Raw genomic sequence first — 57,671 nt, 5'->3', positions numbered from 1 at the left:
CGAAGTTCAGGCAGTCGGTGATCGCCAGCGGCGTCGCGCCGACGGCGGTGATATTGCGCCAGGTCTCGGCCACCGCCTGCTTGCCGCCTTCGACCGGATCGGCGAAGCAGTAGCGCGGCGTGACGTCGGTCGAGATCGCCAGCGCCTTCCCGGTGCCGTGGACGCGGACCACGGCGGCGTCGCCGCCCGGCTTCTGGATGGTGTCGGCCATGACCGAATGGTCGTACTGCTCGAAGATCCAGCGCCGGCTGGCGGTGTCGAATCCGCCGACCAGCTTCAGCACGGCGTCGCCATAGTCGTTCGGTGGCGGCGCGTCTGCCGGGTCCAGCGCCACCGGCGCCGGGGTCTCGGTCCAGGGCCGGTCGTAGGACGGCGCATCGTCCACCAGCGGACGGACCGGGATGTCGCCGACCGTCTCGCCGCCCTGGGTCAGCGTGAAGCGGCCGGTGTCGGTAAGCTTTCCGACGACAGCGAATTCGACGCCCCACTTCTCGAAGATGGCGCGGGCCTGGTCCTCGCGGCCCGGCTTCAGCACCATCAGCATCCGTTCCTGGCTTTCGGACAGCATGATCTCGTAGGCGTTCATGCCGTCTTCCCGCTGCGGCACGGCATCGAGGTCGAGTTCCAGCCCGACGCCGCCCTTGTCGGCCATCTCGACGGACGAACAGGTCAGTCCCGCCGCGCCCATGTCCTGAATGGCGACGATGGCGTCGGTCGCCATAAGCTCCAGACAGGCTTCCAGCAGCAGCTTTTCGGTGAACGGATCGCCGACCTGGACGGTCGGGCGCTTCTCGTGGCTGTCGTCGTCGAACTCGGCCGAGGCCATGGTCGCGCCGTGGATGCCGTCGCGGCCGGTGCGGCTGCCGACATAGACGACGGGGTTTCCGACGCCGGCGGCCGCGGAATAGAAGATCCGGTCCGCCTTCGCCGTGCCCACGCACATGGCGTTGACCAGGATGTTGCCGTTGTAGGCCGGGTGGAAGTTCACCTCGCCGCCGACCGTCGGCACGCCCATGCAGTTGCCATAGCCGCCGATGCCTGCGACCACGCCCGACACCAGACGGCGGGTCTTCGGATGATCCGGGCTGCCGAAGCGCAGCGCGTTCATGTTCGCCACCGGCCGCGCGCCCATGGTGAAGATGTCGCGCATGATGCCGCCGACGCCGGTCGCCGCGCCCTGGTAGGGCTCGATGAAGGACGGATGGTTGTGGCTCTCCATCTTGAAGATGGCGGCGTCGCCGTCGCCGATATCGATGATGCCGGCATTCTCGCCCGGGCCGCAGATGACCCAGGGCGCCTCGGTCGGCAGCGTTTTCAGCCAGACCTTGGACGACTTGTAGGAACAGTGCTCCGACCACATCACCGAGAAAATGCCCAGTTCGGTAATGTTGGGCTCGCGGCCCATGGCCGAGACGACGCGGTCGTATTCCTCCGGCGTCAGGCCGTGCTCGGCGACGATTTCCGGAGTGATCTCGATCTCGTTCGGGCGCGCGGTCATGCCAGCGCCTCCAGCGCGGACTGGAACATCGCCTTGCCGTCGGTGCCGCCCAGCGCCGGATCGGCGGCGCGCTCGGGGTGCGGCATCAGGCCAAGGACACGGCGGTTTTCGGAAACGATGCCCGCGATGTCGCGGATCGAACCGTTCGGGTTGTCGTTGGCGTAGCGGAAGACGACGCGGTTCTCCCCCTCCAGCCGTTCCAGCGTGGCCTCGTCGGCGAAGTAGTTGCCGTCGTGATGGGCCACCGGAATGGAGACCTGCTGGCCGGCGGCGTACTTGCCGGTGAAGACTGTGTCCGTCGCCTCGACCGTCATGGCGACGGGGCGGCAGACAAACTTGCCGGAGGCGTTGTTCATCAGCACGCCCGGCAGCAGCCCGGCCTCGCAGGCGACCTGGAAGCCGTTGCAGATGGCCAGCACGGCGCCGCCGGCCTCGGCGTGGCGCACGACGGCCTTCATGATCGGGCTGAGCGCGCTGATCGCGCCGCAGCGGAGGTAGTCGCCATAGGAAAAGCCGCCGGGCAGGACGACCAGGTCCTGCTTCGGCATGTCGCTGTCGCCGTGCCAGATCATGGCCGGCTCACGGCCCGTGGTCTGGCGCAGAGCGACCTGAACGTCCCGGTCGCAGTTGGATCCGGGGAAGACGATGACCGCAGCCTTCATGGCGCTACCCGACAATTTCGATCTGGTAGTTCTCGATCACCGTATTGGCGAGCAGCCGTTCGCACATGCTCTTCAGCTCCGCCTCGGCGGCGCCGGCATCGGCGCCCTTCAGTTCGATCTCGAAGAGCTTGCCCTGGCGGACCCCCTCGACGCCGTCATGGCCCAGGCTGTGAAGGGCGGTCTCGATCGCCTTGCCCTGCGGGTCCAGAACGCCGTTCTTCAGCGTCACGAATATGCGCGCCTGCATCGGAGCCGGTTCTCCTTCGCGTTGGTGTCTTGTCAGTGGACCAGCTTGGGTCCGGTGAATTCGCCGCTGCTCTCGGACAGCACGCCCAGCCGGCGCGCGACCTCGCGGTAGGCCTCCTCGACGTCGCCCATGTCCCTGCGGAAGCGGTCCTTGTCCATCTTCTCGTTGGTGTCGACGTCCCAGAGGCGGCAGGAATCGGGGCTGATCTCGTCGGCCAGGATGATGCGCATGACGTCATTGTCCCAGACCCGGCCGAACTCGATCTTGAAGTCGACCAGCTTGATGCCGATGCCCAGGAACAGGCCGCACATGAAGTCGTTGATGCGGATGGTCTGCTGCACGATGTCGTCCAGCTCCGGCGGGGTGGCCCAGCCGAAGGCGGTGATGTGTTCCTCGGTCACCAGCGGATCGCCCAGCTCGTCGTTCTTGTAGCAGAACTCGATGATCGAGCGCGGCAGGGGCGTCCCTTCCTCCATCTTGAAGCGCTGCGCGAAGCTGCCGGCGGCGAGATTGCGGACGATGACCTCCAGCGGGACGATCTCCGCCTGGCGCACCAGCTGCTCGCGCATGTTCAGGCGGCGGATGAAGTGGGTCTGCACGCCGATCTGGTTCAGCCGCGTCATGATGTATTCGCTGATGCGGTTGTTCAGCACGCCCTTGCCGGTGATCGTGCCCTTCTTCTGATTGTTGAAGGCGGTGGCGTCGTCCTTGAAGTACTGCACCAGGGTGCCCGGCTCGGGACCCTCGAAGAGGATCTTCGCCTTGCCTTCGTAAAGCTGTCTGCGGCGGGCCATCGGAGTTGCCTCATCCTGAGCGCCTTTACAGATGGCGCTGAAGTGCGGGAAGGCGGGGACGGTCAGGCACGACCCCCGCGTGAGGCGCGGAACATACAGCGCAAGGGCCCCGAGGGCAATGCGGGCACGAGGGCCCAATTTGCCGCGGATGTCACGCTCACGGCCATCTCCGATTGCCTCTACCGCAGCGTAGGGGTATGACACCGGCAGGTCAGATTTGGGCGGGCGCGGAGCGCCTGCGGCAGCTTCAAACGGGAGTTTCTCCATGGCTGGATTCGACGATCGCAAGAAGGCGGCAGAGACCAAGTTCGCGCTCGACGGGGAAAAGGAATTCAAGGCTCAGGCCCGCCGCAACAAGTTGCTGGGCCTGTGGCTGGCCGAACAGATGGGCATGAGCGGCGCCGACGCCGACGCCTACGCCAAGCAGGTCATTGCCTCCGACTTCGAGGAGCCGGGCGACGAGGACGTGTTCCGCAAGGTCTGGGCCGACGTCCAGGAGTACAAGCTGGACATCTCCGAACACCGGCTGCGCCGGCACATGCAGGAGTTTCTGGAAGAGGCGCGGGCCCAGGTCGCGCAGGAGTAGCGTAGACTTCCGCCCTTTGCTCGCCAGGGGCGTTCAGAGGTGTGGTGCATTTGTAACACGAGGCGCGTCCGCCGCGAAATTGCATGCAGTGGCGCTTGTCGTTGTCTTCGCGGCTACAGTATGTTGCGGATTAATCAGGATGATTTGCGCCCCGGTGGTTGAGGGGTGGCGTGGACCGTCCGGGCGGATTGACGGGGTGATTGGTATGCTGAAAGTCGCTAGAGGGCTGGGCCTGACGGCCGCGGTCTGTGCGTCGGTAATGGCGTCCAACGCGGTTCACGCCGAGCCGATGGATGAGGCGGTGCAGGCGCTTGTGGATCAGCATCCGCAGATTCTTGCGGCGCGTCAGGCGCTCGAGGCGGCACGGCAGAACCTGAAGCGGGAGCGGGCTCCCTTGTTGCCGCAGGTGAATGTCACTGCAGGCGCGGGCTTCGAACACACCAATTCGCTGGCCACTCGGCAGGCGGGCCTGGAGAACGAACAGCTCTTCGCCACCAACGCCACCCTCGAAGTCCGCCAGAACCTCTTCAACGGCTTCGCCACCTATGCCGGGATGAACAGCGCCAAGGCGCTGATCCGCGCCTCCGACGAGACCCTCACGGCCGTCAGCCAGAACATCGTCCTGGAAGGTGTCACCGCCTATCTGAACGTGCTGCGCAACCGCGAACTGGTCCGGCTGAACACCGGCAACGAGCGGGCGATCCGCGAGCAGCTGGAACTGGAAGACGAGCGCGTGTCCCGCGGCTCCGGCATCAGCGTCGACGTGCTGCTGGCCAAGTCCCGGCTGCAGATCGCCAGGGAACAGAGCCTGGCCTTCGATGGCGCGTTCAAGGATTCGCTTTCGACCTACCGTCAGGTCTTCGGCGGCCCTCCCGAGCTCGACCAGATGACGGCGCTGGCGCCGACGCCGGCCATGCTTCCGGAATCGCAGGAAGCGGCCGCAAAGAAGATCGAGAAGGACAACCCGATCATCCGGATCGCCTACGCCCAGGCCGATTCGGCCAAGGCCGAGCGCCGCCGCGCCCAGTCCGGCTACTATCCGGTGCTGGATCTGGTCGGTTCCGCGAACATCGAGAACAACCTGGCCGGCGTCGAGGATGTGCGCCGTGACTTCTCCATCAAGCTGGAAGCCACCTGGGCATTGTTCGACGGCCTGCTGACCCCGGCCAACACGGCCGAAGCCGGCGCGCGCTATCAGGAAGCCATCCAGAGCGGCCGCGACGTCACGCGCCGGACCATCGAGTTGATGGAAATCTCCTGGCACGAAATGGAAGTCGCGCGCGAGCGGGCGAACCTGCTCCGGAACGCCATGAATATTGCCGGTGAGGTATTCCAGTCCCGCGTCGAACTGAGAGAAGCCGGAAAAGAGACGGCCATCAATGTTCTGGACGCAGAAAACGAGCTTTATTCGGCATGCATTAACTTCGTGAACGCATTCTACGATTCACAGATCGCAGCGTTCCGGGTTTTGAATACACTCGGCCAGCTGGACGCGCAGACGGTTGCGCAATCCCAGCCGGTCGAGGAGTCGGCAGTCGTCGGCCAGTGCGGGTTCTCGGCAGCGGGGGACGGGAGCTACCGCGCGGAATAGTGTTAAGGGCGTGACGCTTGCCGGCGCTTGAGGGAGTGCCGGTTACATGACGAAAGACCAACTACCGCCGCGTCTTGCTGATGGCATCCAGGGCCAGCAGGATTTTTCTGCTGTCATCGACGCCACCGGCAAGGTCAGTCTGGTAGTCGACAAGGGAGCTTTCCTCCTCACGGCGGACTATGTCCGCTCGGGTCCTGACCTCATCCTGGTCGGCCCCGATGGTGAGAAGGTTCTTCTCGTCAATTACTTCGCCTCCGAAACGCCTCCGGACCTCTATACCCTGAATGGCGCCATGGTGGACGGCGGGCTGGCCAGCGTGCTGGCCGGACCCAGCGCCGAAGGCTTGGCGCAGACCGGCGGCGACCTCGGTGAGCCGATCGGTCTGGTCACCTCGGCCAGTGGTACGGTCTTCGCCAGCCGCACCGACGGCAACCGGGTGCAGCTGGAGATCGGCGACCCGATCTACCAGGACGACGTGATCGAGACCTCCAGCGACGGCGCGGTCGGCCTGGTCTTCAACGACGACACCACCTTCTCTGTCGGCGAGAGCGCGCGGCTGGTTCTAGACGACTTCGTCTACGACCCGTCCGCCAACACCGGCAATGCCGTCGTCAATGTCCTGCAGGGCTCCTTCTCCTTCGTATCCGGCGCGGTGGCCAAGACCGGCGACGACGCGCTGACCGTCAAGACGCCTGTCCTGACCATCGGTATCCGCGGCACCTTCGTCTCGGGCCGCGGTGCCCAGGAAGGCGAGGAATCCGAAGTCGTCAACCTGCCGCAGGGCGACGGCGAATCGGGCTCGGTCTATGTTTCCAACCAGGCTGGCGGCGTGCTGCTGGACCAGCCCTATGAGGGCACCACGGCGACCAGCCAGTTCTCGGCGCCCAGCCCGCCCCGGCTCTACAGCCGGGAGGAAATCGACAGCAAGTTCTCCAGCGCGCTGAACAACCTGCCCGGCGCGCCGGATCTGGACCGTTCCGGCGGCAATGACGACGACAATGGCGGCGGCGACGACGGCCGCAGCGGCGGCGGCCCGGCTGCCGAGACCGAAACCGAAGGCGAGGGTGACGGCGAAGGCGAGGGCGAAGGGGACGGCGAGGGCGAGGAAGACGCAGAGGACGCCGAGGAAGAGGCCACCGACGAGGAAGAAGGCGCCGAGGAAGAAGACGCCGCCGATGAGGGCGACGGCGATTCCGAGGAGACCGCCTCTGACGCCGACGGCAGCGCGGATGGCGACGGCGGCGCAGAAGGTGACGGTTCGGGCGACGGCGACGCGGCCGAGAGCCAGGGCGATGGCGGTTCCGACGGTGGCGATTCGGACGGCGATGCGGGCGATTCCGATGGCGGCGATGCCGACAGCGGCGACGGCGACGGCGGCGATTCCGACGGTGGTGACGGCGGCGATGGCGAAGCCGCTGCTGGCCCGCAGGGCGCCGCCGAAGGTGGAGCCGGCGACGGCGGCCCCGGCGATGGCGGTGGCGGCGACGGCGGTGCCGCGGATGGCGGTACAGCCGATGGCGGATCCGGACCGGGTGGCGGAGACGGCGATGGCGGCGCCGGCGATGGCGGCGGCGCTGAAGGCGGAGCAGGCGATGCAGGAACCGGCGGCGCGCCGACCGGCGGATCTACATCCGGCGGCGGTACGTTCGGCGGTGGCGCAGGCAGCGGCTTCGGCGGCGGCGGCGCAGGTTCCGACACCGGCGGCGGCGCAACGTCCGGAACCGGATCGGGCGGCACCAGCGCCAGCGATCTTCTCGGGGGCGTCACGGGGCCGAGTGCGCCGGCTGGCGGCGGCACAGGCGGTACCGGAACGGGCGGTGGCCCGGCGGCCGGGAGCGGCGACGACGATGGTGGAAATGACGACGTGGTGGTCGTTGCGCCCCCCACCAACACGACGCCGACCGGGGGCAATGACACGCTGACCTTCGGTGCTGGCGACAACAATGTGAACGGCGGCGCCGGGAACGACATCATCAATGGCGGCGGCGGCAACGACACGCTGGATGGCGGTATCGGCAACGACACGCTGAACGGCGACGCGGGCAATGACCGTCTGACCGGCGGTCTGGGCAATGATTCGCTGAATGGCGGCGCCGGCACCGACACGGCCGACTATTCGGGCACGGCCGGCGGCATCGACGTCAATCTCGGTGGCGGCGCTTCGACCGACGGCCAGTCCGGCACGGACACGCTGACTGCGATCGAGAACGTCATCGGCAGCAACGAGGCCGACCGCATCACCGGCTCGGCCGTCGCCAACACGCTGGAAGGCGGGACGGGCAACGACACCCTGATCGGTCTTGGCGGCAATGACTGCCTCGTCGGCGGCGCGGGCAACGATCTGGCCGACTACTCGGCCGCCACGGCCGGTATCTTCGCCATCATCGACGACACTGACGAACTTGCCGAACAGGCGCAGGCGCTGGACACGCTCTCGGGCGATGCCGGCATCGGGCTTGACCGTCTGGTCGGGATCGAAGCGCTGACCGGCGGCGCCTTTGCCGACGGTCTGATCGGTTCCTCTGGCAGCAACACGCTGACAGGCGGTGCAGGCAACGACACGATCCTGGCGCGCGCCGGCAATGACAGCATTTTCGGCGGCGACGGCAACGATTCCATCGAAGGTCAGGATGGCCTCGACATCGTCGATGGCGGCGCGGGCAATGACGCCCTGGGCGGCGGCGCAGATGCTGACACGCTGACCGGCGGCGACGGTGACGATACCGTCCTTGGCGATTCCGGCGACGACCGTATCACCGGCGGCAATGGCGCGGACGCTCTCGACGGCGGATCCGGCGACGATTCCATTGAGGGTAATGACGGCAACGACGCCATCGACGGCGAAGCGGGCGTCGACACGATTCTCGGCGGTGCGGGCGACGACAGCGCCGATGGTGGCGCCGGTAACGACCGCGTCGATGGCGGCGTCGGCGCCGACAGCCTGCTGGGCGGCGACGACAACGACACGTTGATCGGCGGTACAGGCAACGACACGCTGGACGGCGGCGCGGGCGAAGACACTGCCGACTACACGCTCGACGGCAACGGCATCGACGTCAATCTGGTCGAAGGCACGGTTTCCGGCAACATCGCCACCGTCGGCACCGACCAGATCACCGGGATCGAGATCGTTCTGGGCGGCTCGGGCAACGACACCATGCGCGGCGACGTGCTCGCCGTGACCCTGGACGGTGGCTTCGGCAACGATCAGATCATCGGCGGCAGCGGTTCCGACAGCCTGGTCGGCGGCTCCGGCGACGACACGCTGAGCGGCCTGGTCGGCGACGACACGCTGGACGGCGGCGACGGCGTCGACACCGCCAGCTATACCGGCACCAGCAGCGGCATCGATCTCAACCTCGCGCTCGGCACCGCCATCGACGGCGCGACGCGCGGCAATGACAGCCTGATCGGCATCGAGAACGTCCAGGGTTCGATCTTCGGCGACACCATCACCGGCGACGCCAATGCCAACGTCCTCGACGGCGGCGACGGCAACGACCTCCTGAACGGCGGCGCGGGCGACGACACGCTGATCGGCGGCAACGGCATCGACACGGCCAACTACTCGACCGAGACGAACGGCATCGATGTCCGGCTGTTCCTGAACACGGCGACGGACGGCAACAGCGGCACAGACAGCCTGACCGGGATCGAGAATGTCGTCGGCGGTCTGGGCAACGACACCATCGAAGGCGATGCCGGCAACAATGTCCTGAGCGGCAACTCGGGCGACGACATTCTGACCGGCGGCGCAGGCAGCGACAGCCTGATCGGCGGCCTCGGTATCGACACCGCGGTCTTCCTTGCGACCGGCGTTGAGATTCCGCTTGGCGTCGGCGTCAATCTGACGACGGGCCTCGCGACCGATGCGGACAGCAGTGTCGACACGCTGAACGGTATCGAGAACGTTATCGGCACCGCAGGCGCCGATTCGATCCTGGGCGACGCCGGGGCCAATTCGCTGGAAGGCGGCGGCGAGAACGACGAGATCAACGGCGCGGCCGGCAATGACACCATCGATGGCGGATCGGGCTTCGACTCGCTGATCGGCGGGGACGGCGAGGACACGCTGCTCGGCGGCGACGGCGACGATTTCCTGGACGGCGCTGCCGGCAACGACTTCCTGGACGGCGGCGACGGCATCGACACGGCCGACTTCACCTATGGCGGCATTGTCGCCGGCAGCGTCAGCGTCGATCTCGGCATCGGTATCGCGACCGACGAGTTTGGCGACACGGATACGCTGCAGGGCATCGAGAATGTCATCGGCACCGTCAACAACGACGCCATCACCGGCGACGGCAACGCCAACCTGCTGGCGGGCGGCGATGACAACGACACGCTGACCGGCGCAGGCGGCAATGACACGCTGGATGGCGGGGCCGGCTTCGACGTGCTGTTTGGCGGCGACGGTGACGACGTGCTGGACGGCGGCACCGAAGACGACAACATCACCGGCGGTGCAGGCAACGACACGGTTCTGGCGGGCGCCGACAGCGACACGGTCTTCGGCGGCGACGGCAACGATTCCGTCGATCTGGGCGCGGGTATCGACGTCGCCTTCGGCGGTGCGGGCGACGACACCCTGTCGGGTGGCGACGGCAACGACAATTTCGATGGCGGCGCGGGCGACAACTCCCTTGTCGGCGGCGACGGCCTCGACCGGGCGAACTACGTCGCCGCGGCAGCCGCGGTCAGCGTCGATCTGGCCGCCGGCACGGCCCAGGACGGCGAGGGCGGTACCGACACCCTCGTGGAGATCGAGAACGTTGCAGCCAGCGCCTTTGACGACACCATTGCGGGCGATGCGGCCGGCAACCTGATCGAAGGCCGCAACGGCAATGACAGCATCTCCGGCGAGGCGGGCGCGGATACGGCGCTCGGCGGCGCCGGCGACGACACGGTGCGCGGCGGCGACGACAACGACTTCCTTCTGGGCGAGACCGGCAACGACCTGCTCGAAGGCGGCGCGGGCAATGATTCCCTCGATGGCGGCGCCGGAATCGATACCGCAGACTATTCCAATGACGGTTCGGCGGTTTCCGTCGATCTGGCCGGCGGCACGGCGACCGACGGCAATTCCGGCATCGACACGCTGACCGCGATCGAGAACGTCCTCGGTTCGACCGCCAACGACACCATTACCGGCGATGCGAACGCCAACCTGCTGATCGGCAATGCCGGCAACGACGCGCTGGCTGGCGCGGGCGGCAACGACACGCTGTCCGGCGTGTCGGGCCTGAACACGCTGGACGGCGGCGCGGGCGACGACTCCCTGCAGGGCGGCACTGACGACGACACGCTGATCGGCGGGATCGGCGCCGACACGCTGGTCGGTGGCGCGGGTACCGACAAGGCCGACTACTCCGGCGATGCCGCCGGAATCTTCGCCAACATGGGCGCACTGACGGTCACCGACGGCAATGGTGACACCGACAGTCTCGACGGCATCGAGAACATTCTCGGTTCCGAATTCAACGACACCATTTTCGGCGACAGCGCCGCCAACGAACTCGCGGGCGGCGGCGGCAACGACAACTTCTTCGGCCAGGCCGGCGACGACACCATACTGGGCGGCGCTGGCGACGACAGCCTGGAGGGCGGCAGCCAGAACGACTCGCTGGACGGTGGCGACGGCGCGGACCGGGTCCGCGGCGGCAACAATGACGACACCCTGCTGGGCGGCCTGGGCGACGACACCCTGCGCGGTGACAGCGGCGACGATTCCATGGACGGCGGCGACGGCATCGACCAGGCCGACTATTCCAACGAGGCGGCGGGCGTCACGGTCAGCCTGGTGGCGGGTCTCGCAACCGACGGCAGCGGCGGTACCGACACGCTCGTCAACTTCGAGGATGTCGGCGGTTCCGCCTTCGACGACACGATCACCGGCGGCGAACGGGGCAACCTGCTGGAAGGCGGTGGCGGCAATGACGTCATGGACGGCCGGTCCAACGACGACACGCTGAACGGCGGCGACGGCAATGACACCCTGACCGGCGGCGTCGGCTTCGACACCATCGACGGCGGCGCGGGCATCGATGCCGTCAGCTATGCCGCGGATGCCGGCGCAGTCGTGGTCGATCTTGCCGCCAACACGGCGGCCGACGGCGTCTCCGACACCGATCTGCTGCTGTTCATCGAGAACGTGATCGGCTCGGCCTTCGACGACACGGTCAATGGCGACGCCAACGCCAACCTGTTCCAGCTCGGCGACGGCGCCGACCTTGCCGATGGCGGCGACGGCGCGGACACCATCCAGGGCGAGGCCGGCAATGACGACATCGCCGGCGAGGCGGGCGACGACCTGCTGGAAGGCGGCGACGGCGACGACATCCTGATCGGCGATGCCGGCGACGACACGCTGGACGGCGGCGCGGGCACCGACGTCGCGGATTATCAGGAAGATTCGGCGGCGGTCAGCGTCGATCTGGCTGCCGGCACGGCCGCCGACGGCTTCGGCGGCACCGACAGCCTGATCGGCATCGAGGATGTCGACGGCTCCCTGTTCAACGACACCATCACGGGCGACGCCAACGCCAACGTGCTGACCGGTATCGATGGCGACGATTCCATCTCCGGCGCCGGCGGAAACGACGTCCTGTCGGGCAATGTCGGTGCGGACACGCTGGCCGGCGGCGCCGGCGACGACAGCATGGACGGCGGTGCGGGCACCGACCTGGCCGACTATTCCGGCGACGCGGCGGCCGTGGACGTCAATCTCGGCGCCAACACGGCGACCGACGGTGCGGGCGGCACCGACACGCTGGTCAACATCGAGAACGTGCTCGGCACGGGCTTCGACGACACCATCACCGGCGGCGGGGCCGGCAATCTGCTGAACGGCGCGGCCGGCAACGACCTGATCAACGGCCTGGTGAACGATGACACGCTGCTCGGCGGCGACGGTCTCGATACGCTGCTGGGCGGCGACGGCGCCGATCAGCTCTCGGGTGAGGCCGGTGACGATTCACTGGCCGGCGAGGCAGGCGCGGATATCCTGTCCGGCGGCGCCGACAATGACAGCCTCGACGGCGGCGACGGCAATGATTCCCTCGATGGTGGCGACGGCGTCGACAGCCTGATCGGTGGCGCGGGCGACGACACGCTGAACGGCGGCGCCGGCATCGACACGGCCGACTATTCGGCTTCGTCAGGCGGTGTGGCCGTGGATCTCGCGGCGGGGACAGCCGATGACGGCGAAAGCGGCACCGACGCCATTGCGGCGGTCGAGAATGTCATCGGCTCGGCCAATGACGACAGCATCGCGGGCGACGGCCTCGCCAACGTGCTCACCGGCAATGACGGCAACGACATCGTCGACGGTGCGGGCGGCAATGACACCATCGATGCCGGCGCCGGCGACGATACCATCGCCGGCAGTGCGGGCGACGATTCCATCGACGGCGGCGCGGGGATCGACACGATCGATTTCTCCGGCGGCGGCGCGATCGGCTCCGGCGCGACCGTCCCGGCGGCGATCAATGTTGGCACCAACGTCGATCTGACCGACGGCGAAGGCTTCCTCTGGGATATCCAGAGCGACCTGAACATCAACAACGGCACCAACGACGCCTATGACGGCGGCCAGCGGCTGGAAGTCGCGCTGCAGGGCGGTGGCGTGCGCCAGTATCCGGCCGCGGGCAGCCTGTTCGCCAGCGACGACGGCCGGACCATCGACGGCACCCCGGACACGGGCCTTGCCGGCGTCACGATCAACCGCCGGGTCTTCGTGCCGACGGATGAGGGCTATGCCCGTTTCCTCGAATTCGGTGACGAACACGTCGGGCGTGCAGCAGACGGTCACGCTCCGGGTCTTCGGCAATCTGGGTTCCGACGGCGGCACCATCGTTCTGGACACCAGTTCGGGCGATACGGCCTTCGATGCCAATGACCGGTTCCTGATCACCGACGATTCGGCGGACGGCAATGGCGGGTCGGATCCGACCATGCTGCACTACTTCGAATCCGTGAACGCGACGGCGACGGCGAGCGCGGCCTCGATCTCGGGCGACAACTACACCTATTCCTTCACCTTCGATCTGGCTGCCGGTGAGACCGCAGGCATCCTCCACTTCGCGGCCCAGAACGCCAACCTGGCGGCCGCGCAGGCCAAGGTCGCCGGTCTCGACAACCTGGAAGCGCGGTTCTTCACCGACCTTTCGACCGACGAGGCGGCGCTGCTGCAGAATTTCAACTCCGGCCTGGGCGCCGTCGATGTCGATCTTGCAGCAGGTACCGCCACGACCGACAGCGGCGCGACCGCGACCCTGACCAATGTCGAGAACGTCGTCGGCTCCGCCGAGAACGACACCATTGCGGGCGATGCCAACGCCAACAGTCTGGAAGGCGGCGCCGGCGCGGACATCATCGACGGCCGTGACGGAAACGACAGTCTCAGCGGTGGCGACGATGCCGATACCCTGGTCAGCAGCGCCGGCGACGACAGCATGGACGGCGGCGCGGGCATTGACCTTGCCGACTATTCCGGCGACGCGACGGCGGTGGACGTCAATCTCGGCGCCAACACGGCGACCGACGGTGCGGGCGGCACCGACACGCTGGTCAACATCGAGAACGTGCTCGGCACGGGATTCGACGACACCATCACCGGCGGCGGGGCCGGCAATCTGCTGAACGGCGCGGCCGGCAACGACCTGATCAACGGCCTGGTGAACGATGACACGCTGCTCGGCGGCGACGGTCTCGATACGCTGCTGGGCGGCGACGGGCTCGACCAGCTGTTCGGCGATGCGGGCGACGACTCGCTGTTCGGCGAGGCGGGCGCGGACAGCATGTTCGGCGGCGCCGACAACGACCATCTGGACGGCAGCGACGGCAACGATTCCGTCGATGGCGGCGATGGCGACGACAATCTGATCGGTGCGGCCGGCGACGACACGCTGAACGGCGGCGCGGGTACGGATACCGCGGACTATTCGCTGGAGGCCGGCGGGATCGATGTCGACCTGCTGGCGGGCACCGCGACGGACAGCGGGTCGGGCGTCGATGCGCTGATCGCGATCGAGAACGTCAACGGCTCCAACAGCGCCGACACGATCCTCGGCGACGCCGGCGCGAACCTGATCGCCGGCAATGGCGGCGGCGATATCCTGGACGGCGACGACGGCGCCGACACGCTTCAGGGCGGGGCCGGCGACGACACGCTGTCGGGCAGCCAGGGCAGCGATTCGCTGGACGGTGGCGACGGCATCGATACGGCGGACTATTCGAACGCGACCGGCTCGGTCGGCGTCGACCTTAACACCGGCTTCTCGAACGAGGACAACGGCCAGGAATTCGACACCCTCACCGGCATCGAGAACCTGACCGGCTCGGCCTTCGACGACACGCTGAACGGCGACGGCAACGCCAACGTGCTGAATGGCGGCACGGGGGGCGACGTTCTGTCGGGCGCGGCCGGCGACGACACCCTGCTCGGCGATGCGGGGGCCGACGTCATCTCGATCGGCACAGGCGCGGATTCCGTCGATGCCGGTGCGGACAATGACAATGTTCTGATCACGCCCGCCGAGATCGGTGCCGAGGACACGCTGGACGGCGGTGTCGGCGACGACACTTTGACCATCACCGACTTCGGCACCATCGCAGCCGCCGATCTGGCCAATGCGAGCGGTTTCGAGAACATCTTCATTCTGGAGAATGTCGGCCTCAGTCTGACGATCGGCGACAACTTCACGCCCGGCGAATTCAGGCTGACCGTCGATGCCACGGCGATGAACGCGGGCGGTCTGATCTTCGACGGTTCGGCGGAAGCCGACGGCACCTTCGCCATTTCCGGCGGCAATATCGGCGACGACATCACCGGCGGCCAGAACAGCGATATCATCGACGGTCTCGGCGGCGACGATACGGTTCAGGGCGGCGCCGGCGCTGATTCGATCAATGGCGGCGAAGGCAACGATCTTGTCCGCGGCGGCGCGGACAGCGACAGCATGGACGGCGCGGCCGGCATCGATACGCTCAGCTTCGACGACGCCACGAACGGTGTGACCGTCGATGTCGCTTCGGGCACGGCGACCGGTCTCGGCAACGACGCCTTCGCCAACTTCGAGGCGTTCGTCGGCTCGAATTTCTCGGATTCGCTGACCGCCACGGTCGATGCCGCGATCTTCGGCGGCGGCGGCAACGACACCATCACCGGCCTGGCCGGCAACCAGAGCCTGGAAGGCGGCGACGGCAACGACCAGTTCCTGATCAGCATCGGCGTCGACACGATTTCCGGCGGTGGCGGGCTGGACACGATCAGCCTCGGCGCGGGCGACCAGAACGCTACGGGCGATGCGGGCGACGACACCTTCATCATCAACGCCGTCAATCTGGATGCGGGCGACACGCTGGATGGCGGCGCCGACAACGACACGCTGCAGATCATCAACAGCGCCGACATCTTCTCCGGCCAGCTGACCAACACCACCGGTTTCGAAGAGGTCGTGCTCGCGAACGACAACGAGACCGATTTCGAGCTGCGCAACAACAACATCAACAACACTGGCACCATCGCCATCAGTGCCGTGGCCCTGGCGACGGCGTTCCTGTTCCTCGATGCCTCGCTGAAGACGGATGCGGGCATCAACCTCACCGCCGGCGACGGCGACAATGTTGCGCTCGGCACCGGCGTGGCGGACACGCTGACCGGCGGCGCGGGACAGGACGCCCTGTTCGGCGGCGACGGCGACGACGCGCTTGCGGGCAACGATTCCAACGACCTGCTGGATGGCGGCGCGGGCGTCGACAACATCGTCGGCGGCCTGGGCAACGACCTGCTGGTCGGCGGCGCGGGCGACGACATACTGAACGGCGGCGACGGCACGGACGTCGTCGAGTTCTCCGGCGCGGCGACCGGTGTGACGGTCGATCTGGGCGCGGGCACCGCGACCGGCGAGGGCACCGACACGATCAGCGAGGTCGAGTTCGTCATTGGCTCGACCTTCGGCGACACCATCGACATCTCGACGGCCGCGGGCATCGGCGGCGCGGTCGGCGGCGCGGGCGGCGACACCATCATCGGCGGCGCCAATGACGACGGGCTGCTGGGCCAGCTGGGCGACGACAGCATCACCGGCAATGGCGGTGCAGACTTCATCGGCGGCGGCGGCGGCAACGACACGCTGCTGGGTGAGGCCGGCGCCGACGAGATCGAGGGCGGCGCGGGCGACGACAGCATCGACGGCGGCTCGGGCAATGACGACATCACCGGCGACGACCGTATCGATCCGGTCGACGAGCTGGTGTTCGACGGCGTCGATGACGGCGTGTTCCTGCCCAGCCTGCGCGGCGTCGACGGTACGACCGACCTGACTTTCGAAGCCTGGCTGCGTCCGCAGGCGAGCCAGGACATGGCGGTGATCGATCTGCGCTTCGACGATGGCGCGGGCGAGACCGGCTTCTTCTTCGGCTTCCAGACCGACGGTGCGGGCGGCGTGACCGCGCATGCCCGGCTTGCCTTCGAGGGCACGGTCATCACCGTCGACAGCTCCAGTCTGGCGCTGCCGGCGACGGCGCAGCATTTCGCCGTGACCGTGGACCGCGCCGGCAACATGACCATCCTGGTCGATGGCAGCCCGGACGGAACGGTGGATGTCTCGTCCCTGGCCGCGCAGAACATCGGTTCCGACGAACCGCTGTTCTTCGGCCAGTCCAACCTGGAAGACGCCTTCGGCGACTATGCCGGCACCATCGACGAGGCCCGGGTGTGGTCCATCGCGCGTTCGGACGCCGAGATCGCGGCCGCCCTGGACGACATTCTGGTCGGCGACGAGGCCGGGCTCGAGCTCTACTACCGCTTCGACACCGATGTCGGCTTCCTGGTCGACGAGACCGCGAATCACAATACCGGCGTCGTGCTCGGCGGTGCGGTGGTGCAGGCCTCCACCGCGGTCATCAACGACGTCACGTCCGGCAGCGACACCATCTCCGGCGGCGACGGGGACGACGTCATCGATGGCGGCGGCGGCAATGACGTGGTGGCCGGCGACGCCGGCAACGACTCGCTGGAAGGCGGGGCCGGCGACGACACGATGTCGGGCGGCGCGGGCGACGACTTCCTGGACGGCGGCGACGGCACCAACACGGCCGATTATTCCAACGCAGCGGCCGGGGTAGACGTCAACCTGGCGCAGGATTCCGCGTTCGACGATGGCGACGGCGGGCAGGACACGCTGTTCGGGTTCAACGTGGTTCAGGGTTCGGCCTTCAACGACCTGCTGACCGGCACCAATGACGACGACACGGTCTCGGGCAATGCCGGCGCGGACTCGCTGGAAGGCAATGACGGTAACGACCTGCTGTCGGGCGGGGCGGGCGACGACACGCTGGCCGGCGCGATCGGCGGCACGGGCTCGGGCAACGATACGCTGGATGGCGGCGCGGGCATCGACCTTGCCAGCTACGCCAGCGCCACGGCCGGCATCACCGCCAGTCTGTCCCTGGGCACGGTCACTGGCGATGTCTCGGTCGGCAACGACAGCATCACCGGCGTCGAGAATGTCATCGGTTCGACCTTCAATGACACCATCACCGGGGACGACAACGCCAACCTGATCATCGGCAACGAGGGCTTCGACAGCCTCAACGGCGGTGCCGGCAACGACACCCTGACGGGCGGCGCGTCGTTCGACTTTATCTTCGGTGGCGCGGACGACGACGTGATCGATGCGGCCGGCGGTGGCGACTTCGTGAACAGTGGCTTCGGCGACGATCTTGTCGATGCAGGCGACGGCGATGACACCGTTACCGCAGTCGATGGCAATGATACCGTCACCGGCGGTGCCGGCAGCGACCTTCTGATTGGTGGCAACGGCAACGACCAGCTGGATGGCGGCGCGGACAATGATTCAGTCCTCGGCGGCAACGACAGCGACACCCTGGATGGCGGTGACGGTGACGACACCCTGTTCGGTGATGCCGGCGCGGACCTGATCCGCGGTGGCGCAGGCGACGATTTTACCAGCTATGAGAACGATACAGCCGCTGTCAGTGTCGATCTGGAAAATGGGACCGCTACGGACGGTTCGGGCAGCATCGACACTCTGGAAGCCATCGAAGGCGCCATCGGCTCGGCCTTCGCCGACAGCCTCAGCGGCACTGCCGGTTCCGATACCCTGGTCGGCGGCGGCGGCGCGGATACGCTGATCGGCGGCGACGGCGTGGACGTGCTGCAGGGTGGCGCCGGCGAGGACATCCTCGACGGCGGCGGCGATACCGAAGGCGGCGTGCGCCAGTTCTTCGACACGGCCGACTTCTCCGACGACACAGCCGGCATCACCGCCTCGCTCGAGATCGGCGGCGCGGTCAACAACGCGGGCGAGATCGACCGCGTGGCGCGGGTCGAGCGTCTGGTCGGCGGCTCCGGCGACGACGAACTGGAGGGCGGCTTCGAGCCGGAGTTCGAGGAGCTGGTTGGCAATGCCGGCAATGACCGTCTCGATGGCATCTCCGGCTTCACCCAGGCCAGCTATCAGGACGACCCGGCCGGGATCACGGCCAATCTGAACACCGGCATCGTGCTCGACGGGTTCGGCGGTACGGACACGCTGGAAAGCATCGACCGCGTCGAGGGCTCCGAGTTCGGCGACTCGCTGCTGGGCAATGCCGGGAACAACCGGTTCCGGGGCCGGGGCGGCGACGACACGATCGACGGCGGCGACGGCTTCGACGAGGTCGACTACAAGAACGCGGGCGCATCCGTCGGCGTGAATGTCGATCTTGGCGCAGGCACGGCGAGCGACGGCACCGGCGGTACTGACCTGCTGAGCAATATCGAGCGGGTGCGCGGCTCCGATCTCGCCGACACCATCACCGGCGACGCCAACGACAACCTGGTCCGGGGCGCGGCGGGCGGCGACTCGCTTGATGGCGGCGCCGGGTTCGACACGCTGGACTACTCGAACGACATCTTCGACGCGGCAGGCCAGTCCGGCGTCACCGTCAACCTGACGACCGGCGTTGCGACCGACGGCTTCGGCGACACGGACACGGTCTCGGGCTTCGAGGTGGTCTTCGGCACCGATTTCGCCGACACCATCACCGGCGATGCGAACGCGAACAACCTGGTGGGCGGTGACGGCTCCGACGTCTTCTTCGCCAGCGCCGGCAACGACACCATCGATGGCGGCTCCGACCTGCTGAACGGCTTCGAGCAGGGCGATGACCGGCTGTCGTTCCAGAATCACGGGCTGAACATCTCGGTTGATCTGTCGGCCGGTACGGGCTCGGACGGTCTGGGCAGCACCTACGTCATCACGGGCATCGAGCGAGTTCTGGGTTCTGCCGGAGACGACACGATCATCGGCGGCGGCAACGATCTCAACGAGACCTTCTTCGGTCTGGCCGGCAATGATTCCATCGTCGGCGACCTCGGGGCCTTCACCCAGGTCGATTACGGCCTCGATCCGGCCGCGGTGAACGTCAACCTGTCGACCGGCATCGCGCTGGACGGCTTCGGCGGCACCGATACGCTGTCGGGCATCGAGGCGGTTCGCGGGTCCAACTTCTCCGACACCCTGACCGGTTCGGCGGCGGCGTTCGAACGCTGGCGCGGCCGGGGCGGCGACGACACGATCAGTGGCGGCGGCGGTGTCGACGAACTGGACTACGCCTTTACCGGCGTGGTGGGCGGCATCAATGTCGACCTCTCCGGTCAGGACGGCGCCGGCACCGGCGTCGCGGATGACGGCCTGGGCGGTACGGATATCTTCTCCGGCATCGAACGGGTGCGCGGCTCCGAACAGGACGACACGGTCCTCGGCGACAGCCAGGACAACCGCTTCCGCATGCTGGAGGGCAATGACTCCGTCGATGGCGGGGCCGGCTTCGACATCATGGATTTCCGCACGGTCGACGGTTCCTTCGTCGAGCTGCAGGGCATCGTGCTGGATCTGGCGGCCGGTACCGCAACCGACCAGTTCGGCTTCACCGATACGCTGGCGAATATCGAGGGTGCCTTCGGTTCGGCGCTGGACGATACCTTCTCCGGCTCGGCAGGCAACGACTCGCTGGACGGCCGCGACGGCGTGGACGTGCTGATCGGTCTCGGCGGCAACGACACGCTGATCGGCGGCGACGACAACACCAACGGCATCCGGCAGTTCTTCGACACCGCGGACTATTCCTTCGACATCGCGTCGGTGAACATCAACCTGTTCACCGGTATCGGCCTCGACGGCTTCGGCGGCACGGACGTGCTGTCGGGCATCGAGCGCATCGTCGGCTCGGCCTTCGACGACACGCTTGTCGGCGGCGGCAATGCGGAGTTCGAGGAGTTCGACGGCGGCGCGGGCAGCGACGCCATCGATGGCGGCGATGCGGTCGCGGGCGACAACGGGTTCGACGCGGTCAGCTACCAGAATGCGGCGGCAGCGATCAACGCCACCTTCGTTGGCGGTATCGGCACCGTCACCGGCGGCGACGGTGGCACCGACACGCTGTTCGGCATCGAGCGTGTCGAGGGCACCGAGTTCGACGACACCCTGACCGGCGACGAGAACGCGCAGGTCTTCCGGGCCCGTGGCGGCAACGACCTGATCACCGGCGGTTCCAGCGCCTTCGACGAAGCCGACTATCTGAACGCCGGCGCATCGACCGGTGTGAATGTCGACCTCTCGACCGGCATCGCGACCGACGGCACCGGCGGCACCGACACGCTGTCGGGCATCGAGCGGGTCCGCGGCACGAACTTCGACGACACCATCATCGGTGACGCGAACGACAACCGCATCCGCGCCATGGGCGGCTTCGACAGCATCGACGGCGGCGCCGGCGAGGACACGCTGGACTACTCATCCGAGCAGTCGAATTTCGCCGAAGCCCAGAACGGCGTGGCCATCAGCCTGGAGTTCGGCATCGGCCGCGACGCCTTCGGCGATGTAGACCGCTTCAGCAATATCGAACATGTCCGCGGCACCAATCTGGACGACCTTCTGGAAGGCAACTCGAACGCCAACCAGCTGGAAGGCCGCGGCGGCAATGACGAGTTCCTGGGCGGCGCCGGCAATGACAGCTTCTTCGGCGGCGACGGCTTCGACACCGTCGAGTTCGACGACGACCTGATCATCCAGGGCGTGGACGTGAATCTGGACCTCGGCACTGCGACAGACGGCTTTGGCGATACCGACCAGCTGGCCGGTATCGAGGCCATCGAGGCGACCGACTTCGACGACACGCTGACCGGCGACGCCAATGCCAACCTGTTCGAGGCCTTTGCCGGCAACGACTCGATCCTGGGCAATGACGGCAACGACACCGTCTTCGGCGGTCAGGGCAACGACACCATCGGCGGCAGCGCCTTCGGCAACAATGGCGACGACGTGATCTTCGGCGGCGACGGCGACGACCTGATCTTCTCCGGCGAGGGCCTCGACAACATCGATGGCGGTCTGGGCAGCGATACGCTGGACTTCTCCCCGGGCCTGCAGCCCGCCGTGGTCGATCTCTCGACCGGCATCGTCTCAAACGACGGCAGCGGCAATACCGAGACGGTCACCGGGATCGAGGCCGTGTCCGGGACGACCGGCGACGACACGCTGACCTTTGGCGCGGGCACGACGTTGTCCGGCGGTGCGGGCAACGACCGCTTCATCGTCGGCCAGGGCGTGGGCACCGCCAACATCCTGACCGATTTCACGGCCGGCACCGGCAGCCCGGACAGCCTGGACGTCTCCGCGTTCGGTTTCCTCAGCCTGGCCCAGGTGCAGGCGGCGGCCAGCGACGACGGAACCGACACCACCATCCAGCTGGACGGCGACGATGCGCTGATCCTGCAGAACGTCTTGGTCAACGACCTGGCCGCGGACGATTTCGTCTTCGCGCCCGAACCGACCATTCTCCTCGACAACCTGCTGGGCGACTCGGGCGGTTTCCTGATCGGCAATTCGCAGGTCAACGAAGGCTTCGGCGATGCGCTGAGCGGCATTGGCGACATCGATGGCGACGGCTTCGAAGACCTGCTGGTCGGCGCGCCCAACGCATCGACCGATACCGGCCAGGCATTCGTCTTCTCGACCTTCAACGCCTACAACACCGAAGCCAATCTCGTGGCAGAGGGCCGCGGCTTCGTGATTTCCGACAGTGGCCAGGCCGGCGCGGCCTATCTCGGCTACGAGGTGTCGGAAGTCGGCGATATCAATGGCGACGGGTTCACCGATTTCGCGGTAACGCAGCTCTACAGCTACAACGGCGCCGGCTACGGCAACGGATCTGTTTCGGTGATCTTCGGTTCGGCTGCCGGACTGAGCGGCGACATCGATCTGGCGGCACTTGACGGTACCAACGGGTTCACGATCGCCAATGTTGCAGGCGGCGGCTCGAGCTTTGGCCGATCGGTGGATTCCGCGGACGTCAATGGCGATGGCTTCGACGACCTGTTGCTCAGCGATACGGCCTCGAATACGGGCTATTTGCGGGCCGGCGATGTCTTCGTGGTCTTCGGCAAGGCGAATGGCTTTGCCGCGAAGACAGACGTCGACAGTGCGGTGGCCGTGGGCAGCGGCAAGCGGATCAGCGGTGGCGCCGCCTACGAATACAACGGCTATACCGTCAGTTCGGTCGGCGACTTCAACGGCGACGGATTTGACGACATCGCCATGAGCGCCGGCGTCGGTGGCGAAGGCGGTTCCGGGCGGGTGCATGTCCTGTTCGGCAACGCCGGCGTTGGCGGCAACTACAACATCCTCGACGAAGTCACCGCCGGTAACGGCTTCACCCTGACGCAGGGACAGTCGGGCGACCGCTTCGGCGCCGCCATCGCCGGCGCCGGCGATCTCAACGGCGACGGCTTCGCAGATTTCGTCATCGGCGCCGAGGGCTCATATGTCGGTGTCACCTATGACATCGGCCGCGCCTTCATCATCTTCGGCAACAACAACGCGGCCAATGCACAGGTCGACCTGTCGAACATCCAGGCGGGCCAGGCCGTCGTGATCGAAGGCTTGGCCGGCGGCGACTCGCTCGGCGGTTCGGTCGACGCGGGTGGCGACTTCAATGGCGATGGCATCGGCGACATCCTGATCGGCGCGTCCGGTCTCGACAACGGCGTCTACGGGAATGCCGGCGGCGCCTACGTGATATTCGGTCCGGGCGAGGCAGTCGCCGAGACGGCCTTCGACCTGTCTCAGCTGGACGGATCCAACGGGATCGAGATCGTCGGGCCCGGCACGGTCGACGCCAATGCGGGCCGCGAAGTGGCCTTCGCCGGCGACGTCAACGGCGACGGCTTCGACGATGTCGCCCTGGCCAGCGACTTCGTGCAGGGCGGCTACAACGACGTGGTCTTCGTCGTGACCGGCCGCGACGTCTCCAACCAGGCCAGTGTCGGCACGAACGGCGCGGACCTGCTGACCGGCGGCGGCAATGACGACATCCTGATCGGCGCCGAAGGCGACGACACGCTGAACGCCAATGCGGGCGACGACGTGCTGAAGGGTGCTGTCGGCAATGACAGCCTGGACGGCGGCGACGGCGCCGACCTGCTGTTCGGCGGCGCGGGCCAGGATACGCTGATCGGCGGCTCTGGCGACGACACCCTCAATCCGGGCTCCAACGACGGCTCGGGCGATGTCATCCAGGCCGGCGCGGACAACAACCTGATCGTCTTCGAAGCCCCGGGCAGCGGCTTCTTCGTGTTGAACTACACGGACCAGGTAACCGGCATCGACGCCACCTTCGGAAACACGTCCGGCACGGTGGTCAAGGCGGGCGGCACCGATACGATCGAAGGCGTCAACCTGATCGACGGCATTGTCGGCGGGCTGCAACTCAATGGTGGTTCGGGCGACGACACGGTTTCGGCCGACCTGATCGACGCCAACGAGTTCTTCCAGTTCCGCGGCGGTGCAGGCAATGACAGCTTTACCGGTGGCGCCGGGTTCGACCGGCTGGACTACCTCGGTGCCCAGACAGGCGGTGTCACCGTCAATATCGAACTGGGTCTGACGACGGAAGACGGCCACGGCGGGACAGATACCTTCTCGGCCATTGATGAACTGCGAGGTTCCGATTTCGCCGACAGCCTGCTGGGTTCGTCCGGCAACGACCGCTTCATCCTGCGTCAGGGCAACGACACCGTGGACGGCGCCGGCGGCTTCGACCTGCTGCGCTACGACCGTGCCCCGATCGAGGTGGTCAACGTCGATCTGAGCGCCGGCATTGCGACGGTGACAGACGACGGCTCGGTGTTCACGGACACGATTCTCAATATCGAAGCCGTTCGCGGCAGCCGGACCGGCGACGACACGCTGACCGGCGACGCCAACGACAATCAGCTCGACGGCCGGGGCGGCAACGACATCATCGCGGGCGGCGATGGCCTCGACACGCTGATCGGCAACTCCGGCGACGACACGATCAATACAGGCACCGGCGATGGCGACGCGGCCTTCGGCGGCGACGGTACCGACCTGCTGGTGATCGACTTCAACGAGGGCGCGAACAACGCCACCGTCAGCATCAACGACCCGGTCACCGATATCGCCGACCTGACCGGCTTCACCCAGAGCGGCAACAACAAGACCATCAGCGGCTTCGAGCGCGCCTTCCTGACGGCCGGCAACGGCTCCGACTTCCTGCTTGGTGGCGTCCTGGACGACACGCTGATTGGCGGCGGCGGCAACGACAACCTGTTTGCCGGTCTCGGCGGCATCGACTTTGTCCAGGGCGATGGCGGCAACGACACCATCTCCGGCGTGGCCGGCGGCAATTTCGACGGCGGCACCGAAGACGACCTTCTGGTGACCGATCTGTCGGCCCTGGCCGACGACATCGTGCTCGTCGCCGGCGGGGCTACGGTGACGCTCTCCGACGGCACCGACATCACGGGCTTCGAGAGCTTCAACATCACCACCGGCAGCGGCAATGACAGCTTCGACCTGTCGGGCACCGACCTTCTCGACACGATCTCGACCGGCGCGGGCGATGACACGATCGATGCCGGTCAGGGCGCGGACATCCTGGATGGCGGCGCGGGTACGGACCTGCTGATCATCGATTTCACGTCGAACGCCAACAACGCCCCGATCGCGGTGGTCGGCGCGACCGATGACATCTCCCAGGCAAGCTCGATCACGCAGTCCGGCGACGACAAGACCATCGCCGGCTTCGAACGGGTGAACTTCACGGCCGGCAACGGCAGCGACTTCCTGATCGGCGGCGCGCTGGACGACACCATAAACGGCGGTGGCGCCAACGATACGCTGAACGGCGGTCTGGGCGGCGCGGACATCATCAATGGCGAGGGCGGCAACGACACCATCCTCGGCGTGGCGAGCGGCGCCTTCGACGGCGGCACCGGGAATGACCGGCTGGAGATCGATCTCTCGGCCCTGTCAGACGACATCGTGCTCAGCGCCGGCGGCGCGACGGTGACGCTGTCGGACGGTACCGACATCACCGCCTTCGAGAGCTTCAACATCCAGACCGGCACCGGCAATGACAGCTTCAACCTGGCGGGCACGGATTTGCTGGATACGATCTCGACCGGCGCCGGCGACGACACGATTGATGCCGGTCAGGGCGCGGATATCCTGGATGGCGGCGCGGGCATCGACCTGCTGATCATCGACTTCTCGTCGAACGCCAACAACGGTGCGATCACGGTCCAGGGCACCACCAACGACATCACCCAGGCCACCGGCTTCGACCAGACCGGCGACAACAAGACCATCAGCGGCTTCGAACAGGTCAGCCTGACAGGCGCGGCCGGGTCCGACTTCCTGGTCGGTGGCGTGCTCGACGACACCATCAATGGCGGTATCGGCAACGACACCATCAACGGCGGCGGCGGCGGTGCGGATGTCATCAATGGCGGCGGCTCCAATGACGTCATCATCGGCAACGCGACCGGCAACTATGATGGCGGCGCCCAGACCGACCGGCTCGAGATCAATCTTTCGGCGTTGACCGACGACATCGTTCTGGTCGCTGGCGGGGCCACGGTCACGCTGTCCGACGGCACCGACATCACCGCCTTCGAGGTGTTCAACATCACGACCGGCATCGGCAATGACAGCTTCGACCTGTCCGGCATCGACGAGTCGGACACGATCTCGACCGGCGACGGCGACGACACGATCAATGCCGGCACCGGGCAGGACAACCTGTTCGGCGGCGGCGGCACCGACCTGCTGATCGTCGATTTCTCGGCGAACCTCAACAACAGCGCCGTCACCGCGGTCGGCTCCACGACCGACATCACGGCTGTCACCCAGTTCACCCAGACCGGCGACGACAAGAACATCGCCGGTTTCGAACAGGTCGACCTGACCGGCGCCAACGGCAATGACCTGCTGGTGGGCGGGGCGCTGGCCGACACGCTGAACGGCGGCGGCGGCAACGATACGCTCAACGCCAATGCCGGCGCCGACGTCGTCGATGGCGGTACCGGCGACGATGTCATTTCCGGCAGTGTCACCGGCATCTTCAACGGCAACACCGGCACGGACCAGCTGCAGATCGACCTGTCGAGCTTCAGCGAGGACGTGAACCTGGTCGCCGGCGGCGGCGCGGTGGCCTTCGTGGACGGCACCACGATCCAGGAGTTCGAGAGCTTCATCATCACCACCGGGTCGGGCAATGACAGCTTCGACCTGTCGGGGATCGACCGCAGCGACAACATCGCTCTGGGCGACGGCGACGACACGGTGGACGCCGGCCGCAACGACGACACGCTGGATGGCGGCCTAGGTTCCGACCTTCTGATCATCGACTTCACCGGCAACAACAGCGCCATCACCGCCATTGGTTCGACGACCGATATCACCCTGGTGACGCAGTTCTTCCAGACCGGCGACACCAAGACGATCTCGGGCTTCGAGCAGGTCAGCCTGACCGGCGCCAACAGCGGCGACGAACTGGTCGGCGGTGCACTGGCCGACACCATCCTCGGCGCCGGCGGCAACGACACGATCAGTTCGGGTTCGGCCGGCAACGACTTCGTCGACGGCGGCGCCGGTCTCGACTCCATCACCACCGGTGCCGGCGACGACACCATCCTGGGTGGCGACAACGACGACATCATCTTCGGCGGCGCGGGCGTGGATTCGATCACCGGCGGTCTCGGCGACGACACCATGTCCGGCGGCGCCGACGACAACATCTACGTCATCGCCGACGGCGACGGCAGCGACGTCATCACCGACTTCTCGGCGGGCGCCGGTCTGGCGGACGTCATCGACGTGACCGGCATTGCCGAGCTGATCGACTTCTCGGCCGTGCTCGCCAGGGCCGCCGACGACGGCACCGACACCACCATCACGCTGGACAATTCCGACTCGATCACCCTGCTGGGCGTGACCGTGGCCGAACTCGACGAGGACGACTTTGCCTTCCCGCCGCCGACGACTCTGACCGGCACAGCGGGCGACGATACCCTGACGGGCGATGCAGGCCGAAACGTGCTTCAGGGCCTCGCTGGCAATGACAGCCTGGATGGCGGCGGCGCCGGCGACACGCTGCAGGGCGATGGCGGCAACGACACGCTGGTCGGTGGCGCGGGCGGCGACTTGCTTGAAGGCGGTGCGGACACCGACACGGCAGACTTCTCGCTGGATGCTGCTGCAGTTGCTGTCGATCTCGAGTTCGGATTCGCGGCCGATGGCGGCGGTGATACCGACACGCTCACCGGCGTCGAGAATGTCATCGGTACCACGTTCAATGACACGCTGACGGGTGACGCGAACGCCAACTCGCTGGCTGGCGGCACGGGCGACGATTCCTTCGTTGGCTCCCAGGGCGCGGATACGCTGGAAGGCAATGCGGGTTTCGACACAGTCGACTACCTGACAAGCGGTGCAATTTCGGTCGACTTCGACGCCACGACAAGCAACGCCACGGTCGATTTCGGCGGCGGCAACGTCTTCGTCCAGAGCTTGCCGAACATCGCCGGCCTCGTCCTGACGGCCGGTAACGACACGGTGTTGGGCAGTGGCACCTCGATGAACGTCAACGGCGCCAGCGGCGACGATTCCATCCTTGGCGGTTCCAACAACGCGAATACGCTGGACGGCGGTATCGGCAACGACACCATCAACCCGAACGGTTCGGGCAATGGTGACGTGCTGGACGGCGGTGCCGATACCGACCTGCTGCAGATCGACTTCAGCGAGCCGAACGGCCTGGGCAACCCGACCTTCAACTTCGCTGTCACCATGACGGGGTCGCTGACCGACATCACGGCGGCCACGGGCTTCACCGGCACCGGCAATGCGAAGACCTTCACGAACTTCGAACAGGCCGATCTGACCGGCGGCAACGGCAACGACGCCTTCGGCGGCGGCGCGCTGGCCGACACGCTGAATGGCGGCGCCGGCAACGACACGCTGAACGGCGGCTCCGACGGCGCTGACATCATCGACGGTGGCGCCGGTGACGACAGCCTGACGACAGCGGCCGGCGACGACACGATCACCCCGGGGACAGGCAGCGATCTGGTCAGTGGTGGTGACGACACGAATGGCGACTTCGTTTCCTACGCGGACCAGCTGGCTGGCGTCTCGGTCGACCTGGCCAACGATGTGGCCACCGATGGGGGTGGAAGTTTTGACACGCTGACGGGCATCGAGCACGCCATCGGCTCCGACTTCGCGGACACGCTCTCCGGCCAGAATGTCGAGGACAACCAGCTGTTCGGCGGCATCGGCAACGACGTGCTCAGCGGCCTGTCGGGCGCGGACACGCTGGACGGCGGACAGGGCTTCGACAGCCTGGACGGCGGTTCGGGCAGTGACAGCCTGCTGGGCGGCGACGATGACGACACGCTGTTCGGCGATGCCGGCAGCGACACCATCGATGGCGGCGACGGCACCGACCTGGTCAGCTATGCGGGCGCCATTCTGGGTGTCACGGTCAATCTGTCCCTGGGGACGGCCGCCGATGACGGCCTGTCGGGCAGCGACACGCTGATCAGCATCGAAAACGTGCTGGGCGGCTCCGGCAATGACGGACTGACCGGCGACGCCAACGCCAACCTGTTCATCGGCGGTACGGGCGCCGATACGATCAACGGTCTTGGCGGCGACGACTCGCTGAACGGCAACGAGGGCGCCGATTCCATCGACGGCGGCGACGGCAATGACAACCTGACCGGTGACGACGGCGACGATATCCTGATCGGCGGCGCGGACGACGATACGCTCGACGGTCAGGCTGGCAGCGACAGCCTCGACGGCGGCACAGGTATCGACACGGCGGATTTCTCGCTGAACTCAAATGCCGTGTCTGTCGATCTCGTCGGCGGAACGGCCGTCGATTCGATCGCTGCCGCTGTCGATACCCTGACAGGTATCGAGAACGTCACGGGCTCGATCAACAACGACACCATCGCCGGCGACGCCAACGACAACGTGCTGGATGGCGGCTCGGGCAACGACACCATCACCGGCGGCTCGGGCGACGACACGCTGATCGGCGGGCTCGGCGACGACTCGCTGGATGGCGAGGTCGGCAGCGTGAACGGCGACTTCGTCGACTATTCCGGCTCGGCGACGGCGGTTCAGGTCAATCTCGGCGATGACACCGCCACTGGCGAGGGCAACGATACGCTGACCAGCATCGAGCACGTCATTGGATCGGCCAACAACGACTCCATCGTCGCGCAGGACAACGAGAGCAACCAGATCTTCGGCGGCGGCGGAAATGACGAGATCATAGGCGCCCTGGGAGCGCAGACACTCGAGGGCGGTGATGGCGCTGACATCATCGTCGGCCTGGCGGGCGCGGACAGCATGAGCGGCGGCATTGGCGCAGACGCCTTCGGCTATGACTCGGTTGGCGAGCTGGCCGTGGTGGCTGGAAACCAGACGGTGGCTGCGGCCGGTGTCGCGGTCGATCTGGTCAGCGATTTCTCGGGTATCGTCGGCGGCGAAGGCGACACCTTCGATTTCGATGCGGCCGGTGGATTCGCCGAACTTGGGCTGGGGGCATCCTTTGTCACCATCGGTCAGGACTATGACGGTACGAATTCGGGCGTCGGTCTGGGCGCGGCCTACGTCTTCGACGGCACGCATCTGATCTTTGACAATGATGTCCAGACAGCCGGCTACCAGGTTGTCGCCAACACCAATGGCGGCACCGTGTCCGAGGCGGATCTGACGATCGCCGGCGGCGGTCAGTTGCCGCCTGGATGACGCGAAACCGCTTCGACATCACTGTTATTGCCTGCAACTGGCGTTAGTATCGCCGCGTGGCAAAGAAGACGTCCCTGCGATCCCTCATCGCGCCGGTGTGGCCGGCGACAGGGGAACTGCTTGTCCTCAGCCTGTTCGTCAACACCATGGCGCTGGCCGTGCCCGTGTTCGTGCTGCAGGTCTATGACCGGGTGGTGGCCCAGGCGGGGCTGACGACGCTGCAGGGGCTGGCCATCGGCGTCAGCGTCGTGGTGCTGTTCGATTTCCTGCTGCGTCAGACCCGCAGCCGCGTGGTCCAGCGCGCTTCGCTTCGCTTCGACCTCATTTTCGGCAAGCGCCTGTTCGAGAAGTTGAACCGGCTGCCGCTACGGGTGCTGGAATCCCGGCCGGCGTCCTACTGGCAGGGGCTTTTCCGCGACGCCGACACGGTGCGCAACGCCGTCGCCGGGCCGCCGGTGATCATGATCGTCGACCTGCCCTTCGCGGTGCTGTTCCTCGGCATCATCTACATCATTGCCGAGCCGCTGGTCTGGGTGATCGTGGCCGCCGCGGCCGTGTTCGTGCTGTTCGCGCTGCGCTCCGGCTTCGCCATCGGCTCGGTTTCCAACCGGGAACGCAACCACACGCTGAACCGGGACGGCTTTCTGGCCGACATCGTCGCCAACCGGACCACCATCAAGGCGCTGGCGCTGGAGCGCGCGGTCACGCCGCTTTGGGAAGACCGCCAGCTGGATGCGATCGAAGGGTCCATGGACCGCGGGCGCGTCACCGATACCTACGGCAATCTCGGCATGACGCTGACGATCTCGACCACCATCGCCATCACCACGGTCGGTGCGCTGGCGATCATCGATCAGCAGATCTCCATCGGTGCGCTTGTGGCGACCAACATGCTCGCCAACCGCATCGTCGGCCCGTTCGCGCAGCTGGTCAGCCAGTGGCGGGCGCTGGTGATGGCCCGCCAGGCGGGGAAGCGGCTGGTGTCCGTCCTCGACATGCAGGACGACTACCGCGAGTCCGCGCTCGAGCTGCCCAGGCCGGAAGGCGCGGTCACGGTCGAGAACGCGACCTTCTCCTTCGATCCCAATGCCGAGCCGGTTCTGCGCGACATCCGGATCCGCGTGCCCGCGCGCGGCGTCCACGCCATCGTCGGGCCGAACGGGTCGGGCAAGACCACGCTGCTGAAGCTGATCCAGGGTCTCTACGCGCCGGCCAAGGGCCGCCTGCTCCTCGATGGCGCCGACATCAGCCAGTTCTCGGTCACCCAGATGGCCAACTGGATCGGCTACGTGCCGCAGGAGAACGTGCTTCTGGCCGGCACGATCCGGGAGAATCTCGCCCGCGGCCGTGACGATGTCACCGACGAGGATATCCTCCGGGCGGCCCAGGCCGTCGGTGCGCATGAGTTCATTGTCGACCTGCCCGACGGCTACGGCACCGTCGTCGGCGAGGGCGGCCGTACCCTGTCGGGTGGACAGCGCCAGCGCCTGGCCATCGCCCGCGCGCTGGTCGGCGATCCGGCCGTGCTGCTGATGGACGAGCCATCGGCAAGTCTCGACCGCGCCGCCGAGGAACAGCTGGCGGCGCAGCTCCGCTCGTTGTCGGAAACCCGGACGGTGCTTCTGGTCTCCCACAGCGCCACGCTGCTGTCGGTCTGCAGCAACATCATCGTGATGGACAAGGGTGTCGTGGTGCGCGGTGGACCGGCGCGCGATATACTTCCGACCCTGTTCCGGCAGGCCGCACCGCAGCCCGTGGCGGCGGCCGGACAGAGCGAGCCCTCCGGAGAGGCAGCCGAATGACCACACAGGAACGCATTGCCGGACTGCAGAAGAAGGCCAGCGCCCGCGGCTGGCGCATCTTCGCCGTGCTGATCATCGCCATGGTCAGCGGCTTCGCCGTCTGGGCCTCCACGGCCCATCTGGACGAGGTCGCCATCGCGCCGGGCGAGGTGAAGCCGCAGGGCCGCATCAAGAAGATCCAGCATCTGGAAGGCGGCATCGTCGAGGAACTGCTGGTCGCCGAGGGCGATATCGTCGAGGAACAGCAGCCGCTGCTGCGGATCGGCCTGGCGCCCAACCTGACCAACCGTGCCGAGATCCAGTACAATGTCGACGGCCTGACGCTGACCGCCGCGCGCCACCGGGCGCTGGCGACCGGCGATGAACTGATCTTCCCGGATGAGGCCGCCGAGCGGCACCCCGAACTGGTGACGCTGGAACGCGAAGCCTATGAATCCCGTGTGAAGCAATATGAGTCCCAGCTCAGCGTTCTGGGCAGCCAGCTTCGCCAGCGGCAGGGCGAACTGGCGGAACTCCAGTCCAAGCGCCGCGGTCTGGAAGGCAATGTCGCGGTCACGCGCGAGAAGCTGAAGATCTCCGAGGGCCTGCTGGAGCGCAAGCTGACGCCGCGGATCGAGCATCTGGAACTGGAATCCGAACTCAGCGATCTCGAAGGCAAGCTCGACACCACCCGGAAATCCATTCCGCGGGCCCAGGCCTCGATCGCCGAGGCGCGGGAACGGCTCCGGGAGGAAGAGCTCCGCTTCCGCTCCGAGGCGTCGGAGGAACTGGCGAAGAACGAGAAGGAAATCGGCCGGCTCAACGAACTGCTGACCGAAGCGACCGACCAGCAGCTCCGTACCACCGTCCGCAGCCCGATCGCCGGCGTGGTGAAGAACCTGCAGGCCAACACCATCGGCGGCGTCGTCCGGCCCGGCGAGTCTATCATGGAGATCGTGCCGCTGGAGGAGACGCTGGTCGTGCAGGCGCGTCTCAGCCCCGGCGACCGCGGTTATGTCGAGGTCGGGCAGAAGGCGAATGTGAAGATCACGGCCTACGACTTCTTCCAGTACGGCGCGCTCGACGGTCGCGTCATCCGCATCGGGGCCGACGCCAACCGCACGCCCGAAGGCGAACCCTATTTCGATGTGGTGGTCGAGACCTCGTCCAGCTTCACGGACAAGTCGGGTGCGGTCCTGCCGATCACGCCCGGCATGCAGGCCGCAGTCGACATCCATACCGGCGACCGCTCGGTGATGACCTATCTGCTGAAGCCCTTCCTGCGGGTGAGGCAGGAAGGGTTCCGGGAACGCTGACGGCTCAGGCGCTCAGCGCGCAGCCTTCGACCGTGATCCGGTGCATGACGCGGCGGCTGCCGTGATAGTCGTTGACCGCGTAGTGCCAGGTCGCCCGGTTGTCCCAGAACGCGATGGAGCCCTTTTCCCACTTGAAGCGGTAGGTGAATTCCGGCCGTGAGGCGTGGGCGTAGAGATACTGCAGCAGCGGCTTGCTCTCGTCCTCGGTCCAGCCGTCGAAACGGATGGTGAAGCCGCCATTCACATAAAGCGCCTTCCGGCCGCTGATCGGGTGGGTGATGACCACCGGGTGGATGGAGTCCTGCGTCGCCAGTTCCGGGTTGCCGATGCGGCCGTCCTTGCGGGGGGCGTATTCGGTGTTCGCGCCAAAGGCGCGGCGGCTGGAATGCAGCGCCCTGAGGCCGTTCAGCGTCTCCTTCAGGCCGTCGGACAAGGCGTCATAGGCGGCGTACATGTTGGCATAGAGCGTGTCGCCGCCCCGCTCCGGCACCTCGCGCGCGACCAGGATCGAGCCCAGCGCCGGCTCCTGATCGTAGGAGTGATCGGTGTGCCAGCCGCCGCCGATATTGCCGGTCTGGTCCGGCTCCTTCACCACCATGGCGATCTGTGGAAACCTGTCGTTGGCTGCGAAGAAGCGGTTCACGTTGATCTGGCCGAACTGCTCGGCGAAGGCGATGTGATCCTGCTCGGAGATCTCCTGATCGCGGAAGAACAGGACGCCGTAGTCGCCCAGCGCCTGCTTGAGTTCACCGGCCACGTTGCCGTTCACGTCGCTTCTGATGTCGATGCCATGCACGAAGGCGCCGACGCCGCCCGGCGCCGCCTGGATCTCGAACATCGTTTCCTCCCGGTTCTTGATTAATGCAGACACATTACTGCATTCCCGCCCCGGCAGCCATTGCAATCGGCGCGTGGGAGGGCTGCCGGATTCACTCGCTGATGATGGCCCGTTCGATATAAGTCCGCGCCGGCCGCCGGGTGCATCAACGCGCGGTCGATGTTGGTCGCCATGTCCGGCCCGAGCAGTTCGCTCCAGGCCGGGTGCAGGCGTTCGAAATAGTCGATGTCGTCCAGCAGCGACTCGGCGACGATCCGGACCAGACCGTCCGGCGTGCCGTGACCGGCCACCAGGATGGCCATGACTGCGAAGGTGTCTACGGTCCGGTCCATCCCGTCATAGGCGTTCTTGCGGAACCGGAAATAGCTGTAGCCGGGCCGGGCATCGACGAAGGTGGCCATGTTGCGCCGCGTGAACCCGACGATGCCGGCGCCGCATTCGCGAATGACCTGGGCGATCTTCGAGTTCGGCACGCCGGAGACGAAGGCGAAGCCGTCGATTTCGCCATCGCAGAAGGCGGCTGCCTCCTTGCCGGCGTGCATCTCGACCGGCGCGGCGAAATCGTCTGTGGAGAAATTCAGCGTCTCCAGCAGGGCGTTGAGGGTGCGGCGCGTTCCCGACCCCTGCAATCCGATATTGAACGGGTGTTGCATCAACTCGGCGGCGACGTCGATATTCAGGCTCTTGCGGTACACGACCTGGAAAATCTCCGGATACAGCGCTGCCACGCCCCGCGGCCCCTTGTCGCCAATGAAGCTGCTGGCGAGCACGTCCGACTGCATGATCGCGAAGTTCACCTTTCCCGAACTCAGCAGTTCGACATTGGCGCCGGATCCGCCAGTTTCCAGCACCTCGCACTTCATGTCCCGCCCGAAGCGCCGCTCGAGGACGCGGCAGACGGCATTCCCCGCTGCAAAATAGACACCCGTCAGGCTGGCCGTTCCGATACGGACATCGAGGCGCTCGGCAGACGCGCTGCCCGCCGCGAAGGTGAGCGCGAGCGCAATCCCGAGAGACGCCACCAGGCCCCTCATCGTCCGATCCTCAACCGGTTTGCCGCCTGGGTGGCGCTGGTGTCATCGGAGCCGGACGCGGTGGCCTGGCCGAACAGCGCCGGATCGACCGGCGTGCGGCAGGCGGCCGGCCGGAAGGAGCCGTCTGCCGGAATTGCCGCTTCCGACGATGCGGAAATCGCCACGTTGTAGCCGTCGATGACGGTCTTGAAGCCCCCGCCCCGTATCGGCGTCACCGGGCCGACATCGGCCGGCGCGCAGTCGAGCGAGATCAGGAAAAGCGACTCCATTCTCCAGTCTGGTTCGGACGCCGTGAACCGCCCATGCCATTGCGGACGCCAGTCCGGCTGCAGCCGCTTGTTCGGCTCGACGGGAAACACGTCGGTCTGGGCAAACGACATTTCCGGTCCGGCGATCTGGCGGATGCAGAGGCTCGCATCGTCCATGCCGATCCTGACGGCGCCATCCGCGGTCTCTGTCATCTTCCGCTTGGCGTGGATGTTCCACTCGAAGCTGCGCGGTTCGTTCGACAACAGATGATCATAGACAAGAACCTGATCGGGCCGGAGATACAGCAGGCTGCGCTTCGCCGAGGTCAGATGCTTGCGGTAGGCCCCGCTGGCGTCGCCGGCCACGGCCTCCCAGCCGGGGCAACTCGTGAACCGCGTCAGCCGGCCGGTGGCCTTCAGATCGTCCCAGGGCTGGCCCTTGCCTCCGTCGAAGGTGATGGCGTTGTGAGCCATGGTCTGCGTCGTCCAGGCCTGATGATGGCGGGACTTGTGAGTGTCGTAGTAGCCGGAATCGATGGCGAGGGGCTGCTGCCGCCCGTTGATGATGAAGCTGTTTTGGTCGGCGTGACTGTGGCTGAAGCTGCCATAGGGGCTGGACTTGAACAGGATCGAGTAGCGGTCCGGATCGTCGAGGTCGCTGTGCATCGCCGCCCAGCCGATCGAGGGAAAGACCGCGCTGTCGGGCAGCCCGACCTCTTCCGCCGTGATGCCGGCCAGCGCCGCCGGCGGGTTGCCCGCACCGAGAAGGAAGGTCCAGCCGGCGAACTCCGCTTCCAGTTCGGTCAGGTTGATGTCGCTTTCGTCGATGAAGTCGCGCCAGCGCGCGTAGAGCATGCCCGCCACCGGCTGGCCGGTCCGTTCGAACAGCATCCGCGCGGTCTCGGTCCAGACCAGCGGGTTGTGGTCCTCGCCGCCGTCGCCGAAGCCGCTGTTCGGCGATCCGGGCGGAATGACGTAGGCAAGGAACTGCGCCACGTAGCGCCCCCAGCCAGAGCCGAAATAGTCGATCCCGGCGGCGCTGCGGATGGTGTCCCAGTGCTGCAGGTTGTTCAGGATTTCCCAGGTGGCGTAGTTGACGCCATTTGCGTAGCCGCCATCGTCGCCGCCCCAGGGGTTGCCCAGCCCGATAAACACCGGATAGAGCGCGTCGAACCATGTCCTGGCACGGGGTAAGTCGCCGGCCAGCAGGGTGGCGATGGAGAGCACGCCGATGGCGTGGCGGTATCCATGGGAATTCATCGGATAGGCGGTCAGCGCCCGGTTTTCGTCCAGCACATAGGTATCGAACGCCGCCTGCACGCGGATCTCTATGGCCTGGACGATCTGCTGCCGCAGACGCGGCGGCATTTCGTCATGCGCCACGTCGTAGGCCACCGCCAGCGCCTTGGCGATCCGCATGTTCAGCAGGTCGGCGACCGCATCCGACGTTCCGCCGTAGGGGTCGAGTTCGGCGAGCCAGCCCGCCGCCGCGATGGCCCGTTCGAGCGCTTCCTGGCCCTCGCCGAGATGGCGGGTCACGGTCCAGACGATCAGCCCGTCATAGGTTTCGCGCATCACCTTGTTGACCGACCGCCGGATCTGACGGCGGAAGCGGACGAGTTCTTCCCGGCTCAGGGCCTCGGCGCCGCCGGGCCCCAGGTTCGCTTCGGATGGCGGCAGTCTGAGGGGCTGACCGGCGACGCGTTTCGCCACCTGATCGAAGAACTGCCGTTTCCAGCCGATATAGGCGTCCGCAATCAGCAGGGAGCGATCGGGCTCCCGAGGCAGCAGGCGCGGACGTTTCGCCTCCGCGGCTTCGCGGAAGGCGTCCGCGGGATTGAAGACCTCCCGCTCTTCCGCCAACTCGGTGACCGTGAATTCCCTTCGTTTGGTCCAGTTCAGGGGTCCGGAGAAAGCCGGCCAGCGCCGCAGCCGCCAGCTGTGGGTGCCGGCGGGCAGCGCATCGCGCAGTGTCAGGAGATTCGCCGAGGAGAAGCGGACGATGTCGGTGCCGTCCTGCAACCGGACCTGCACCTCGTAGACGTCTCCGCTCTTGCCCTGGCGCCACCGGAAGGATGGCGGGTTCTCGATCGGATGGGCCCCGTCATTCGGGTACGGCCGCATCTCGCGGTCGCTCTCCGGCGACAGCCCGTCCTGTATGTCGGGCTTGTTGACCCGCATCTGCGCCAGTTCGCGCACATCCTGCGCCGCCGCCGGCCAAGCCGACAGCAGGACGGCCGCGCATATCGCTGGTATCCAGTTTCCAGTTTGCATCATCGCTTGGCGCCCGCCGGGCCAGAGGGGACATGGAACGCGCGTCACGCTACGGGGTGTCACCTAGATGCTACGTTGATAGTCGCTGTCCGGACTACTTCTAATGCCTCCGGTTGTGTGACTGCTGTCCGGTCCCGGGCGCAATTGTGGAGGAAATGGTGCCGGCGGAGGGACTCGAACCCCCAACCACCCGCTTACAAGGCGGGTGCTCTACCAATTGAGCCACGCCGGCAACGCCCGGTCTGGGTAGCCGAATTCGTCCGGCTTGTCATCCGCCAGGGGCGGTTCCCGTCAGCGGCTGAACAGCCGGTACATGGCGATGGCGGCGGCGTTGGAGACGTTGAGGCTCTCCACCGACCCGGACATCGGGATCGATACCAGCAAGTCGCAGTTCTCGCCGGTCAGGCGCCGCAGTCCCTTGCCTTCGGAGCCGAGCACCAGCGCCACCCGTTCGAAGCCCATCGCCTCGTCCAGATTCTTGTCGCTGCCGCCGTCCAGGCCGATCCGCCAGTAGCCCCACTCCTTCAGCATCGCCAGCGTGCGGGAGAGATTGGTCGGCCTGAGATACGGTACGGTCTCCAGTGCGCCCGAGGCCGCCTTGGCCAGCGAACCGGTCACCGGCGCCGCATTGCGTTCCGGGGCGATCACGGCGCGTGCGCCGAAGGCGGCCGCCGTCCGCATGATCGCGCCGACATTGTGCGGGTCGCTGACCTGATCAAGCAGCACGACGACCGAGCGGCCCTCCGGTTTCAGCAGGCCTTCCACCGAAGGCGGCGAGAGCGTGGCCGCATAGGCCGCGATGCCGCCATGGGTGGTGCCGTCGGCGTCGTAGCGCGACAGCATGTGGTCCATGTCCGGACGGGTGACTTTCTCCAGCAGGGCGTGACCGGCGATCCCGGCCTGTTCGGCCATCTGCTCGGTCGCGACCAGACGCTGGATGTCGCGCTTGGGGTTGGCGAGCGCGGCCAGTACGGCGTGCCGGCCGAAGATCCAGTGCTGGGCGTCCTGGCCGCCGGAACTGCGCTGGCCCGAGCGGACCTCGACCGACACCGGACGCCGCTGCGGCCCGGGACGATCCTTGTCGCGCCGCCCGGGCTCGCGGCCCTCGGTCTTGCGGAAGTGGGTGCGGCCCTCGCGGCGGTCGCGCGGACGGTTGTCGCCGTCGCCGCCAAAGCCGCCACGGTCGCCGCCGCCCTCGCGGCGCGGTCCCCGGTCATCGTCCCGGCGCGGTCCCCTGTCATTGCGTCCGCGGAACCCGCCCCGGTCGCCGCCGCCCTCGCGGCGCGGCCCCCGGTCGTCATCCCTGCGCGGTCCTCTGTCATCGCGTCCACGGAAGCCGCCCCGGTCGCCGCCGCCCTCGCGGCGCGGCCCCCGGTCGTCATCCCTGCGCGGTCCGCGGTCATCGCGTCCACGGAAACCGCCACGGTCGCCGCCACCGTCTTGGCGCGGTCCCCGGTCATCGTCCCTGCGTGGTCCGCGGTCGTCGCGTCCGCGGAACCCCCCACGGTCGCCGCCACCCTCTCGGCGCGGGCCCCGGTCGTCGTCCCGGCGCGGTCCTCTGTCATCGCGTCCACGGAAGCCGCCACGATCGCCACCGCCTTCACGGCGCGGTCCCCGGTCGTCGTCGCGGCGCGGTCCTCTGTCGTCACGTCCACGGAAGCCGCCCCGGTCGCCGCCGCCTTCTCGGCGCGGTCCCCGATCACCATCGCCGTCCCTGCGCGGTCCGCGGTCGTCGCGGCTGCGAAAGCCGCCGCCTTCGCGTCGCGGGCCCCGGTCGCCGTCCCGGCGCGGGCCACGATCATCGCGTCCACCGCGGCCTTCACCGCGGCCACCGGAACCGTTGCGGCCTCCGCCGCCCTTGTCGTTGCGCTCGTCCATCGGCGGGCTTATATGGGTGTGCAAGGCGTCCGGCAACCGCTATCGACGGCGGTTGCGGGACGTCGGCATTGTTGTTGACACGGCAGGTCATTTGACGATAGTCCAGCCGCGCTCGACGATCACCCGACATGAGCGGATTTGGAGGGGTGCCCGAGTGGTTAAAGGGGACGGGCTGTAAACCCGTTGGCTTAGCCTACGTTGGTTCGAATCCAACCCCCTCCACCATCCCCGGCTCATGAACGGTCCGGCGGGCGCGCTGCGGCGCGGCAGGCGGTGCATCCCCGGGATGCGGAAACGGGCGGGTGTAGCTCAATGGTAGAGCCCCAGCCTTCCAAGCTGGTTACGTGGGTTCGATTCCCATCACCCGCTCCAGCCTGACGCCGGGCCGCGATGGGGCAGACAGGAACGAAGGGCCGGCGCGACGCCGGCTGCGATGATCAGGAAAGACGAGGCGCTAGAAGGATGGCCAAGGAGAAGTTTGAGCGTACGAAGCCGCACTGCAACGTTGGCACGATCGGCCACGTTGACCATGGCAAGACGACGCTGACGGCAGCGATCACGATGGTGCTTGCCGAGACGGGCGGCGCGACCGCGAAGGGCTATGCCGAGATTGATGCGGCGCCGGAGGAGAAGGCGCGCGGCATCACGATCTCGACGGCGCATGTGGAGTACGAGACGGAGAACCGTCACTACGCCCACGTCGATTGCCCGGGCCATGCCGACTACGTGAAGAACATGATCACGGGCGCGGCGCAGATGGACGGCGCGATCCTGGTTGTGTCGGCGGCCGACGGCCCGATGCCGCAGACCCGCGAGCACATCCTGCTGGCGCGCCAGGTCGGCGTTCCGGCGCTGGTCGTGTTCATGAACAAGGTCGACCAGGTCGACGACGAGGAGTTGCTGGAGCTTGTCGAGCTTGAGGTTCGCGAGCTGCTGTCGTCCTACGAGTTCCCGGGCGACGACATTCCGATCGTGAAGGGTTCGGCACTGGCTGCGGTCGAGGGCACGAACGAGGAGATCGGCAAGAAGGCGATCCTGGAGCTGATGGCGGCGGTCGACGACTACATCCCGCAGCCGGAGCGTCCGAAGGACCAGGCGTTCCTGATGCCGATCGAGGACGTGTTCTCGATTTCGGGCCGCGGCACGGTTGTGACGGGCCGCGTTGAGCGTGGCGTGATCAAGGTTGGCGAGGAAGTCGAGATCGTCGGCATCCGCGACACCAAGAAGACGACCTGCACGGGCGTCGAGATGTTCCGCAAGCTGCTGGACCAGGGCGAGGCGGGCGACAACATCGGCGCGCTGCTGCGCGGTGTCGGCCGTGAGGATGTGGAGCGCGGTCAGGTTCTGGCGAAGCCGGGCTCGATCACGCCGCACACGAAGTTCAAGGCGGAGGCCTACATCCTGACGAAGGAAGAGGGCGGCCGTCACACGCCGTTCTTCGCGAACTACCGTCCGCAGTTCTATTTCCGGACGACGGACGTGACCGGCGTGATCGAACTGCCCGAGGGCACGGAGATGGTGATGCCGGGCGACAACATCGCGATGACGGTGGAACTGATCAACCCGATCGCCATGGACGAGGGCCTGCGCTTCGCCATCCGCGAAGGCGGCCGCACCGTCGGCGCCGGCGTCGTCGCATCCATCATCGAGTAACGCGGTCGGTCAACGGAACCGGGCGGCCGCCTTTGGCGGTTGCCCATTCCGGCTCCACGGGGCCGGAGGCGAGCGGCGAAGGAGTGTAGCTCAACTGGCAGAGCACCGGTCTCCAAAACCGGGGGTTGTGGGTTCGAGTCCCTCCACTCCTGCCAGCCGCCGTCGACAGATACACGAGTGAAGGCAACCCGTATGGCCAAGTCAAAGTCCGGCAGCAATCGCGGTCGCGGTACCAGAAAGCCGCCGACCGAGCCCGCCGCCGAAGCGAAGGCCGAGAAGCCGAAGAAGAAGACCAACCCGATGGAGTTCATGCGGCAGGTCCGCGCCGAGGGCGCGAAGGTGACCTGGCCGAGCCGCAAGGAGACGGGCGTCACGACCGTGATGGTGTTCATCATGGTCGCGCTGGCCTCGGTCTTCTTCCTGGTCGTGGATCTGATCATCCAGACCGGCGTCGGGTACATCCTGGAACTGGGGAGCTGATCATGACCGCCCGCTGGTACATCGTTCACGCCTATTCCGGCTTCGAGAAGAAGGTCGCCGCCGCGATCCGCGAACAGGCCATCCAGAAGGAAATGACTGACCTGATCGAGGAGGTCATGGTCCCGATGGAGGAGGTCGTCGAGATGCGCCGCGGCCAGAAGGTCAATGCGGAGCGCAAGTTCTTCCCCGGCTATGTGCTGGTGAAGATGGAGATGACCGACGAGAGCTATCACCTGGTCAAGAATGTCGGAAAGGTCTCCGGCTTCCTGGGCGCCGCGAACAAGCCGCAGCCGATCCCCGAGCGGGAGGCGATGCACATCCTGCAGCAGATGCAGGACGGCATCGAGCGGCCGAAGCCGTCGATCACCTTCGACATCGGCGAGCAGGTGCGGGTCTCCGACGGACCGTTCGCCTCGTTCAACGGCACCGTCGAGGACGTCGACGAGGAGCGCGCCCGGGTCAAGGTCTCGGTCTCGATCTTCGGCCGCGCCACGCCGGTCGAGCTGGAGTATTCACAGGTCGAGAAACTCGATTGATCTGCACGCGCAGGTTCAGTCGTTTTCGGAATCTTTACACTTGAAATACGGTCGATGAACCGTTAGAAGCCGTCGGCTCGACCGAATGCGCAAGGGAACTTTCCGAAACGTCTGACTGTGGCGCGGGTCCTGCCAGCCGGCAGGGACCGGTAACGCAGCGCAGGCATTTGCGTTTTCCGCGGATCGGGTCGAACAACATCGGTGTGGGAGGTCAGCCATGGCCGGACCACATCACCCTGGTAACTGCAAGGGACTGAAATGGCAAAGAAGATTGCAGGCTATATCAAGCTGCAGGTGCCGGCGGGGGCTGCGAACCCGTCGCCGCCGATCGGGCCGGCGCTGGGTCAGCGCGGTCTGAACATCATGGAGTTCTGCAAGGCGTTCAACGCCGAGACGCAGAACATGGAGAAGGGCATGCCGGTGCCGGTGATCATCACCGCCTTCACCGACCGCTCCTTCAGCTTCATCACCAAGACGCCGCCCGCCTCCTACTACCTGAAGAAGGCGGCGAAGCTGAACAAGGGTTCCTCGACGCCGGGCAAGGGCTATATCGGCAAGGTGACCCAGGCGCAGCTGCAGGAGATCGCCGAGGCGAAGATGGTCGATCTCAATGCCAACGATGTGGACCAGGCGAAGAAGATCATCGCCGGATCGGCCCGTTCGATGGGCCTGGAAGTGGTGGCGTAGGACGATGGCAAAGCGAGGCAAGAGATATGCGGCCGCGGCCGAGGGCATCGACCGCGACGCGCTGATTTCGCTGGAAGAGGCGATCAGGGTTGTGAAGTCCAAGGCCACGGCGAAGTTCGACGAGACCGTCGAGATGTCCGTGAACCTGGGCGTCGATCCGCGTCACGCCGACCAGATGGTCCGCGGCGTGGTGCAGCTGCCGAACGGCACGGGCAAGACCGTGCGCGTTGCGGTCTTCGCGCGCGGCGACAAGGCCGAGGAAGCCACGGCCGCCGGCGCTGATGTCGTCGGCGCCGAGGATCTGGCGGAGAAGATCCAGGCGGGCGAGATGCCGTTCGAGCGCGTGATCGCGACGCCGGACATGATGCCGGTCGTCGGGCGTCTGGGCAAGGTTCTGGGCCCGCGCGGCCTGATGCCGAACCCGAAGCTGGGCACGGTGACGCCGAACGTCGCCGAGGCTGTTGCTGCCGCCAAGGGCGGCCAGGTGGAGTTCCGCGTCGAGAAGGCGGGCATCGTGCACGCCGGAATCGGCAAGGCCAGCTTTACCGAAGACCAGCTGATCGAGAATGCGCGTTCGCTGACCGACGCCCTGCTGAAGGCGAAGCCTTCGGGCGCCAAGGGCCAGTATCTGAAGCGCGCCGCCGTGAGCTCCACCATGGGGCCGGGCGTCAAGATCGATATCGCCACGCTGAACGCCGCCGCGCAGTCCGCGGCCGAGTAAGCAGGCGATCAAGAGTTTCGCCGCCGGGTCCATACCGGCGGCGTTTGCCGGTCCGGCAACCGCTTCGGCGGCGCGCCGGTCCGACCTGTCCGAGACTGCAGGCGCTGCAACGGCTCCGGCCCGCGCGGCTTAATGGACAGCCTGCAATAGACAGGCGTTGAGGCAAGGGATCGAACGGCGGCATGCCCGCCCGGATGTCCTTGGTCAAGACCCTGGGGCAGGACTTCGAGTGGGACGGCGGACCATGCGGTCCATCTACCCGTCCCGGGGTTGAAGTCCCGAGCCGGAAGGCGCGGGGCTTCGTAGTAAAGGAGCGAAAGCGTGAACCGCGAAGAAAAAGCGGCGGCAATCGACGAGCTCAGGGGCGTTTTCGGTAACGCCTCGACGGTCGTCGTGACCCAGTACAAGGGGCTTTCGGTGGCGGAGATGACCGATCTTCGCAACCAGGTCCGCGAGGCTGGCGCCAGCTACAAGGTGATCAAGAACCGGCTCGCGAAGATCGCGCTGGAAGGCTCTTCCTACAGTGGACTGACCGACTACTTCACCGGCCCGACCGCCATCTCCTATTCGGATGATCCGGTCGCGGCGGCGAAGGCGACCGTCGATTACGCCAAGAAGAATGACAAGCTCGTCATCATCAGCGGCGCAATGGGCGAACAGGTCCTCGACGAGAGCGGTGTGAAGGCCCTGGCCGACCTGCCGTCCCTCGACGAGCTGCGGGCGAAGCTGCTGGGCCTCATCCAGGCCCCGGCGACCAAGCTCGCGCAGGTCACCCAGGCTCCGGCGTCCAAGCTGGCGCGGGTCCTGAACGCATACGCCACCAAGGAAGATGCCTGACGGACGCGTTTCCGATCACGGGCTGAACATACGCAACGCAAAGACTGACCAAGGAACTGAAGACAATGGCTGATCTTGAAAAGATTGCAGAAGACCTCTCGAACCTGACCGTTCTCGAGGCGGCCGAACTGGCCAAGCTGCTGGAAGAGAAGTGGGGCGTTTCCGCCGCGGCTGCCGCGGTGGCCATGCCGGGTGCCGTCGCCGGTGGCGCCGGCGATGCTGCCGCTGCCGAGGAGAAGGACGAGTTCGACGTCGTCCTGGCTGAAGTTGGTGACAAGAAGATCAACGTCATCAAGGAAGTCCGCGCCATCACCGGCCTGGGCCTGAAGGAGGCCAAGGAGATGGTCGAGAGCGCGCCGAAGGCCGTCAAGGAGGGCGTCTCCAAGGACGAGGCCGAGGAACTGAAGAAGAAGCTCGAGGAAGTTGGCGCCAAGGTCGAGCTGAAGTGATGTTCGTGCGGGTTCCGCCGGTCGTCCGTGCGGCGGCCGGCGGGACTTGCCGACAGCGTTCCGGCGGCGGGTCATCGAGGCCCGGCGCCGGCGGAACCGGCGTGGGTCCGTCCCTGCCGGTTTAGGCCGTTCTGGCCCGGTGCGGTCCTCCGGACCGCGCGACAGGCGCCACGGCCACGATTTTCCGGGGCTGCCGTTGCCCCGCTTCCGGCATGACGATGCCGGGGCAAACGACGGCGGACATTACGGGCCCGTCCACGAGGGCCCCGGTCGGACGAGGAATTGGAATGCCGCTTTCTTTCACTGCCCGCAAGCGCGTTCGTCATACTTTTGGCCGCATTGCCGAAGTTGTCCCCATGCCGAACCTGATCGAGGTTCAGCGCGCCTCCTACGAAACCTTTCTGCTGGCGGACACGCCGGCCGAGCAGCGGGGCGACAACGGCCTGGAAGGCGTCTTCAAGTCCGTCTTCCCGATCTCGGACTTCTCCGAGACCTCCAGCCTGGAATTCGTCCGCTACGAGTTCGAGGAGCCGAAATACGACGTCGACGAGTGCATGCAGCGCGGCCTGACCTTTGCGGCGCCGCTGAAGGTGACGCTCCGCCTGATCGTCTTCGAGGTGGATGAGGACACGGGCGCCAAGTCCGTTCTCGATATCAAGGAGCAGGACGTCTACATGGGCGACATGCCCCTGATGACGGACAAGGGCACCTTCATCATCAACGGCACCGAGCGCGTCATCGTTTCCCAGATGCACCGTTCGCCCGGCGTGTTCTTCGACCATGACCGCGGCAAGACCCATTCCTCGGGCAAGCTGCTCTACGCCGCCCGCGTGATCCCCTACCGTGGCTCGTGGCTCGATTTCGAGTTCGACCACAAGGACATCGTCCACGTCCGCATCGACCGCCGCCGCAAGCTGCCGGCGACCACGCTGCTCTATGCGCTCGGCATGTCCTCGGACGAGATCCTGGCGAATTTCTACAACACGGTGACCTACAAGCACGACAAGAAGGGCTGGCGGGCGCCGTTCGATCCGATGCGCTATCGCGGCCAGCGTCTGCTGGACGACATCGTCAACGCTGATACCGGCGAGGTCGTGGCCAAGGCCGGCGACAAGCTGACCCCGCGCGCCGGCAAGAAGCTGGTCGAGGACGGCATGACCGACATGCTGATCCCGCAGGAAGATCTGCTCGGCCGCTTCATCGCGCACGACATCATCAACGAGAAGACCGGCGAGGTCTTCGCCGAGGGCGGCGACGCCATCGACGAAGCGATGCTGGAGGTCCTGCTCAACAACAAGATCAAGGACCTGCCGACGCTGGACATCGACAACGTCTCCCACGGCGCGCACATCCGCAACACGCTGGCGGTCGACAAGAACTACAGCCGCGACACCGCGCTGGTCGATATCTACCGCGTGATGCGTCCGGGCGAGCCGCCGACCGAGGAGACCGCCGAGGCGCTGTTCGAGGGCCTGTTCTTCGATTCCGAGCGCTACGACCTGTCGGCTGTCGGCCGCGTGAAGTTGAACGCGCGCCTGGACCTTGAGGCCGAGGACACCGTCCGCGTGCTCCGCAAGGAAGATATCCTGGCCGTCGTGACCTACATGGTCGGCCTGAAGGACGGTCGGGGCGAGATCGACGACATCGACCATCTCGGCAACCGCCGCGTCCGCTCCGTCGGCGAATTGATGGAGAACCAGTACCGCATCGGCCTGCTGCGCATGGAGCGTGCGATCCGCGAGCGCATGAGCTCGGTCGAGATCGATACTGTCATGCCGCAGGACCTGATCAACGCCAAGCCGGCCGCTGCTGCGGTGCGCGAGTTTTTCGGCTCGTCGCAGCTCAGCCAGTTCATGGACCAGACCAACCCGCTGTCGGAAGTGACCCACAAGCGCCGCCTGTCGGCGCTTGGTCCGGGTGGTCTGACCCGCGAACGTGCGGGCTTCGAGGTGCGCGACGTGCACCCGACCCATTACGGCCGCATCTGCCCGGTGGAGACGCCGGAAGGTCCGAATATCGGTCTGATCAACTCGCTGGCCAGCTTTGCCCGCATCAACCAGTACGGCTTCATCGAAAGCCCGTACCGCAAGGTGCAGGAAGGCAAGGTCACCGGTGAGGCGGTCTATCTCTCCGCCATGGAAGAGGGCCGTTACACCATCGCCCAGGCGAACGCCCCGTTCGATCCGGAATCCGGCGCCTTCCAGGAAGAGTTCATCGCCAGCCGCTACCAGGGCGAGTTCATGCTGGCCCGGCCGCAGGACGTCGACATGATCGACGTCTCGCCGAAGCAGCTGGTTTCGGTCGCCGCGGCGCTCGTGCCGTTCCTGGAGAACGACGACGCCAACCGCGCGCTGATGGGCGCGAACATGCAGCGTCAGGCCGTGCCGCTCCTGCAGCCGGAAGCGCCCTATGTCGGCACCGGCATGGAGGCCGTCGTGGCCCGCGATTCCGGCGTCACCCTGTCTGCCAGGCGTGACGGCGTTGTCGAGCAGGTGGATGCGGAGCGTATCGTGGTCCGCGCCACCGAGGTCACCGACCTCAGCCGTTCGGGCGTCGACATCTACAAGATGATGAAGTTCCAGCGCTCCAACCAGTCGACCTGCATCACCCAGCGTCCGCTGGTTAAGGTGGGCGACGTGGTGAAGGCCGGCGACATCATCGCCGACGGACCGTCGACCGATCTCGGCGAACTGGCGCTGGGCCGCAACGTGCTCGTCGCCTTCATGCCGTGGATGGGCTACAACTTCGAGGACTCCATCCTGATCTCCGAGCGCATCGTGAAGGACGATGTGTTCACCTCGATCCATATCGAGGAGTTCGAGGTCATGGCCCGCGACACCAAGCTGGGCCCGGAGGAGATCACCCGGGACATTCCGAACGTCTCCGAGGAATCGCTGCGCAATCTCGACGAGGCCGGCATCGTCTATATCGGCGCCGAGGTCGAGGCAGGCGACATCCTGGTCGGCAAGATCACGCCGAAGGGCGAGAGCCCGATGACGCCGGAAGAGAAGCTGCTGCGCGCCATCTTCGGCGAGAAGGCGGCCGACGTGCGCGACACCTCGCTGAAGATGCCTCCGGGCTCGACCGGCACGGTCGTCGAGGTGCGGGTCTTCAACCGCCACGGCGTCGAGAAGGACGAGCGCGCGATGCAGATCGAGCGCGACGAGATCGAGCAGTTCCGCCAGGACATGGAAGACGAGCGGTCGATCTACGAGCGCAACATCTACGCCAGCCTGAAGAACCTGCTGCTCGGCAAGGAAGCCGAGAGCGGCCCGCGTGGCTTCCGCACCGGCGTCGCGATCACCGAGGAGGCGCTGGCCGAACTGAGCCACGGCCAGTGGTGGCAGATCGTGCTGTCCGACGGTGAATCGGTGGCCAATATCGAGGCGCTGCGTCGCCAGTTCGACGAGGCCATCGGCGCCCTGCAGGCCCGCTTCAACAACAAGGTCGACAAGCTGCAGCGCGGCGACGAGATGCCCCCGGGCGTCATGAAGATGGTCAAGGTCTTCGTGGCCATCAAGCGCAAGCTCCAGCCCGGCGACAAGATGGCCGGCCGTCACGGCAACAAGGGCGTCATCAGCCGCATCGTGCCGGAAGAGGACATGCCCTTCCTGGACGACGGTACCCCGGTCGACGTCGTGCTCAACCCGCTCGGCGTGCCGAGCCGCATGAATGTCGGTCAGATCCTGGAGACCCATCTGGGCTGGGCGGCGCGCGGCGTCGGCCTGCGTATCGGCGCAGCGCTGGAGGCGGCGAAGTCGAACGGCATGGACATGTCCGGCCTGAAGAACGAGTTCGCCCGCGTCTACAACGAGCAGGAGATGTCCGACATCGAACTGCTCGGCGACCACGAACTGGTCGAGCTGGGCGAGAACCTCAGCCGCGGCGTGCCGATGGCGACGCCGGTCTTCGACGGCGCGCGCGAACCGGATATCGTCGAGATGCTGGAGCGTGCGGGGCTGGAGAAGAGCGGACAGGTCACCCTGTTCGACGGCCGTTCGGGCGAGAAATTCGACCGTGAAGTCACCGTCGGCTATATCTATATGCTCAAACTGCACCACCTTGTGGACGACAAGATCCACGCGCGCTCGATCGGCCCGTACAGCCTGGTCACCCAGCAGCCGCTGGGCGGCAAGGCCCAGTTCGGCGGTCAGCGGTTCGGCGAGATGGAGGTCTGGGCCCTGGAAGCCTACGGTGCGGCGTACACGCTGCAGGAGATGCTGACGGTGAAGTCGGACGACGTCGCAGGCCGAAACAAGGTCTACGAGGCGATTGTCCGCGGCGACGACACGTTCGAAGCCGGCATCCCCGAAAGCTTCAACGTCCTGGTCAAGGAAATGCGCTCGCTCGGCCTGAACGTCGAACTCAAGGAATCCGATGGCTGACGGTTCGTGATCGAACCGTTTCAGCCAATCGTTCGGAGGTAGAACACCATGCAAGACGCCCTGCAACTCTTCGGCCAGCAGCAGACCGCCCAGAGCTTCGACCACATCAAGATCGGCCTGGCGAGCCCGGAGCAGATCCGGTCCTGGTCGTTCGGTGAGGTGAAGAAGCCGGAGACCATCAATTACCGGACCTTCAAGCCGGAGCGGGACGGCCTGTTCTGCGCCCGCATCTTCGGTCCGATCAAGGACTACGAGTGCCTGTGCGGCAAGTACAAGCGCATGAAGTATCGCGGCATCATCTGCGAGAAGTGCGGCGTCGAGGTCACCACCCAGAAGGTGCGCCGCGAGCGGATGGGCCATATCGAACTGGCCGCGCCGGTCGCGCATATCTGGTTCCTGAAGTCCCTGCCGAGCCGCATCGGTCTGGCGCTGGACATGATGCTGAAGGATCTGGAGCGGGTTCTCTACTTCGAGCAGTACATCGTCATCGAGCCGGGTCTGACTCCGCTGAAGCGGTTCCAGCTGCTGACGGAAGACGAGTTCTTCGACTTCCAGGACGAGTATGGCGAGGACGCCTTCACCGCCGGTATCGGCGCCGAGGCCGTCCGTGACATCCTGGCCGGTCTGGATCTGGAGGAGATCCGTCAGGACCTGCGCCGGGAACTGGCCGAGACCAAGTCCGAGCTGAAGCCGAAGAAGATCGTGAAGCGCCTGAAGCTGATCGAGGCCTTCATGGAATCGGGCAACCGCCCCGAATGGATGATCCTGGAGGTCATCCCGGTGCTGCCGCCCGAGCTGCGTCCGCTGGTGCCGCTGGACGGCGGCCGCTTCGCGACGTCGGACCTGAACGATCTCTATCGCCGGGTCATCAACCGCAACAACCGCCTGAAGCGGCTGATCGAGCTGCGCGCGCCGGACATCATCGTCCGCAACGAAAAGCGCATGCTGCAGGAAGCCGTCGATGCCCTGTTCGACAATGGCCGCCGCGGCCGCGTCATCACCGGCGCCAACAAGCGGCCGCTGAAGTCGCTGGCCGACATGCTGAAGGGCAAGCAGGGCCGCTTCCGCCAGAACCTGCTCGGCAAGCGCGTCGACTATTCCGGCCGTTCGGTGATCGTTGTCGGTCCCGAACTGAAGCTGCACCAGTGCGGCCTGCCGAAGAAGATGGCGCTGGAGCTGTTCAAGCCCTTCATCTACGCCAAGCTGGAGCTGCAGGGCCTGGCCCCGACCGTGAAGTCGGCCAAGAAGCTGGTCGAGAAGGAGCGTCCGGAAGTCTGGGACATCCTGGAAGAGGTCATCCGCGAGCACCCGGTCATGCTGAACCGGGCGCCGACGCTGCACCGTCTCGGCATCCAGGCCTTCGAGCCGGTGCTGATCGAGGGCAAGGCGATCCAGTTGCATCCGCTGGTCTGCACCGCCTTCAACGCTGACTTCGACGGCGACCAGATGGCCGTGCACGTGCCGCTGTCGCTGGAAGCGCAGCTGGAAGCCCGCGTGCTGATGATGTCGACCAACAACATCCTCTCGCCCGCCAACGGCAAGCCGATCATCGTGCCCAGCCAGGACATCGTCCTCGGCCTCTACTACCTGTCGCTGGAGACCGAGGGCGCCAAGGGCGAAGGCATGGCCTTCGGCAATGTCGACGAGATCCAGTATGCGCTGGACCTCGGCATCGTCGACATGCACGCGAAGATCCAGGCGCGCTGGACCGCGATCGACGAGGACGGCAACGAGGTCGTGCAGCGGGTCGAGGCGACGCCGGGCCGCATGCTGCTCGCCAACGAGCTGCCCAAGGACCGGAACGTGCCCTTCTCGCTGATCAACAAGATGCTGACCAAGAAAGAGATCGGCAATCTGATCGACATCGTCTACCGCCACACCGGCCAGAAGGAGACGGTCATGTTCTGTGACCGGATCATGGGCCTGGGCTTCAAGCACGCCTTCAAGGCGGGCATCTCCTTCGGCAAGGATGACATGATCATCCCGGAGGCGAAGAAGAAGCTGGTCGACGAGACCAACGAGCTGATCAAGCAGTACGAGCAGCAGTATCTCGACGGCCTGATCACCACTGGCGAGAAGTACAACAAGGTCGTCGACGCCTGGATGCAGTGCTCGGACAAGGTCGCCGACGAGATGATGAAGGGCATGGAGTCGAGCCGCGAACAGAACAGCGGCCAGCACAACTCGATCTACATGATGGCCCATTCCGGTGCCCGCGGTTCGCAGGCGCAGATGAAGCAGCTGGCCGGCATGCGCGGCCTGATGGCGAAGCCGTCGGGCGAGATCATCGAGACGCCGATCATCTCGAACTTCAAGGAAGGCCTGACCGTGGCGGAGTACTTCATCTCCACTCACGGCGCCCGCAAGGGCCTGGCCGACACCGCCCTGAAGACGGCGAACTCGGGCTACCTGACCCGCCGCCTGGTGGACGTCGCCCAGGACGCGGTGATCAACGAGACCGACTGCGGCACCACCGGTGGCCTGCTGGTCCGCGAAGTCGTGGACGGCGCCGATGTCATCGCCCCGCTGGGCGAGCGCATCCTGGGCCGCACCTCGGCCGAGGACATCGTCAGCCCGTCGACCAACGAGGTCGTCATCAAGGCCGGCACCCTGATCGAGGAGGCCGAGGTCGAGGCGATCGTCGCCAGCGGTGTCGAGGCCGTGCGGATCCGTTCCGCGCTGACCTGCGAGACCCGGCAGGGCGTCTGCGCGGCCTGCTACGGCCGTGATCTGGCGCGCGGCACCCCGGTCAACATGGGTGAGGCGGTCGGCGTGATCGCGGCCCAGTCGATCGGCGAGCCGGGCACCCAGCTCACCATGCGCACCTTCCACATCGGCGGCGCCGCACAGGCGGGTGAAAGCTCGTCGGTCGAGGCGGCGTATGACGGCTCCCTGAAGATCGAGGACCGCAACGTGGTCGAGGACTCCCAGGGCCGTCTGGTGGTCATGAACCGCACGACCGAACTGGTGCTTCTGGACCAGAACGGCCGCGAGCGCGCCCGTCACCGCGTGCCCTACGGTTCGCGTCTGACCAAGGACGACGGCGCCGCGGTCGAGAAGGGCGAGAAGATCGTCGAGTGGGATCCGTACACCATCCCGGTCATCACCGAGCGTTCGGGCCTCGCTTCCTACCGCGATCTGGTCGATGGCGTCAGCCTGCGCGATGTGGTCGACGAGAACACCGGCATCGCCAGCAAGGTCGTCATGGACTGGAAGAGCCAGCCGGGCGGCAACGATCTGCGTCCCCGAATCACCCTGCGTGACGAGGAAGGCGAGGTGCTGATGCTGGAGAACGGCCAGGAAGCCCGTTACTTCCTGCCGGTCGACGGCATTCTCTCGGTTCAGGACGGCGACAATGTCCATGCCGGCGACGTGCTGGCGCGTATCCCGCGCGAAGGTTCGAAGACCCGCGACATCACCGGCGGTCTGCCGCGTGTGGCGGAGCTGTTCGAGGCGCGGCGGCCGAAGGATCACGCGATCCTGGCCGAGGTCGACGGCCGCATCGAGTTCGGCCGCGACTACAAGGCCAAGCGCAAGCTCTCGATCATCCCGAACGACGAGGATCTGGACAAGGTCGATTACCTCATCCCTAAGGGCCGCCACATCCTGGTGCACGAGGGCGATCAGGTCCGCCGCGGCGACTACATAGTCGACGGCAATCCGGCGCCGCATGACATCCTGAAGATCATGGGCGTCGAGGCGCTGGCCGAGTTCCTCGTGAACGAGATCCAGGAGGTCTATCGGCTGCAGGGCGTGCAGATCAACGACAAGCACATCGAGGTCATTGCGCGCCAGATGCTGCAGAAGATCGAGATCACGCGCTCGGGCGACACCACCATGCTGCTGGGCGAGCAGATCGACCGCTACGAGTACGAGGCCGAGAACGCCAAGACCGAAGCCGAAGGCGGTGAGCCCGCCCGGGGCGAGCCGGTTCTGCTGGGCATCACCAAGGCGAGCCTGCAGACGCGGTCCTTCATCTCGGCGGCCTCCTTCCAGGAGACGACGCGCGTGCTCACCGAGGCCTCGGTCAACGGCAAGTCCGACGACCTGAACGGGCTGAAGGAGAACGTGATCGTCGGCCGCCTGATCCCGGCGGGCACCGGCAACATGATGAACGAGTTCAAGCGCATCGCCGCCGAACGCGACCGGAAGCTGGCCGAAGAGGCCGCTGCGGCGCAGCCGGCGGACGAACCGGAGGCGCTGCCGGCCGGCGAGTGACGGCCGGCCCGAATCCGGGCGTATCGTTCAGGGCGGCTGCTTCGGCGGCCGCCCTTTTCTTTTGCGGCCGTTCCGCCCCGAAACAATCTTGCGTGCAGGCCGGCTGGCGCGTTCGATTCCAACTAATTTCCGAGGTGCCGGGAAGTGGCGGATTCCGCGGGCTTTTATGTGTTGACGGCCTTCCGGCAGCTTCCTATAAGACGCGCCACTTACGGCGCTGGTAGTTGGCAATCGCCAAGACGCAGTGACCGTTCGTCCAAGCTCTGACAGTGGCCGGGGACGGGCCGCCGGGACGATCATCAGGAAGCGAGCCGGATTTCGGCTCGTTTCTGGTTGTGCCGAGAGACAGGACGGACGCCACCCTGCCTATCGCTGAAAGTTGACCTGAATGCCGGCCTGGCCGGCCGGTTTTGTATGAGGAAGGTTCGGAGCTGATGCCGACGATCAACCAGCTGATCCGGAAGCCGCGCAAGGCGCCCGTAGAGCGCAACAAGGTGCCGGCGATGGAAGCCTGCCCGCAGAAGCGGGGCGTTTGCACGCGCGTCTACACCACGACGCCGAAGAAGCCGAACTCGGCGCTGCGCAAGGTCGCGCGCGTGCGGCTGACCAACGGTTTCGAAGTCACGAGCTACATCCCGGGCGAGGGCCACAACCTTCAGGAGCACTCGGTGGTGCTGATCCGCGGCGGCCGCGTGAAGGACCTGCCGGGCGTTCGCTACCACATCCTGCGCGGCGTGCTGGACACCCAGGGCGTCAAGGACCGTCGCCAGCGCCGTTCGAAGTACGGCGTCAAACGGCCGAAGTGATCGGGGAGTCCTAGGAAATGTCACGTCGTCACGCAGCCGAGAAGCGCGAGATCCTGCCCGACCCGATCCATGGCGATCTGGTCGTCTCGAAGTTCATGAACAACCTGATGTATCACGGCAAGAAGTCGGCCGCCGAGCGCATCGTCTACAACGCCTTCGAGCAGATCGAGGCGAAGGTGGGCCGCAGCCCGGTCGACATCTTCCACGAGGCGCTCGGCAACGCGCGGCCGGCGCTGGAAGTCCGGTCCCGCCGCGTCGGCGGTGCGACCTACCAGGTTCCCGTGGATGTCCGTCCCGAGCGCGCCCAGGCGCTGGCCATCCGCTGGCTGATCGATTCGGCCCGCAAGCGCTCCGAGAACACCATGACCGACCGGCTTGCCGGCGAGCTGATGGATGCGGCTTCAAATCGCGGCGGCGCCGTGAAGAAGCGTGAAGACACCCACCGGATGGCGGAGGCCAACAAGGCCTTCTCCCATTACCGCTGGTAACGGCCCGAAGCAGGAGAGCAGGACATGTCCCGCCAGACGCCCCTCAATCGCTACCGCAATATCGGCATCATGGCCCACATCGATGCCGGCAAGACGACCACGACTGAGCGCATCCTTTTCTACACCGGCCGTTCCCACAAGATCGGCGAGGTCCATGACGGCGCGGCCACCATGGACTGGATGGAGCAGGAGCAGGAGCGCGGCATCACCATCACGTCCGCGGCGACGACCTGCTTCTGGCGCGATCACCGCATCAACATCATCGACACCCCCGGCCACGTGGACTTCACCATCGAGGTCGAGCGTTCGCTGCGCGTGCTCGACGGCGCGGTCGCCGTCTATGACGCCGTCGCCGGCGTCGAGCCGCAGACGGAGACCGTCTGGCGCCAGGCCGACAAGTACCGCGTGCCGCGCATGTGCTTCGTTAACAAGATGGACCGCATGGGCGCCGACTTCTTCCGCTGCGTGCAGATGATGGAAGACCGGCTGGGCTGCGTGCCGATGCCGCTGCAGCTGCCGATCGGCGCCGAGTTGGATTTCATCGGCGTCATCGACCTGATCGAGATGCGCGCCATCGTCTGGAAGGACGAGAGCCTGGGCGCCGAGTTCGAGTACCGTGAGATCCCCGCCGACCTGGCCGACCAGGCCGCCGAGTACCGCGAAAAGTTGGTCGAGGCTGCCGTCGAGCAGGACGAGGACGCCATGATGGCGTACCTGGAGGGCGAGGAGCCGGCGGCCGACACGCTGCGCAAGCTGATCCGCCGCGCCACCCTGGCCAGCACCTTCGTGCCGGTCCTGCTGGGCACCGCGTTCAAGAACAAGGGCGTGCAGCCGCTGCTGGATGCCGTCGTCGATTACCTGCCGGCCCCGACGGACGTCGAGTCCATCGTCGGCCACAAGGTCGACGAGCCGGAAACCGAGATGATCCGGAAGTCGTCCGACGAGGAGCCCTTCTCGGCCCTGGCCTTCAAGATCATGACCGACCCGTTCGTCGGCTCGCTGACCTTCTGCCGCGTCTATTCCGGCCAGGTCGAAAGCGGTCAGTCGATCCTGAACTCGGTCAAGGGCAAGCGCGAGCGCATCGGCCGCATGCTGATGATGCACGCCAACGACCGCGAGGACGTGAAGGTCGCCATGGCCGGCGACATCATCGCCATCGCGGGCCTGAAGGACACCACGACCGGCGACACGCTGTGCGATCCGCTGAAGCCCGTCGTGCTGGAAGCCATGGAATTCCCGGATCCGGTCATCGAGATCGCGGTCGAGCCGAAGACCAAGGCCGACCACGAGAAGATGTCGATCGCCCTGGGCCGGCTGGCGCAGGAGGATCCGTCCTTCCGCGTCCATACCGACCAGGAGACCGGCCAGACGGTCATCAAGGGCATGGGCGAACTGCACCTCGACATCATCGTCGACCGCATGAAGCGCGAGTTCAAGGTCGAGGCCAATGTCGGTGCGCCGCAGGTTGCCTACCGCGAGACCCTGACCCGCGACACCGAGATCGACTACACTCACAAGAAGCAGACCGGCGGTTCGGGCCAGTTCGCCCGCGTGAAGATGATCCTCGGTCCGGGCGAGCCCGGTTCGGGCTTCACCTTCGAGAGCAAGATCGTCGGCGGCTCGGTGCCGAAGGAATACATCCCCGGCGTCGAGAAGGGCCTGCGGTCGGTCATAGACGCCGGCGTCCTGGCGGGCTTCCCGCTGATCGACGTCCGGGCCGAGCTGATCGATGGCGCGAGCCACGACGTCGACTCCTCGGTGCTGGCGTTCGAGATTGCCGCCCGTGCGGCGTTCCGCGAGGCGGCGCCGAAGGCCGGCGCCAAGCTGCTGGAGCCGATGATGGAAGTCGAGGTCGTCACCCCCGAGGAGTTCGTGGGCGACGTCATGGGCGACCTGAACAGCCGCCGCGGCCAGGTGCAGGGCTCCGAGCCCCGCGGCAACGCCACGGTCATCGACGCGCTGGTGCCGCTGGCCAACATGTTCGGCTACGTGAACACGCTGCGGTCCATGACCCAGGGCCGTGCGCAGTTCACCATGCAGTTCAGCCACTATGAGCAGGTGCCCCAGAGCATCTCCGACGAAGTCATCGCCAAGCTGGCGTGACGCGCGGAGACGGGTGCCGAGAGAGACAACAACAAGCCTGAAGCCGGAGAGAGAAGATGGCCAAGGAGAAGTTTGAGCGTACGAAGCCGCACTGCAACGTTGGCACGATCGGCCACGTTGACCATGGCAAGACGACGCTGACGGCAGCGATCACGATGGTGCTTGCCGAGACGGGCGGCGCGACCGCGAAGGGCTATGCCGAGATTGATGCGGCGCCGGAGGAGAAGGCGCGCGGCATCACGATCTCGACGGCGCATGTGGAGTACGAGACGGAGAACCGTCACTACGCCCACGTCGACTGCCCGGGCCATGCCGACTACGTGAAGAACATGATCACGGGCGCGGCGCAGATGGACGGCGCGATCCTGGTTGTGTCGGCGGCCGACGGCCCGATGCCGCAGACCCGCGAGCACATCCTGCTG

27 protein-coding genes and 4 tRNA genes (2 of these 31 only partly in view) are annotated in these 57,671 nt (G+C 66.3%); 22 read left to right on the top strand and 9 right to left on the bottom strand.

Features of this window, described 5'->3' with window-relative positions; genetic code table 11:
• The 4 genes in view from purL to purC are tightly spaced (at most 32 nt apart) and all read right to left on the bottom strand, a layout consistent with a single transcriptional unit that may run on beyond the window.
• On the bottom strand, window positions 1-1,498 hold the 5' portion of the coding sequence (purL, locus tag ACMVY4_RS00800; protein WP_416898312.1) for a phosphoribosylformylglycinamidine synthase subunit PurL. 731 nt of this gene lie to the left of the window's left edge; only the first 1,498 of its 2,229 coding nucleotides appear in the window; the start codon lies at window positions 1,496-1,498; its stop codon lies off the left edge, out of view.
• On the bottom strand, window positions 1,495-2,160 hold the full coding sequence (gene purQ, locus ACMVY4_RS00795) for a phosphoribosylformylglycinamidine synthase subunit PurQ (RefSeq protein WP_416898311.1): 666 nt from the start codon (window positions 2,158-2,160) through the stop codon (window positions 1,495-1,497). The genes purL and purQ overlap by 4 nt, the downstream gene beginning before the upstream one ends.
• A gap of 4 nt (window positions 2,161-2,164) precedes the next feature.
• Window positions 2,165-2,407 (bottom strand): phosphoribosylformylglycinamidine synthase subunit PurS, encoded by a 243-nt coding sequence (purS, locus tag ACMVY4_RS00790; protein WP_416898310.1) that lies wholly within the window; start codon window positions 2,405-2,407, stop codon window positions 2,165-2,167.
• A 32-nt stretch (window positions 2,408-2,439) separates the two neighbouring features.
• Complete coding sequence (gene purC / locus ACMVY4_RS00785; protein WP_416898309.1) at window positions 2,440-3,201, bottom strand: phosphoribosylaminoimidazolesuccinocarboxamide synthase; 762 nt, start codon at window positions 3,199-3,201, stop codon at window positions 2,440-2,442.
• Between the two features lie 265 nt (window positions 3,202-3,466).
• On the opposite strand from purC, the gene ACMVY4_RS00780 reads away from it, so the two are divergent.
• From ACMVY4_RS00780 to ACMVY4_RS00755, 6 genes are read left to right on the top strand one after another with little or no spacing between them, the layout of a single operon-like run.
• Window positions 3,467-3,787, top strand: coding sequence for a DUF1476 domain-containing protein (locus ACMVY4_RS00780; RefSeq protein WP_416898308.1), 321 nt, complete (start codon window positions 3,467-3,469; stop codon window positions 3,785-3,787).
• A 16-nt stretch (window positions 3,788-3,803) separates the two neighbouring features.
• Window positions 3,804-5,378 (top strand): TolC family protein, encoded by a 1,575-nt coding sequence (locus tag ACMVY4_RS00775; protein WP_416898307.1) that lies wholly within the window; start codon window positions 3,804-3,806, stop codon window positions 5,376-5,378.
• Window positions 5,379-5,424: 46 nt separating this feature from the next.
• Window positions 5,425-13,275, top strand: coding sequence for a FecR domain-containing protein (locus ACMVY4_RS00770; protein WP_416898306.1), 7,851 nt, complete (start codon window positions 5,425-5,427; stop codon window positions 13,273-13,275).
• Window positions 13,172-30,517 carry a hypothetical protein gene (locus ACMVY4_RS00765; protein WP_416900382.1) on the top strand — a complete coding sequence of 5,782 codons (17,346 nt, stop codon included), beginning with the start codon at window positions 13,172-13,174 and terminating at the stop codon, window positions 30,515-30,517. The genes ACMVY4_RS00770 and ACMVY4_RS00765 overlap by 104 nt, the downstream gene beginning before the upstream one ends.
• Window positions 30,518-30,573: 56 nt before the next feature.
• Window positions 30,574-32,319: a peptidase domain-containing ABC transporter gene (locus ACMVY4_RS00760; RefSeq protein WP_416898305.1), complete on the top strand. Its 1,746-nt coding sequence runs from the start codon at window positions 30,574-30,576 to the stop codon at window positions 32,317-32,319.
• Window positions 32,316-33,614 carry an HlyD family type I secretion periplasmic adaptor subunit gene (locus ACMVY4_RS00755; protein WP_416898304.1) on the top strand — a complete coding sequence of 433 codons (1,299 nt, stop codon included), beginning with the start codon at window positions 32,316-32,318 and terminating at the stop codon, window positions 33,612-33,614. Before ACMVY4_RS00760 ends, ACMVY4_RS00755 begins: the two co-directional genes overlap by 4 nt.
• Before the next feature lie 4 nt (window positions 33,615-33,618).
• Here the strand turns inward: ACMVY4_RS00755 and ACMVY4_RS00750 are convergent, their stop codons facing one another.
• The 5 genes from ACMVY4_RS00750 to rlmB form a co-directional block, all read right to left on the bottom strand.
• Complete coding sequence (locus tag ACMVY4_RS00750) at window positions 33,619-34,452, bottom strand: TauD/TfdA dioxygenase family protein (RefSeq protein ID WP_416898303.1); 834 nt, start codon at window positions 34,450-34,452, stop codon at window positions 33,619-33,621.
• 20 nt (window positions 34,453-34,472) lie between these two features.
• Window positions 34,473-35,474, bottom strand: coding sequence for a TAXI family TRAP transporter solute-binding subunit (locus tag ACMVY4_RS00745; RefSeq protein WP_416898302.1), 1,002 nt, complete (start codon window positions 35,472-35,474; stop codon window positions 34,473-34,475).
• Between the two features lie 8 nt (window positions 35,475-35,482).
• Window positions 35,483-38,011 carry a heparinase II/III domain-containing protein gene (locus tag ACMVY4_RS00740; RefSeq protein ID WP_416898301.1) on the bottom strand — a complete coding sequence of 843 codons (2,529 nt, stop codon included), beginning with the start codon at window positions 38,009-38,011 and terminating at the stop codon, window positions 35,483-35,485.
• Between the two features lie 153 nt (window positions 38,012-38,164).
• Window positions 38,165-38,240: transfer RNA gene (locus tag ACMVY4_RS00735), tRNA-Thr, on the bottom strand.
• A 59-nt stretch (window positions 38,241-38,299) separates the two neighbouring features.
• Window positions 38,300-39,886 carry a 23S rRNA (guanosine(2251)-2'-O)-methyltransferase RlmB gene (gene rlmB / locus ACMVY4_RS00730; protein WP_416898300.1) on the bottom strand — a complete coding sequence of 529 codons (1,587 nt, stop codon included), beginning with the start codon at window positions 39,884-39,886 and terminating at the stop codon, window positions 38,300-38,302.
• A gap of 140 nt (window positions 39,887-40,026) precedes the next feature.
• Between rlmB and ACMVY4_RS00725 the strand changes: the two genes are divergently transcribed.
• The 16 genes from ACMVY4_RS00725 to tuf (ACMVY4_RS00650) all read left to right on the top strand — a co-directional run.
• Window positions 40,027-40,111: transfer RNA gene (locus tag ACMVY4_RS00725), tRNA-Tyr, on the top strand.
• 73 nt (window positions 40,112-40,184) lie between these two features.
• Window positions 40,185-40,258 (top strand) — tRNA-Gly (locus ACMVY4_RS00720).
• A gap of 90 nt (window positions 40,259-40,348) precedes the next feature.
• The gene (gene tuf, locus ACMVY4_RS00715) at window positions 40,349-41,539 is read left to right on the top strand and encodes an elongation factor Tu (protein ID WP_416898288.1); all 1,191 of its coding nucleotides are present in this window, start codon (window positions 40,349-40,351) and stop codon (window positions 41,537-41,539) included.
• Between the two features lie 79 nt (window positions 41,540-41,618).
• Window positions 41,619-41,694 (top strand) — tRNA-Trp (locus tag ACMVY4_RS00710).
• 37 nt (window positions 41,695-41,731) lie between these two features.
• Window positions 41,732-42,019, top strand: coding sequence for a preprotein translocase subunit SecE (secE, locus tag ACMVY4_RS00705; protein WP_416898299.1), 288 nt, complete (start codon window positions 41,732-41,734; stop codon window positions 42,017-42,019).
• A 2-nt stretch (window positions 42,020-42,021) separates the two neighbouring features.
• Entirely contained in the window at window positions 42,022-42,555 is a 534-nt protein-coding gene (gene nusG, locus ACMVY4_RS00700) for a transcription termination/antitermination protein NusG (protein ID WP_416898298.1), read from the top strand.
• A gap of 258 nt (window positions 42,556-42,813) precedes the next feature.
• Window positions 42,814-43,242, top strand: coding sequence for a 50S ribosomal protein L11 (gene rplK / locus ACMVY4_RS00695; RefSeq protein ID WP_416898297.1), 429 nt, complete (start codon window positions 42,814-42,816; stop codon window positions 43,240-43,242).
• Window positions 43,243-43,246: 4 nt separating this feature from the next.
• Window positions 43,247-43,963 (top strand): 50S ribosomal protein L1, encoded by a 717-nt coding sequence (rplA, locus tag ACMVY4_RS00690; RefSeq protein ID WP_416898296.1) that lies wholly within the window; start codon window positions 43,247-43,249, stop codon window positions 43,961-43,963.
• 321 nt (window positions 43,964-44,284) lie between these two features.
• Window positions 44,285-44,800 (top strand): 50S ribosomal protein L10, encoded by a 516-nt coding sequence (rplJ, locus tag ACMVY4_RS00685; RefSeq protein ID WP_416898295.1) that lies wholly within the window; start codon window positions 44,285-44,287, stop codon window positions 44,798-44,800.
• Between the two features lie 65 nt (window positions 44,801-44,865).
• A complete protein-coding gene (gene rplL / locus ACMVY4_RS00680; protein WP_416898294.1) occupies window positions 44,866-45,249 on the top strand; it encodes a 50S ribosomal protein L7/L12 in 384 nt (127 codons plus the stop codon).
• A 287-nt stretch (window positions 45,250-45,536) separates the two neighbouring features.
• Window positions 45,537-49,634, top strand: coding sequence for a DNA-directed RNA polymerase subunit beta (rpoB, locus tag ACMVY4_RS00675; RefSeq protein WP_416898293.1), 4,098 nt, complete (start codon window positions 45,537-45,539; stop codon window positions 49,632-49,634).
• 48 nt (window positions 49,635-49,682) lie between these two features.
• The gene (gene rpoC / locus ACMVY4_RS00670; RefSeq protein WP_416898292.1) at window positions 49,683-53,852 is read left to right on the top strand and encodes a DNA-directed RNA polymerase subunit beta'; all 4,170 of its coding nucleotides are present in this window, start codon (window positions 49,683-49,685) and stop codon (window positions 53,850-53,852) included.
• Window positions 53,853-54,286: 434 nt separating this feature from the next.
• Window positions 54,287-54,658, top strand: coding sequence for a 30S ribosomal protein S12 (rpsL, locus tag ACMVY4_RS00665; protein WP_416898291.1), 372 nt, complete (start codon window positions 54,287-54,289; stop codon window positions 54,656-54,658).
• A gap of 17 nt (window positions 54,659-54,675) precedes the next feature.
• The gene (gene rpsG / locus ACMVY4_RS00660) at window positions 54,676-55,146 is read left to right on the top strand and encodes a 30S ribosomal protein S7 (RefSeq protein ID WP_416898290.1); all 471 of its coding nucleotides are present in this window, start codon (window positions 54,676-54,678) and stop codon (window positions 55,144-55,146) included.
• A 24-nt stretch (window positions 55,147-55,170) separates the two neighbouring features.
• Window positions 55,171-57,249: an elongation factor G gene (gene fusA / locus ACMVY4_RS00655; protein ID WP_416898289.1), complete on the top strand. Its 2,079-nt coding sequence runs from the start codon at window positions 55,171-55,173 to the stop codon at window positions 57,247-57,249.
• A gap of 56 nt (window positions 57,250-57,305) precedes the next feature.
• Window positions 57,306-57,671, top strand: the start of a protein-coding gene (tuf, locus tag ACMVY4_RS00650) for an elongation factor Tu (RefSeq protein ID WP_416898288.1). The gene runs 825 nt beyond the window's last position; 366 of the gene's 1,191 nt are visible here — the first part of the coding sequence; the start codon lies at window positions 57,306-57,308; the stop codon falls past the right edge of the window.

Origin of the sequence: Minwuia sp. (genome assembly GCF_048007105.1) — a bacterium.
Taxonomy (GTDB): Bacteria; Pseudomonadota; Alphaproteobacteria; order Minwuiales; family Minwuiaceae; genus Minwuia.
The sequence above is the reverse complement of the archived record's forward strand: the minus strand, read 5'-3'. Positions and strand labels throughout refer to the sequence as shown.

Bases quoted from the DNA above. Each gene is read 5' to 3' on its own strand.
- purQ (WP_416898311.1), bottom strand. From the start codon at position 2,160: ATGAAGGCTGCGGTCATCGTCTTCCCCGGATCCAACTGCGACCGGGAC.
- purS (WP_416898310.1), bottom strand. From the start codon at position 2,407: ATGCAGGCGCGCATATTCGTGACGCTGAAGAACGGCGTTCTGGACCCG.
- purC (WP_416898309.1), bottom strand. From the start codon at position 3,201: ATGGCCCGCCGCAGACAGCTTTACGAAGGCAAGGCGAAGATCCTCTTC.
- ACMVY4_RS00780 (WP_416898308.1), top strand. From the start codon at position 3,467: ATGGCTGGATTCGACGATCGCAAGAAGGCGGCAGAGACCAAGTTCGCG.
- ACMVY4_RS00770 (WP_416898306.1), top strand. From the start codon at position 5,425: ATGACGAAAGACCAACTACCGCCGCGTCTTGCTGATGGCATCCAGGGC.
- ACMVY4_RS00755 (WP_416898304.1), top strand. From the start codon at position 32,316: ATGACCACACAGGAACGCATTGCCGGACTGCAGAAGAAGGCCAGCGCC.
- ACMVY4_RS00750 (WP_416898303.1), bottom strand. From the start codon at position 34,452: ATGTTCGAGATCCAGGCGGCGCCGGGCGGCGTCGGCGCCTTCGTGCAT.
- ACMVY4_RS00740 (WP_416898301.1), bottom strand. From the start codon at position 38,011: ATGATGCAAACTGGAAACTGGATACCAGCGATATGCGCGGCCGTCCTG.
- rlmB (WP_416898300.1), bottom strand. From the start codon at position 39,886: ATGGACGAGCGCAACGACAAGGGCGGCGGAGGCCGCAACGGTTCCGGT.
- tuf (WP_416898288.1), top strand. From the start codon at position 40,349: ATGGCCAAGGAGAAGTTTGAGCGTACGAAGCCGCACTGCAACGTTGGC.
- secE (WP_416898299.1), top strand. From the start codon at position 41,732: ATGGCCAAGTCAAAGTCCGGCAGCAATCGCGGTCGCGGTACCAGAAAG.
- nusG (WP_416898298.1), top strand. From the start codon at position 42,022: ATGACCGCCCGCTGGTACATCGTTCACGCCTATTCCGGCTTCGAGAAG.
- rplK (WP_416898297.1), top strand. From the start codon at position 42,814: ATGGCAAAGAAGATTGCAGGCTATATCAAGCTGCAGGTGCCGGCGGGG.
- rplA (WP_416898296.1), top strand. From the start codon at position 43,247: ATGGCAAAGCGAGGCAAGAGATATGCGGCCGCGGCCGAGGGCATCGAC.
- rplL (WP_416898294.1), top strand. From the start codon at position 44,866: ATGGCTGATCTTGAAAAGATTGCAGAAGACCTCTCGAACCTGACCGTT.
- rpoB (WP_416898293.1), top strand. From the start codon at position 45,537: ATGCCGCTTTCTTTCACTGCCCGCAAGCGCGTTCGTCATACTTTTGGC.
- rpoC (WP_416898292.1), top strand. From the start codon at position 49,683: ATGCAAGACGCCCTGCAACTCTTCGGCCAGCAGCAGACCGCCCAGAGC.
- rpsL (WP_416898291.1), top strand. From the start codon at position 54,287: ATGCCGACGATCAACCAGCTGATCCGGAAGCCGCGCAAGGCGCCCGTA.
- rpsG (WP_416898290.1), top strand. From the start codon at position 54,676: ATGTCACGTCGTCACGCAGCCGAGAAGCGCGAGATCCTGCCCGACCCG.
- fusA (WP_416898289.1), top strand. From the start codon at position 55,171: ATGTCCCGCCAGACGCCCCTCAATCGCTACCGCAATATCGGCATCATG.